Raw genomic sequence first — 57671 nt, forward strand, 5'->3', positions numbered from 1 at the left:
AATATAAAAATAATTTATAATCCTACAGGTATTAAATGTATAAAAATATATATTTTTTATTCTTAAATATACCAATTATAATAATTATGTTTTTAATTAAGTATATTTTAATGGATGAAACTTTATATGAATATATAAAAATTCATACTAATACTTAAAATGCAAAATAAAAATGTGCTTAATAGTTATTAATACAAATTAAATAAACCTTATTATAAAAAACTTTCATACTGTTCTAATATAAAATTTATGTTTTCTTCTCTATTATCTCCATCCACCTGTATTAATATATAAAGATTAGTTAATATTGTGTATGTTATCTTTTCTATGATTTTACTATATTTATTTATAAGATCCTTATTTATAATATTTTTAATTATATTTTGTAGATTCTCTACTATATAATTTTCCATTTTCATAAAATCAACATCATTATTATCTACTTCTTTCTTTAAATTTATACCTATTCCTTTTCTTTTTTTTATATCATCATAAAGAATAGATATTATTTTTTTAAAAATAACCTCTTTGTTAGAATCTTCTATTGAATTTAAATCTCTAAAAGTATAATTCCAGCTTTCCTCAAGAATCTTTAAAAATATTGACTTTTTATTAGGGTAGTAATTATATAATGTTCCTACTGCTATACCAGATTTTTTAGCTATAATTTTCATATCTACATTTCTATAGCCTTCATTATAAAAAAGTTCTTTTGCCTCTTTATAAATTTTCACATCTATATTTTGAAGTATTTTAGGCAATTAATCATCTCCTTAATTTGAATTTATCGGAATTATAATTCACTATATATGTTTTGTCAATTACATTTGTAATCCTTTTTATTTTCTTAATAGTCCTTAATAATTCCTTAAGATTGGCTTTTCACCGTTGTCACAAACTATTTCCATCAATATACTATAATTATAGAAAGGAGATTTTTATATGGGAAAAACCGAATATCTTAACATACTTTATAATGGACTAAGTGATTTTCCTAATGATGAAAGAGAAGAAATTCTTTACAAATACAAAGAGTTTTTTGAAATTAATCTTTCTCAAGGGAAAACTGAAGACGAAATAATCTCTGAGTTAGGAGATCCTTATAAAATAATAAAAGATTATAAATTACAAAGACAAAGTGAAATCAATAATTATGAATCTCAAAAAAAGAAAACTGGTTGTTTTTCTAAATTTATAATTTTAATTATAGTTTTATTTACTCTTATGCTTTTAGCACCTATATCTTTTGGACTTATTATAATAGTGCCTTTTGTTATTATAATATCTTTATTTTGTTTTTCATTAGCTTTAGGGATTTCTGGTATAGCATTGGCATTAAATCTATCTATACCTCATTTGTCAATACCTCCATCAATGATGTCCTTGCCATCTTCATCTATAATCTTATTTAGTATTGGAACTTTAGCATTAGCCCTACTAGTATGTGTTGCTTTGTTCTATCTAATTAAAGTTATTATAATTGGCATAAAAAAGACAATTAACTGGATAAGAAATATATAATAAGGTAGGTGAGACATTTGAAAAAAAAATCTTTCGGCAAAAAATTTACTATAATTCTTTTAATAATTATTATAGTATCCTATGGGAGTGCTTTTATAATTATAAAAAACTCTAATTTTTCTTTGCAAAATTTTATAAATGATTGTTTGTACAATCCTAATATCCATTTTGGATTTAACTCTTATAATAATTATAATAACTCTTATGATTTAAATTTAAATAAAACTCATAATTTAAATGATATTAATACAATTTCCTGTGACTTTCCTCTAGGAAACATATCAGTTATTCCTTGGGATGGAAGTGAAGTTAAAGTTACTTTTGATGGACATATTAGATCTAATGAAAATTTAGAAAATATAGATATAAGTTTTTCTAAGGAAGATTCAACATTAAACATATATTTATTAAAAAACAATAGTAATTTATGGACTCCTGATACCTTGAAAATTTATATTCCTAAAAATTATAACTCTAACTTACAGCTTTCTTCATCTACAGGTATTATTAATGTATGTGATTTAAATTATTCCGATTTAAAATTAGATACAATATCTGGGGTTATTAACCTTAAAAATATTACTTGCAATAACTTTTCATCTAATAGTGTATCGGGGAATATGCATTATGAAAATTTAACTGTAAAAAATTCAAATATAAATTCTACATCAGGAGATATTTACATTGATAATTTTAGTGGAGAATTAAATTCATCAACTGTATCTGGAGCTCTTAATTTAACCTTATCTTCTGTTAAAAATAACATTAAGTTTAATAGCACTTCAGGAAATGTATTTATTTATTTTCCTAGTAATTCTTCTATAAAATTTAAATGTTCTACTGTATCAGGTAATATAAGTTATCATTCTCCTACAAAAGATGAAAACTTACACAATAAGAGACAATTTAACTATATATTAAATAATGGAGATAATTCCATTGATATATCTACAATGTCTGGTAAAGTAGAATTTAATACAACTAATTAACATTTTAATTTATAACCTTTTAACGTATTATAAGAAGATTTTTATTACAAAGTTCTTCTTATGATATACAAAAGCATTAATAAATCTAATATCTTATGTAATTATATAAAGTAATTTAATTATGATTATTAATAAATCTAAATAAAAAGTATCCACTAGTAATATATTACTAGTGGATACTTTTTATTTCCGTATAGATTTTTAAATATCCATATACTTTTAAGCTACTATTAAATCTTCATCATCATTGTCATCATTTGAATAATATACATTAGTATCTAAATCATCTTCTGATTTTGCAATTATAGCTGTACAAATTGCATCTCCTGTTATATTAGTTGTAGTTCTAAACATATCTACTATTCTATCTACACTTAAAACTAAAGCAACACCTTCCATTGGTAAACCAACTTGTTGTAATACCATAGTAAGCATTACTACCCCTGCACTAGGAACCCCTGCTGTACCTATAGATGCTAGTGTAGCAGTTAATATAACCATAAGTTGTTGATGAAATGTTAAATCAATGCCAAAAACTTGTGCAATAAACATAACAGCAACTCCTTGCATTATAGCAGTACCATCCATATTAATAGTTGCCCCTAATGGTATTGTAAAGGATGAAATTTTTTCAGATACACCTAATTTTTGATTACAAGTTTCTATATTTACAGGTATTGTAGCATTACTACTTGATGTAGAGAAAGCTAATAACATAACACTCCAAAATTTCTTAAAGAATACTATTGGACTTAATCTTGTGAATGTTTTTAAAGCTCCACCATAAATAACAAATGTGTGTATAAATAGTCCAACTACAACTACTGCAACATATTTAAATAATGATAAAAGTATTGAAGTTCCTTGAGAAATTATAACCTGTGATATTAGCGCAAATACTCCTATTGGAGCCGCCTTCATTATTAAATCAATTATTTTTAATAAAACTGAGTTTACATTATCAAAAAATTCTACAACTGGTTTAGCCTTTTCGCCAACTAAAGTTGCTGCTACTCCAAATAATATAGCAAAGAATATTATTTGAAGCATATCTCCCTTTACCAAAGCTTCTATAGGATTTGTAGGTATTATATTTGTGAATATATCCATTATAAATGGTGCTTTTGCCGCTTCTACTGTAGATGCTCCATTTATGATAGCTTGTCCTTCAAATCCTGCACCAGGTTTTAAAATATTTCCTAAAAATAATGCTACTGTTACAGCAAATGCTGTTGTTGTCATATAAAATAAAATAGTTTTTCCACCTATTCTACCTAATTTTTTTATATCTCCTATACTAGCAGTTCCTACTATTAATGAACAAAGAACTAAAGGTATAACTACCATTTTTATTGCCCTTAAGAACATATTTCCTAAAGGAGCTAATCCCCATTTTATCAATTCATTATTTACATTAGTTGGAACTAACTTATTTAAAATTAATCCAAAGATTATTCCAAGTATTAATGCAACTAGAATCTTTAATGTTCCATTTATCTTTTTCATTACTCCACCTCTTTCGTGCAAGTTTTTCTATATTTATAATTCATGTAAAAATTATTATCTTATTTACATTCTTTATTTTAAGTGATTTTAAATAGTTTTTCAATAGCTTTTATAAAAAAATGCAAGTTTTTTATTAAAAAACTTGCATTTATCACTTATTTGCCTTATTCTTCTAAACTTTTATTCATAATTTTCCTATTAAATAATTAAAAATATATAAATATGTTATTAACTTAATTTAAAGATAAATTATTGTTGTATAATTAAGATAATATAGTTATTTAAGGAGGCTTAAAAATGGATAATGAATGTTGCATATTAATTTCTTTAGATGCTGTAGGAAAAAAAGACTATAACTGCATAAAAGATCTCCCTAACTTTAAATTTTTAATGGAAAATGGGTCTTATTCTTTTGATGTTAAAAGTATATATCCTACACTTACTTATCCTGCTCATGCCACTATAGTTACAGGAAAATATCCTAAAAATCATGGTATTATAAATAACTTTTTAACAGAACCAGAAAAAGAAAAAGCTGATTGGTATTGGTTTAGAAATTATATAAAAGGTGATACTATTTATGATTTGGTAAAACAATCTGGAAGAATTACCGCATCTATTTTATGGCCTGTTACTGCTAAAGCTAATATTGATTATAATATGCCTGAAATTCTTCCTCATAAAAAATGGCAAAATCAAATAATTGTATCTCTTTTAAATGGTAGTAAATATTTTCAATTTGATATGAATAGAAGATATGGTTATATGAGAGAGGGCATAAAGCAACCTAATTTAGATAATTTTTCTATGGCTTGCACTTTAGATGTAATAAAAAGATATAAACCAGATTTAGTTATGGTTCATTTAACAGATGTGGATTCATTTGCTCATAAATATGGTAGAGATTCTTCTGAAATCAATAAAGCTCTTTCAAGGCACGATGAAAGATTAGGTGTCCTATTAAGACTCTTAAAGGAAAAAGAAATGATGAAGAAAACAAATATTATAGTTTTAGGAGATCATAGCTTTAAAGATGTAAATAAAGTTGTAAAGCTTAATAAGCTTTTTTTAAAAAATAACCTTTTAGAAGTCAATGAAAAAAATTTAATCACTAATTGGAAAGTATATATGAATACTTGTGATGGTTCTTGTTATATATATCTTAATAAAGAAGAAAAAAATAATAGTACCCTAAAAAACAAAGTAAAAAATTTAATTTTGGATTATTCTAAGAAAAATAACAATTTTATAGAAAGATTATTAACTAGTGAAGAAGCTGCTTCTTTTGGAGCAGATCCAAATTGTACTTTTATGCTAGAAGCTAACGAAGGTTATTATTTTTTAACTGATTTAGACGGAGATATAATTCAAGATGTAGGAAGCACTTATGATAAAGGTACTCACGGATACTGTCCCAATAAAAAGGATTATGAAACTTTCTTTATGGCAGTAGGACCATCTATTAAGAAAAACTTTAGTATCGGCACCATGAATTTAGTAGATATAGCACCAACTTTAAGTAAAATATTAAATATCCATCTTAAAGATACAGATGGAAAAGCTATTAATATATTTAAATAATAAAGGATTCCGATAGGAATCCTTTATTATTTAAATATAAGTTTTAACTTTTTTCTATAGATTTAATAAAATAATAATATTTTAAAATTTATAAATTTTATTATTAGTCTTTACAGGCTATTCTCTTTAAAATTTTATACAAAAAGTGTATTATTCACAGTTAACAATATATTAACAAATAATTATTATTTTTTAATATAATCTAAGCTTTACTTAATCTTTGGATATAATATAAAGCTATTTTAATATATCTATTATATTTGCCTATTTTTTAACTTAGAGTTTTATTTTGTATTGCCCTATAATTTACTTAACAAGATAAATATAGTAAATATTTATTTATAGAGGAGTGATTGTTATGAAATCTTTAATAGGTACTGAAACAGCCAAAAATCTTTTAAAATCTTTTGCAGGTGAAAGCCAAGCTAGAATGAGATATACATATTTTGCAAGCACAGCTAAAAAAGAAGGATATGTACAAATATCAGAGATATTTACTGAAACAGCTAATAACGAAAAAGAACATGCTAAATTATTTTATAAATATTTAAGCTTAGATTTTGATGATAAAGGTATAGAAATATGTGCTTCTTATCCTGTATCCTTGCATGATAGCACAGCTAAAAATTTAAAAGCTGCTGCTGAAGGAGAGCATGAGGAATTTAGTGTTTTATATCCTACTTTCGCTAAAGTTGCTAGAGAGGAAGGATTCCCTGAAATAGCTCATACTTTTGAAGAAGTTGCTAAAGTTGAAAATAGACATGAAATTAGATATAGAAAACTTTTAGCTAATATAGAAAATAACAAAGTCTTTAAAAAAGAGGAAAACACTCTTTGGAAATGCTTGAATTGTGGATATATATATGAAGGAACAGAAGCTCCTGAATTCTGTCCTTGTTGCCATCATCCACAAGGATATTTCGAAGTATTTTGTGAGAATTATTAATAAATAAAAAATCAGTTAGGAATTTTCCTAACTGATTTTTTATTTAATGATGTTAATCTATAAAATTATTTAATCATATAATAGTTTATTATATATAATATCCATATATGTACTGGGTAAAATACATAAAATATATATCTATAATCCTTACCCTTTTTATCATTATAAAGATAAATGAATACTAAAGCAAATATCATCATCCACTGAGGACGTTCAATTAATTGAGCATTAGTTAAGCCAAGCATAAAGCTTGCTGAAAGACCTGCATAAGCAAGATATTGCATACGCTTTCTATCTCTAAACAAATAAAAAATAATTGTCATAAGTGGAGCTATAGCCATTCCTTCTGTTCTATATGATAACATTAAAGCTAAAATAAAAAACCATAATCCCTTAACAGGTTTTCCCTCTTTATATTGTTCATATCCCTTTATCATTATTAAAGATAGTGCCATAGATAAGAATATATTATTGTATAAAAAGAATTTTCCCGGAAACATTTTTTGTATGTATACATCTGCTAATATTATTAGAATAGCTCCTGTAACCGCTACCCCACTACTTAAATTTTTAATTTTATAAGTTATTATTGTATATATTGCAATTCCAATAATTATGGCTAAAGTTATCCAATAGTAATTAGTATTTTGTATATTTATTTGTCCTACTCCTAATACTTTACCTTCATTAACTATTTTAGGGAAAACAAAAGCTAATATAGTATTTCCTATAAACATTATCTCTGCTGCAATTAACATTCTCTTTATGTAATTTTCCTTACTTCTAGTATGTAAAAATCCATCTACTAGTAAATAGAAAAATACTGGAGCAACAACTCTACCTATCCAATGAAACCAAATAGGAGCTCCTGGTATAAAAGAGGATATGTGATCTAAAAGCATAAAAATTAACATCAATATCTTTAGTTGAAATCTGTTTATCATAATGCACCTCAATATTATTTTATTCTCATATTATATCATAGGATTTAAAAGCTTTACACCTTGATTTTTCTTTTAAAGATATATTAGAAGAGTTTATTAAAAATTTAATAAACTCTTCTAATATAAAATAAAAAATTACTCCCAAGTTTTCCAAACATCCGGTTCATATCCTATAGTAGCATTTTTTCCATTACGAACTATAGGGGTTTTACTTAATAATGGATTATTTAGTAATATTTCTTCTCTCATCTGATTGCTTCTTATATGCTCTATATTTAATTTTTTATATTCTTTAGATTTATCATCTATAATGTTATTGATATTTCCTACTGATAATCTTATAGATTCTAATTCTCTTTTACTAATGCCTTTAACAGTTAAATCTATAAACTGATATTTTATTTTTCTTTCCTTAAAATATCTTTCAGCTTTTTTAGTATCAAAACATTTTTTAATTCCAAATATCTGTATATTCATAATTGTTATTCTCCTTCTTCACAAATGCTTCTATTACCTTCATCATTATTATATAATTCTTCTTTCTTATTATCTAATTTTATTATTTTTCTTTCCCATTTTCCTCTTCTATATATTATAAATCCATAAATACAAATAATAAGGTTACTAAAACTCATAGAAAACCATATTCCAGAGGAGCCAATATCAGTAAAATACTTAAATAATAAAATCATAGGAAGTCTTACAAACCACAATCTTCCTATCTCCATATACATAGAATATTTTGTGTGTCCAGATCCTTGAAATACTCCTTGAAGCACACTAAATATTCCCATAAGAGGCATAGAAGCTAATATATATTTTAAATATACTATACCTTGGTTTATAACTTCCATATCATCTTTCGATTGCATAAAGAAATTAATTATAGCTCTATCCTTCCATAATATCAAAAATACTCCTACTATTGATATTAAAACTACAAATTTAATTGATTTTATAAAAGCTTCTTTTGCTCTATTCATTTTATTAGATCCTAAATTTTGTCCAACAATTGCTGTTAATGCTGCTCCTATTCCCATAGCTGGTTGCATTACTAAAGATGTTATCCTATTAACCATAGCAAAAGCTGCTATAGTAGATGTGCCATAAAAGGCTATAAAACTATTCAATACCATAAATCCTAAGGCTGAACCTGATTGCCCTAAAGATGAAGGAACTGCCACATTCATTATTTCCTTTAATATATTCTTATCAATTTTAAAGTTTTTAAAATCTAGTTTTATTGACCTATTTCCTCTAAACAATATAAATAATCCTACAAGTGCTAATAATATTTTTGATATTATAGTTGCAATAGCAGCTCCTGCTATACCCATATTAAAATTAAATATTAAAATAGGATCTAAAATTACATTTATAATAGCACTTATACCACTTAATATTGTAGGTAATAAAGTATTACCTTCTGCATTTAAAACAGAATTAAAGTTAAAAAATAAAAAAAGAAATGGTATTTCTAAAAAGGTTATCTTTAAATATATATTACTATAATAAGCTAGTTCTCCTGTAGCTCCCATAATATCTATTATAAACGGACTTATAATAAATCCTATTATGGAAAAAGTTACAGAGCATAAAAGAGATATAACCACTAATTGGCTAACATACTTATTAGCTTTTTTTTCTTCTCCAGCTCCTATTAATTGAGCTAATATAGATGTTCCTGCTATAGAAAGCCCTATTCCTATAGAAATAAACAAAAAGTTTACAGGCCACACAAAAGATGTAGCAGCAAACTGGACTGATCCTAATTTACTAACCCATATTCCATCTGCTACATTATAAAGAGTTTGAATTAAATTATTAATGATAATAGGAAAAGATAATACTATTATGACTCTATACAAATCCCCATTAAGTATAAAGTCTTTTCTAACCTTATTATTCATTAAATAGCCCCCTTTAATATTATTTTTTATGATATTTAAATTTTATCATTATACTTTTTTATATTTAAACTTTATTTTGTATAATACTTATTATTTTATAAATTTAGAATTAATAATATGACTTACTTCTAAAAACTTATAGTATTAAAAATAATAGCAGCTTAGTTTCTACGGATTATAAAAACTAAGCTGCTATATAAAAGTAAAATTATTAAATATGTAAAATTTTCGCTTCAACTCCATCTAAAACATTTAACTCATTAAGAAGTTTTTCTATTTCATCTTTTTTATCATGTAGTAAATTTAATAAGATTAATCCTGATTGTGAACAACTATCCTTTGAAGCTTCATGAAGGCCAAGTCTAGTTTGAATTATACATCCATAGCTAGTAAGTATCTCTTGAACCCTTGGTGCTAAAGAATTTCTTGGACTAATTTTAATTGCCATAATAGTAAACATATATTTTTCCTCCTTTAAATATATTCTTCTTATATAAAATCACTAAAATAATTTTTAATTAATAAATTACTTTATATAAGTAAATATATCTTTATTATATATATTTATACTAATTTTTATAATTTATAAATTATATATATCAATAAAAGCTTATTATAAAATAAAACCTATAATATATTAAAAACTTTAAATATATGTTCTTATAATTAAAAATCTAATGGATAAATAACTTTAATATAATTACCATCCCTGCTGAGATCAATGCTGTAATTGGTATTGTAAGAACCCAAGCCCAAACAATACTTTTTGCAACTCCCCATTTTACTGATTTTAAATTTTTTGATGCTCCAACTCCAAGTATTGTAGTTGAAATTATATGGGTTGTACTAACTGGAGCATGAAAAAAGCTAGCTAAGCAAATTACTCCAGCAGCTCCTGTTTGAGCTGCAAATCCATTTACTGGTGTTAGCTTAGCTATTCCACTTCCCATAGTTCTTATTATCTTTTTACCACCTATAGATGTTCCAATTGCCATAGCAGTAGCACAGCAAAATATAACCCATATAGGAACATGGAATTCTGTTATAAATCCTCCACTTAAAAGAGTCATAACTATTATACCCATTGATTTTTGTGCATCATTTCCCCCATGATTAAAAGCCATAAAAGCTGCTGAAAATATCTGAAGCTTTAAAAATGCTTTATTTACATTAGATGGTCTAAAAGGACGTAGTATCCAGTTTAATATTACCATAAAGATATAACCTACAATAAATCCTATAAGAGGTGATAAAAATAACCATAATATAACTTCATTAAATAGATTATTCCAATTAACTACGTGTACGCTCCAATTATATGCAATTCCTCCTCCTACTAAAGCTCCTATTAAAGCATGTGAAGAACTACTAGGAATTGCAAAATACCAAGTAATTAAATTCCATATTATAGATGCAACTAAAACTGTTGCAATAACCCATTGTGGTATTAATGTATGTGAAACTATGTTATCTCCAACAGTTTTAGCAACTGCTGTACCAGAAAAAGCTCCTAAAAAATTAAATACAGCACAAATAATTATTGCCATTTTAGGCGTTAGAGCCCTAGTTGAAATAGATGTTGCTACTGCAGTTGCTGTGTCATGAAATCCATTTATAAAATCAAATAGTATAACTAAGAGTATTATACCTATTGTTATTGATAATGCATTATACATGCTTCATAACAACTCCTTCAATAATATTAGCAACACCTTCGCAGCTATCTATTGTATTTTCTAAGAATTGATATATTTCTCTCCATTTTATTATTGTTAAAACATCATTATCACTTTTAAATAAGTCAGTAATAGTTTGTCTAAAATATGTATCTCCATCATTTTCTATCTTATTTATTTTAATAACTTTTTCTAATATAATCTTACTTTTCCCCATGTTTTTAAGATCATTTATCATATATAAATTTTCTTCCGTAGCCTCTACTATCATATCACACAATCTCTTAGCTTCTTTAGTAACTTCATTTATATCGAACATTACAAATCTATGCATAGCCGCCTCTATATGGTCAACTATATCATCCATCATTTTTATTATGTCATATATGTCTTCTCTATCAATTGGCGTTATAAAGGCTTTATTAAGTTCCTCTATGGTATCATGAACTATCTGATCTCCTCTATGCTCTAATTCCTCTACATTTTTTACTTTCATTTGTTTATCTTGAAGATTGTCCATTGTTTCTCTTAATGTGGCAGCGGCTTCGCAAACATTTTTTGCAGATAAAGAAAAAAGCTTATAAAATTTATCTTCTTTAGGATTTAAATTAAACAAAATATTCATCTCCCTATAAGTACTAAATGTCTATATTTTATTTACTAAATATATAATTTGTTCCAATAAATTCAGTATATCATAGGGATTTTTTATTTTAAATAAACATTACTATGATTAACCTAAAATTAACATTGAATGAAAAAATTAATATTATATATAATATTTCCGTGATGATAAAATAAATTGTTTATATTTTTATAGAAATCTGAATTTTATTTATCCTTTTTGAAAGTTATTATATCAACGTTATCTACTATTACAATTTTTCCACTTTCAATCATAGGTGATAAAATTTCAATAGCATCATTAACTCTACTTTCTAAGGCTGCTACTTCTATAAGTATAGGTAATTTTCTTGATAAAACTTCTAAAAAATCTGAATGAATTTTTCTTTCCTGCCCAAATCCTTCAATTCCTCTAATTATAGTTGCTCCAGATATTCCTTTTTCCTTTAACCTATCAATTATTACAGTATAAAGAGGCTCCCCTTTATATTTATCATTTTCTTCAATGAATATTTTTATTAATTTACCCTTATTTATCTCTTTCATAAAATATTTTTTAGTAAGAGAAAGTGCTTTAGTAATCTCTTACTAATTCCTCCTTTCTTATATATATCTATATCATAGTACAAAATACTTTATTTATATATTTCTAAACTAAGATTTTTGCAATAGCCATTCCTAGAACTACTCCAATAAAACTTAAAATAACATTTAAACCTAAGTTAGCAATTCCTATAATATATTCTCCTGAATTTAACATACTAACTGTTTCATAAGAAAAAGTTGAAAATGTTGTGAGACCTCCCATCATACCTGTTGTTAAAAATAACTTTTTATTAGGAGATATGATAGTTGTATATAAACTTAACCTCATTACAAAACCTATGATAATAGCTCCTATTATATTTGCTATTAAAGTTCCATAAGGAAAATTAGCTCCAAAAACTTTTGCTGCATTTATTGAAATTAAATATCTAAGAGCAGCTCCTATAAACCCACCACATCCAACTATAAAGATTAACTGTAATTTTTGCATTTTTTCACCTCATATCTAAAAAATAAAAAACTCCTACATAAAATAAATATTTTATGTAGGAGTCATCAGCTTTTTTCGCGGTTTACGGTTAACTCCATAACCTATTAAAATGTAATTTATAATACATTTTTATAATAACTCATATATATAATAAATTCAATATTTTATTATAAGAACTACTATTTATAATAAAAGCTCCAAAAATACATATGGATTTTAAATCAAACTTTCCCTAAAAATAATTTCTCCATTTATTATTTTACTTTTACTTTTAGGTAAATGATTTTTATAAAGATATTCAAACATAATTTTTCCTGCTAAGTAACCCTCTTCTCTCCATCGTTCAACTACAGTAGCTATTATTTTTTTATCTAATATTAATTTTTCCATAGTTTTTCCCATACCATTGCCTACTACTTTTAATTGTGATTTTGAATACCTATTAGCTTTTATAACTACATCTGATAAAAATCTACTGCTATAAATTCCTGTAATATTTTTATCTAAGTATTTATTTAATAATTTATCTATGTTTTTAGATAAATTACTATCATAGACTGGTCCAACTATATAATCATTTTCTTCCTCTTTCATTCTATCTAAAAAACCATCTATATAAAGCTTAGATGATATTCTATCATCTGATGTATCTAATACTAAAATTTTAGATTTTCTATCTATTATATTTATAAAAATATCAGCAACTATTCTTCCTGATTTATAATAATCTACTCCTACATGAAATATACTATCATCTATTGATGAATCCAATGTAAGAAAAAAGATATTAGGATTTTTATTTCTAATTTCTTTAATCTCACTTTTTAGTAATGGAGTTATTATTATTCCGCTAGGCTCTTCTTCTCTTATAATTTTCTCTAATTGCTCTAATTGTTTTAATGAATCTTCTATATCCGTTTCTACTATATTTATCTTATATCCATAAAACTTAAATTCTTTTTCTGCTACTCTTAGTCCCTTTATTAATTCTTCTGTATAATACTTATTTTTAGATTTTATTATAAAAGCATATATTTTTTTTGGTTTTTTAGTAGCTAAAGAGCTGCTTATTGGATTTTTAACATAACCTAGTTCTTTACATAATTTAAGAATCTTTTTCTTGGTTTCAGGTTTAATATTGGAGCTACCATTTAAAGCTCTAGCTACAGTTGTTCTAGATATATTAAGTCTTTTTGCTATATCTTCTTGTTTAACCATTTCTACCTCCTAAAGTTTATATAATACAAGCTTTCATATGTTAATTATTATAATAAAAAGATTAGAATAAATTAATAAATAGAATTCTATAATAAATAGTTTCGCTATAGTAAAATAAACCATCTTTCTAATTATTATTTTAAACATAAAATAATATGTAATCTATATTTAATTAATAAAATTTAATAACTTTAATAATATAATAAACTTCTTGTATCTAAACATATATTTTAATTTTAATAATGAAAAAAACCTTATCTTTCAGTAATTTAATTAACTAAAAGATAAGGTTTTTTTATAATCCTATATTAATTATTAATGACACTTATGATCTCCATGGTGATGGTGGTGGTGATGTTCTCCATGATGGTGACTACACATAACTTCTTTATCTTCAAGTTTACTACTTAAATATGACTCTAAAGCTTCATCAATAGTCATATTAGCACCTCTTATAACCTCTAAATTATTTGCTCTTAAAGCATCATAAGCACCTTTTCCAATACCACCTGTAATAACTACTGAGGCTCCTTCTTTTATAAGTAAATCTGAAAGTCCTCCATGATTATGTTGTAAATCATTTACTGATACTTCCTTCTTATCAACTACTTTTCCATCTTCAACAGTTACTATAATAAAACTTTCACTTTTTCCAAAATGTTGATTTATCATTTCTCCATTTTTAGGCATTGCTATTTTCATTTAAAACACTCCTTTATATAATCAAATATTTATAATATTAATTTATATTAATATCTATTTTTTATTGCACCACTTTTTACAGAAATCAGCTTTTTTGCTACAAATAATATTCTTAGAACCACAGGAAGGACATTTGTGTTTATCATCTTCATGTTTTATTTCATAAACACTTTCACAATCTAAACACTTAAACCTACATAAATTCGTAGTATAGTTACCACCACTTATTCTTATTGCATTTCCTTGTGTTAAAGCTAGAGCAATTTTTTTTCTAGCACTATCTATTATATTTTGAAAAGTTTGCCTAGAAACCTCCATACTTTTTGCACATTGTTCTTGATTTAAATTTTCTATATCTTTAAGTCTCATAGCTTCTAGCTCTTCAACCTTTAAAATCATTTCTTCAATTTTACACTTTGGTTTTCCAAGAGGCACAAAATAATTATCATTTGGGAAAAATTTAACTCTTCTAAACTTAGTAGGTCTTACCATTATATCCTCCTTATTTACTTACTTTATTTAGTTTATTTTTAATATTTATCATATCATTTTAACTTATATAATAAAAATAAGCTAACAAGAATAGTAATTGGCATTTGCTAATTACTATTGTAATCTTATTTATAGTTATTGTCAAATGCCAATAAATATTATAAGCTTTTATTTATATAATAGCTTTATATATTTATCTTAAAATATATAAAAGATTTGCTAAAAAATATTATTAAAAATAATTTTGTAGCAAATCTTTATAATCTAACTTTGTGTAAATTTATATAAATTAATAAAATGTTTTATTAAATCCTTAATAAGTAAAACAGATTCTAAACTATCCTGAGCACTTACCATCATAAATATTTCAGGAACTTTTTCTTCATTATCATCCATATAAAAAATTTTCTCTTTTATTTTTTGTGCAACCTCAACACAATCATTACCTTCCCCTATTAAAATCTCTGCTTTATCAAAATCCCCTTTTTCACATTTATCTAAAGCCTCTATGTATTTTTTTCTAGCATTAGTTGTAAAATAAAGCATTTCCTTTGAATTAAACTTAATATCAGCTCTATCCATCTCAATACCCTCCTTTTAAATTATTTCTTAGTTAATCATAAAAAATACCTACCCTTTATTTAATTATAAATCTTGTTTTTTTCATTTGTAGATTTTATAAAAATTTTAAAATTACTTTTACAATTAAATTAAATTTTTAATATTTGCTGTAAACAATAAATATTGAAAGTTTAATTATTACTTAGCCTATATTTTTTAGTTTAAATTTATATATACAAGAAATATTAGAGGCTATAAAAATATCATAATTATAAGGTATAACTGAAAATACTTTTTACTAAGTACAAAGAAATTATAAATATCAGTTAGTATTATTTTATCATTATACCTACATATATCTGATATATTTTTATTTATACTTAATAAAGAATATATAAACAAAAGCATGATTTTTAAAGTAATATCTTAAAAATCATGCTTTGTAATAAAAAATATGTATTTATTTCAAATTATATATATAAAATTACTCTGCAACTACACTTTCTATTAATTCTGATGTACATTTTGGACATCTAACAGCTTCTATTGGAATTTCACTACAACAATATGGACATTTCTTAGAAGTTGGAGTTTTCTCCTCCTTCTTCACTGCCATATCTTTTATCTTATTAAACTGTCTTACAACTATAAATATAGAAAAAGATATGATTAAAAAATTAATGATATTATTTAAAAACACACCATAATTTATAGTAGCTACTCCTGCTGTCTTTGCTTCTTGAAGAGAATTGAAATGCTGCCCACTTAAATTTATGTAAAGATTAGAAAAATCAACCTTTCCAACTAAACTTCCTACTAATGGCATTATAATATCTTCAACTAAGGAAGAAACTATCTTTCCAAAAGCAGCACCGATTACAACTCCTATAGCTAAATCTAGAACATTTCCTTTCATTGCAAATTTTTTAAATTCTTTAAGCATTTTTTAAAATTCCTTTCTTTTAATACCTGATATTTATTATTAAATGGTATTCTAATTATATTTTATATTATAAAAATAAAAATTTCCTTATAAAAATTAAATTTTTAAAGGTTATAAAGTCAATTTTTATCATTAAATAATTATTCCCTTACAACCTCTAAAAAAACTAAAAATTTCATCTTAAATATCTATTACATAAGTTTGATTTTAATCTAAATCATCGAAATCAAAGGCAGCAGCTTTCGTATAGTTTGTAACCTTTGCCTCAAAAAAGTCTGTCTTAGTATTATTAAGCTTAGAAAAACTATCTATCCACTCCATTGGATGGCTTGTAATCTCTTTATAAAGTGGCTCTATACCTATTGCATTAAGTCTTAAATTAGAAATGTATTTTATATATTTTTCTATTAAATCATTATTAAGACCTAGTATTTCATTATTTGTTACATATTGTCCCCACTCAATTTCATGTTCTACTCCAGTTCTCATCATTTCTCTAAACTCTATAATAAGTTTATCAGTAAAAATTTCTGGATTTTCCTTTTTAAGCTCTTTAATTATATTTTGAAATAAAACTAAATGAGTTACTTCATCCCTATTTATATATTTAAAAATAGTACTTGTAGCTGTCATTTTTCCTTGTCTTGCTAATGTATAGAAAAAGCTAAAACCAGAATAAAAATATATACCTTCTAATATATAATTAGCCATAATAACTCTTAAAAAATTTTTAAGAGTAGCCTCATCATTAAACTCTTGATATATTCCTGCAATAAATTTATTCCTTTTTAAAAGATTCTCATCTTCCCTCCATTGATCATATATTTTATCTCTAGTTATTGGATTTGTAACAGTATCTAAAATATATGAATAACTTTGAGCATGAATTTCTTCTTGAAAAGTTTGGATGTTCAAAAGTGATGATACTTCCGAAGCTGTAATATATCTTGATAAATTAGGTAAATTTTCACTTTGTATTGAATCAAGAAAATTTAAAAAAGAAATTATCTTATCAAAGGCATTTCTTTCTCCATCAGTTAAATAAGGAAATTGCTTTATATCTTCATTTAAGGATATTTCTTCTGGTATCCAAAAGTTATTTAACATAGTTCTATATAATTCTCTGGCCCAATCATATTTAATTCTATTCCACTCTCTTAAATTTGTAGTATTACCATTTATTATTGATTCAGTTCCTCTATTACCATTTTCATTAAATATCATCTTCTTTAACATATAGTTTACATCTCCTTTAACTTGAACAGCTTGTACACTCATCCATTTCTATTGATTTATTTCTTATATAGTATATAGTCTTAACTCCTTGCTTAAAGGCTTCTACATACATATTTAATATATCCCTTGCCTTTACTTCTGGAGTAATATATAAATTAAAAGCTTGAGATTGATCTATATGTCTCTGCCTTGCAGCACAAGCTTTAATAGACCATTGTTGATCTATAGTATGAGCTTCTTTATAGTACCAGAAATTCTCTTGATTTAGATTTGGAGCTGTTTTAGGTGTAAAGCTTCCTTTTTTCTCCTCTATAAAGAACTTTTTAAATACTGGATCTATTCCTGCTGTAGTATTTGCAATATTAGAAGTACTACCTGTAGGTGCTATGGCCATTATATATCCATTTCTCATACCATATTTTTTAATATCTTCTTTTAACTTTTGCCACCTTTCAGAATTATAACCTCTTCTTTCAAAATATTTTCCTGTATGCCACTCTGAGCCTTCAAAAGCAGGATAAGATCCCTTTTCTTTAGAAATTTCCATTGATGCCTTAATTGATTCATAAGCTATTTCTTCAAATAATTTATCTGCCTCTTTTATATGCTCATCACTTTCCCATCTTATTTTGTTATTTACAAGATAATAATGATATCCACTAGTTCCAAGGCCTATTGCTCTATACTTATTGCTAGTTATTTTAGATTCCATTACAGGAAATTTATTAAGAGATATAACATTATCTAACATTCTTATTTGAAGAGGTATTATATCTTTTAAATCCCCTTTATTGACCTTACCTAAATTTATTGAATTAAGGTTACAGGTTACCATATCACCTGATTTAACCCTTTCTACAACTTCATCAAACCCATTATCATTATTTACTTCTTCTTTTATTAATTCACTTTCACTCATATTTTGAGCTATTTCATGACATAAATTAGAAGCATAAATCATTCCCTTATGCTTATTAGGATTAGCTCTATTTACAGTATCTCTAAAGAAAATAAATGGAGTTCCTGTTTCTACAGCACTTTTCATTATTTTTTTCATTATATCAAGAGCTAATACAGATTCTCTAGGAATTAAGCTATTAGCCTCACATTCTAAATATCTTTTAGTAAATTCCTTATTATCTTCATCATCAAAATAATCCTCTAAATTATATCCCATTACTTTATTTATCATATAAGGATCGAATAATGACCAACTTTCTCTTTTTTCAAGTCTTTCCATAAATATATCTGGAATACTTACAGATGTAAAAATATCATGGGCTTTTCTTCTATCATCACCATTATTAGTTTTAAGGTCTAAAAAATCATATATATCCTTATGCCATATATCTAAAGTTATAGCTGCTCCACCTTTACGTTTTCCAAGTTGATCAACAGCTATAGCAGTATCATTATAAAGTTTTATCCAAGGAACAACTCCACCAGAAGCGTTTTTATTTCCTCTTATTTCACTATTTAAAGCTCTTACCTTACCCATATATATACCAAGGGCTCCTCCATGTTTAGAAACCTTTGAAAATTTTTGATTAACATCATAAATAGACCAAAGATTATCTCCAACGGAAGATATAAAACAACTACTTAATTGATAAAAAGCTGTCCCTGCATTTCCTAATGTAGGTGTTGCAACAGTAACCTTAAGTTCACTAATAATATCATAAAATTTCTTTGCGTAATAAACTTTCTTTTCACCTTCCGGTATAGCTAAATGCATTGCTATAACCATGAATCTTTCTTGAGGCAATTCTAATATTTCACCATTAAATCCCTTTATTAAATATCTATCATTTAATAATTTTATCCCTTCATAATTAAAAAGTTCATCTCTTTTAGGATCTATATATTTTCCCAGTTCTCTTATTTCTTCATCTGAATAATTTTCAGTTAAATACTTTCCATAAAGATTTTTATTAACTAACATATTTACAAGAGTGTAAAAATCACCATATCCAAAATTATTATAATTTCTATTTATCTTAGCTTCCTTATATAAATCAAATGCAAGTAATCTAGCTGCAACATATTGCCAATTAGGATTAGCTTCTTTAGAACTATTTCCATATTCATCATTCTTTGTTTGAACAACCTTTTCTATAGCTGTTTGAATAAGTATTTTTTGAATTTCCTTTGTACTCATTCCATCCCTAAATTGAATTCTAGAATCTACTTCTAACTCTAATGGATCACAGCCTTCTATACCCTCACAAGCAAGACTAACCATCTTTTTAGTTTTATTTACTTGTAACCTTTCATAATTTCCATTTCTTTTCTTTATTTTAATATCCATTTCTTAATCCTTACCTTCTCTTATATTTTAAATCATTAAATAATTCTTATTAACAAACAAATATTTTTCATTGATTATTATAAAAGCAAACCTATAACTTTTCAACTTTCAAAACTATAGGTTAATCAAAAAAACAATATATATTGTGTTGTTTCCTATTTCTTTCACTATATATTGTACATATATGATATTACTACAATAATAGCTATAAATTCCTATTCATCATTAAATCAAAACTATGTAAAAATATCTAAATACAAAAAATATTACTAAAAAAATTCAGTAATATTAAAATAATATTGATTATATAAAATTATCTTATACTTTAAATTATAAGTATAAATTTTTAGTGTTATTTATATTGACCATATTTAAATTTATTTAATTAATCTATTATATGTACCTTGCCAATTCCAAAGTTCCTATATGCATTTGGTTCTGTAAATTGAATTTTATAAATTCCTGGATTTACAAATGTGTATTTAATAGCTAGCTTAGACCACTCCGGATTAATTTCACTTAAATCGGAATCTATTAGCTCTTCACTTCTTCCATTACTTTTATATATCTGTAGCTTTAATCTATTTATATTAAATTTTTTTAGGATTCTTTAATTCAATAGTAATAGTTACCTGCTTTAAAACTATCTCCTTTATTTATTGGTAATAATTGCGAATCTACTTTTTCACAAAACACAACAGAATTAACCCCGCCTTTCCAAATCACCATTATTCTAAATAGACATATGACTGCTATAATAATTGCTATAATAGGTTTAATCCATTTACTTATAAGTGTTTTATCTGTTTTATTAATTAAAAAATATTCAAAATTAAAAACTCTTTTATCAAATAAATCTTCATTTAAATTAATCAAACTATACCCACAATATACACAGAATTTACTGTTATCACTGTTATTCTCTCTACAATTAGGACATATCATAACTAATTCTCTCCTTATATTAGCTTCATTAATATATTCTATAAATTGTTATTAAAATTTTTAATGGCTCTTCTAATTTGTTATCATAATTAAAACTTTTAAATAATTATAGTAAAATTTAAAGCTATCCCCTCTTTTTCCTTAAAATATATTTAATTCTCATTCTTATCTACAATTTAGATAAAAACTACTTAATTTTAAATTTAAAAAAATAAGCTAAGTTTAAAACTTAGCTTTACAATTTAATTTTTCATATGTAGATTTACACCAATATTAAATTCTTATATCAATGAATTGTCAACAAACTTTCCTATTACCTCTACAGTTGGCTGTACATTAACAAAAGCCTTAGGATCTATATCTAATATATTTTTCTTTATAAAAAGTAATTCATGCTTAGAAATAACTGTAACTACAGAGCTTAATTTTTCATTTTTATATGCACCAAAAAAATCATGACCTACAGTAACTCCACGCATATTATTTTCAAGAAGATTTTGTACTACTTCTTTTTCCTTTGTTGTAAAAATTGTAACTGTTAACTTATATTGTTGCACATAGAATATGTCTATAATTTTAGTCATAGTATATATAGCAACTAAGCTGTAAAGAGCTTTTTCCCACCCATACATAATGCCTGCAATTGAAACTATAATACCATTAAGTATCATACCTAATTGACCTACCGACTTACCAGTTAGTTTTTGTACAACTAGAACTATAATGTCTGTTCCACCTGTTGAAAAGCCAGCTCTAAAGCAGAACCCAACACCAGCACCTGTTAATACTCCACCAAATATAGCAGCTAATAATTGATTATTAGTTATAGTTGCAACAGGAATTATTTTAATAAAGAATGATGAAAGAACAACAGCAATTAAAGTATACACTGTAAACTTTTTACCAAGCTTACACCAAGATATGTATATAAGTGGTAAGTTAACTAATAGCACCCACATTGAAATACTTATGTTAATATGTAATAAATCAGTTCCAAGAGATGATAATAATTGAGCAAGACCTGTAACTCCTCCTGAATATATATTAGCAGGAGTTAAAAAGCAATTAATACCAACACCAGCTAAAAAACCATAAAATAATGTGGCTATCAATCTATTTATCAACTTAAAATTCATTAAAACACCTCCCTAATATTTAGCTTTAAATCTCTCATAATATTATAATAAATCCTAAAATATAAACTGTTATCCTTTCTATATCTACTTTAACATTATTTAAAACTTCTTCCAATATTATACGACATAATAAAATAAAATTTTATACTATAATATTTTATATTATTAGTTTTTATTTTTATTATAAATATAATTATATTTATAATTAATTTACAGTATTTAATACATTCATAATTTTTTATATTTTAATACCACTTAATTTTATCTTATTTAAAATATTCTCTCTTATACTTACTTTATATATAGTTTAATAATATTATTATTGCACTAAAATTTAAGTTTAAAATAACTTATAACTTTAAATAAACAAAAATCATAAACATAAAAACAACTTAATTTCTTTATAAAAGGTAAATGTAATTATTTACTTAAAAAAAGGCATCTTAAAATAATTATAAAAGTCATTTTAAGACACCTACTTTAAATTTATTGTATATCTGACAATATATTGTTATTTTATTTAAAATGGACTTATCATTGCTTTTATGTGGTTATATTAGTGGTATTTAAATTGTTTTATTATAAATAATTTAATATGCTATGGTCTAAGACCTGAACCACCTTGCACTGATATAGTTTCTCCTGTAATATAATTTGAATCATCACTTGCTAAAAATACACATACTCTACCTATATCCTCTTTAACATCTCCAAACCTTCCTAAGGGGATACTTTTAACATTTTGAGCATACATTTCTGGATATTCTTTTTTCCATTTCTCTAACCCTGGAGTCATTGCTAATGGACATACTACATTTACATTTATTCCATACTCGCCCCATTCAGTTGCAGCAACTCTAGATAAACCTCTAATTCCTTCCTTTGCCGCTGCATAGGATGCTTGTCCGGGTCTTCCTGATATTCCAGCTCCTGATGCAAAATTTATTACCTTTCCCTTTGTCTCTTTTAAATATGGAAAAGCATACTTCATATAATTAAATGTAGCATATAAACCTGAATTAATAGCTAAATCAAAATCTTCTTTACTATGATCTACTAATAATACTCCTGATTTTGAAACTTGAGCATTATTGACTAAAATGTCTAGTTTTCCAAAGGTCTTTACTGTCTCCTTTATAACATTTTTTACAGCCTCTTCATCGGCTCCATCTGCAACTATAGGTAAAACCTTTATATTATATTCCTTTTCTAATTTTTCTTTTGAATCTTCTAAAGTAGATAGAGTTCTACCAGTTATAACTAGATTTGCCCCCTCACTTGCAAAGGCAGAAGCTACTCCATATCCTATTCCTTTTCCTCCACCGGTTATAATTGCCACTTTATTATTTAATTTACTCATTTCCAGTCCCTCCTAATATTAGATTTATTCTCACATAGAAAAATGTACATATAGCTAATACACCCTATTTACTACATTTATAATTCATATGTTACTGGATAATAAGTTATGTTTATTAGAACTTTAACCATATTAATAAAGCATTTTATAAAATCTATATTATTATAAATATTACCATTATTTTCATAATTTGTGTATATATTTATAAGTATATTATCTTAATAATTTATATATTTGCTTATAATTAATAAGTATCATTTTACTAATGTTTGTTAATTAAATTTCTCATAATATAAATTTAATTCTAGTATTTATGTAAACCATATTATATTAAATAAAATAATCTATACTATACTTTATTTTTATTTAATCTCAAGGATATAATTTTTAATATTTATAAATTAGAATATGTATCTTAATTTTATTATGTATTTTTATTTATAGATTTTCTAATAAACTTTCAACTTCTATTTCTCTTAATAGTCTATACTCACCTTTTTCTAAGGATTCATCTAAATTTAGTTTTCCAATAGAAGTTCTTTTTAAATATACTACATGACAACCTACTGACTTTAACATACGCTTTACTTGGTGCTTGCAGCCTTCTGATATAGTAAGGTATCCAGAAACTACTGGTTGATCATGATAATTTATAATTGTATGAATCTCATCTTTTAAATCTTTATACAGACCATATTTTTCTACTTTTATTTTTGCAGGTTCTGTTAACATAGTACCTTTTTTAATATAAACTCCCTCTTCTAAAATTTTCATATCTTCTTCACTTAATTCTCCTAAAGCCCAAAAGAAATAAGTCTTTTCAACATGCTTTGTAGGATGCATTAATTTATGTTCAAATTCACCATCATTAGTAAATAATAATAATCCTTCCGTATCCTTGTCTAATCTTCCAACATGAAATAATCCATCTATATCAATATCATTTAAAAAATCAAATACAGTTTTGTGAATCATATCTTTCTTTGCAGTAATATATCCACCAGGTTTATTAAACATATAATATACCTTATCAGTATAAGCAACTACTTCATCAAGATATTGAATAACGTCTAGCTTTTCATTAATTTCTAAAGACGGTATTAAAACTACTTTTCCATCAACCTTAACTTTTCCTTCTTTTATGTAATTTCTAACTTCTTTTCTTTTACCTACAGATGATTGTGCTAAAAATTTATCTAATCTCATGTATATTTAAGTATTTCTCCTTTGTTTATTTTTACTTAATTAAGAATTAAAAATATGCTGTTTTTTCACTTCACATATCTTAAAATTATATAAAAAGAAAAGCTCATGAAAAATACAGCAATATTTTATCTTATATTAAATTATTTTTTATCATTTTTATTTTCTTATTACCATTTTAAAATGTTTTAATTATACTTAATGACTTTTAAACATATTAAGTATAGATAGTATAATGTTAGGATTTTTTATTGTCAATATTTTTAAAATACTAATGAAAGTATCTATCACCAATTATTATAAAGCCTCCTTTATATTTTCCTTGATGATATTAAATATTTTATTTTTATACATAAATCAAATTCCTCTGTGCAATAAAACTCATTAAAATACTTACTTAGTGAAAATTTTTCTTTATGTTTATTCATATATTGAACTTTACAGTTACTTAAGAATATTAAATTATATCCTTTAAATACTTAAGTATATATAAAGCACCTTCATATTATTTTTATACATCAATATATAATAGATGTTTTCAGAATAATTAAAAGAGACTAAGCTTACGGATAACTATTTCCAAAACTTAGTCTATTACTTCTCTATGTTTTCAAAAAAATAAATCTACTAAAACATTTCTTAGTAAAATTAATTAAATTATATCAAAATATCTCAATACATATTTAATTACTTCCACTTTTTAAGTTTAGGTTAATTTCTTAGCAAATTTTATCAACAGAAATTTGATTTTTTTATTAACTTAGCTACATTCTCAACATGTGCCGTCTCCGGAAACATATCCACAGGCTGTACTTCTATTGTTTTATATCCTAACTTATCTAAGATAGCTAAGTCTCTTGCTAAGGTACTTGGATCGCAAGATACATATACTATTCTCTTTGGATTTATTGAAGCTATTGCTTCTAATAGCTTTATATCACATCCCTTTCTTGGAGGATCTACAACCACTACATCTCCTTTTATTCCTTTAGAGATTAGGTCTGGTATTACAACTTCTGATTCCCCTACAAAGAATTCTGCATTGTCTATATTATTAGCTTTAGCATTCTCTTTTGCATTTTCTATAGCTTGTGGTACTATTTCTACCCCATATACTTTCTTCGCTTTTTTAGAAAGGAATAATGTTATTGTGCCTGTTCCACAGTATGCATCAAACACCACTTCTTCTCCACTAAGCTTTGCAAAATCTAATGCTTTAGAATATAAAACTTCTGTTTGAATAGGATTTACTTGGAAAAATGATAAAGGTGATATATTAAATTTAAATTCTCCTATATAATCACTTATTGTATCTTCTCCCCAAAGGGTTATTGATTCTTTTCCTAAAATAACATTAGTTTTTTCACTATTTATGTTTTGAATTATACTCTTTATTCCTTTTATGTTTTCTTTAATAGTTTCTACAAAATCTTCTTTATAAGGAAGTTCTTTTCCGTTAGTTACTAAAACCACCATCACTTCTTCAGTTTTGTAACCTCTTCTTACCATTATATGTCTTAATATGCCGCTTTCATCATACTTTCCTTCTACATTATAAGGTTTAATATTATGCTTTAATATCCATTGTCTTGTAAGATATACAACCTTATCTGCAACTTCATCTTGTATATAACAGGTTTCCATATCTATTATGTCATGACTTCTTGGTGCAAAAAATCCTATATGTAGTTCTCCATTCACTATTCCTATTGGAAGCTGAACTTTATTTCTGTATCTATATGGATTTTCCATTCCTATAGTAGGCTTAACTAAATCAGAATTTAACTTTCCTATTTTTTCTATGCAATCCTTAACTCTATCTCTTTTAAAGTCTAGTTGAGCTTTATAGCTCATATGCTGCAGTTTACAACCTCCACACTTTTTATATATTTTACAAGCAGGTTCTCTTCTTTCTTCTGAAGGTTCTAATATTTCTATGATTTTTCCGTATCCATAGCTTTTTTTCACCTTTATAATCTTTACTTTTATCTTTTCTCCTTTTAAAGCTCCATCAATAAATATTGGGAAGTTATTGTCTAACTTTGCTACACCTTCCCCTTCATATCCTTCACTTAATATATCAACTATAATCTCTTGATTCTTTTCAATCACTATAATCACCCTTATATCGAATTTACTTATAAACCATTTAATCTTAAACTTTTAATGGCTTTACGCTGTATAAATTTTCTCTTAATATTAGATAAAAGTCAATATTATTATAAATAGTAAAAAACTAATCTTATAAAGTATTATAGTTTTTCTATATCTACTTATAAGATTAGCTTAAAAATTTTTTTAAATTTTCCTTAATATAAATCTAAATTAAATTATTTAGCTATAAAAGTTTCACATTTAGTTCCATACTCTGATTCTGCATTATTCCCTCTAATATGAACATTAGATGCATTACAGATTTTATCTTTATTAAACATACAATTTATGGCTTCACAACCTATTTTAGGGCTCATTTTTATGTCATTACTTGAAAATGCCTGAACTAATTCACCTAAGTAATTAGTATTTGTAACACTTTCTAATGCATTTTTAAAATTTCTTTCTCCAAAGGTATTACATTGAGTTCCTTTTGTTGAATGAGCATTTTCACCACCAATTTGAATGGCTCCTGCTGTACAAAGTCCACCTATGTTATTAACGCAATTTTCAGCACTACAACTTAACTTTGCCATATTACCACTCCTTTATTATTTTAGCTTTGTAATTAGTATTATCTTTAAATAATCTTTTATTCTAAAATAAAAAAAGCACCTATTAATAGGTGCTAGTGATAGAATCAGTTGCCATTATATTCCTATCATTATTCTTGATCAAAATTTGACGTGGTATACATTATTATATCTAAAATTTATATATATTTTTGTGAACTTTTTGTTAACTTTATTTAAACAAATCAGTTTTTTCTTTTAATTCTTCTAATCCTTCTTTATTATTTCTATTCATAGTATTAAGTTCATTAACTTTATTGTAAATATCTGATAAGTTTTCAACAGAATCAGTAGTTTGAGCACTAATATTATTTGATAAGTCAGCAATAGAATTCATTGTTTCAGTTACTTCATTCATGCTATTTAATATATTAGAAGTTAAATAATCAAATTCTTTAATAGTATATTTTATTGATTCTGTCTCTTCTTTATAATCTTTGCTTATATCTATCATATTTTTATAGTCTTTTATAACAGTCTCTTCCATAGTTTCAATTAATTCTTTGGCACATAGATTTAGTTTTCCTACACCTTCTATAACCGTAGAAACCATATTCTTTATAGTAGTTACAGATTCTGATGATCTTTCTGAAAGCATTCTTATCTCCTCTGCAACAACACTAAATCCTTTTCCATGCTCTCCAGCTCTAGCTGCTTCTATAGATGCATTTAAAGCCAAAAGATTTGTATTATTTGCTATATCTAAAATTGTATTAGCAATAATATTTATTTCCTTTACCTTTTCAGCTTCTTCTATAGCTCTATTTAATGCTATTTTATTTTTAGTATATTTATCTGATATATAATTTCCTGCTTTAATAGTACTTTCTGTAGTTTCATTTGCCTTTAAGGAAATCTCTTCTATAGACTTTAATCCTTTGTCCACCTTTTCCTTAGCACCTTCTATATCTTCTTTTACTAATGCAGTACTAGCATTAATTTCTTCAAAGGATGCTGTATTCTGTTCCATTAAAGAATTCATCTCTTCAAAATTTTCCATTAATATATTTATTTTTTCTACTATATTTTCTAAAAACAAAAGACTTTCATTACTGTTTTCTATATTTAAATCGCATTTTTCCTTAACAGAATCTATTATTTCCTTAACTCTATTAGAAGCTTCATTTAAGCTATTTATTGTATCTCCTATTTCATCTTTTCTTTTAGTTATGATTTTATTAGATAAATCATAATTACTTAATCTTTTAGAATATTTTTTTATGTCGTTTATAGGTTTAACAATAGTTTTTGCAACAAATAAAGTTATTATTATAGATAATATGATTGCTATTATTGTAATTATAATTAATTCATTTTTTATTTGATATGCTCCTGATAATGCAACTCTTTCGTTATATTGAGCCACTATAACCCAATCTGCATTCTTTGTTTTTGTATAACATATATATTCCTTATTATCTTTATCTTTATATTCTTCCACTCCACTTTCACTATCTAACATTTTTTTATAAATTGATATTAGTTTCTTTTCATAAACATTTTTTCCATCTTCATTAAAAAAGTTAGTTCTATTTTTCACAATATTTTCATCTTTATCTGATATTGCATATCCTAACTTATCAAAGGCATATAGACTTATAGAATCCCTTAAATTAGAGCTTTGTATTATATTATTTATGTTATTTATACTAATATTAGATACTAGAACACTGTTAACGGTTCCATTTTCTTTAATTGGAACTGCTACAGAAAATACCAATTCTCCTCTTGTTGTATTCAATACTATATTAGATGCTTGTGGTATTCCTTGAAAAGCTTTTTCTAAATAACCTATATTATTTTTTTGATCTTTCTTTTCTATTTGGTATGTACTTCCTCCTTGAAAATGTATAAGCCAGTTTTTATCAATTATTAATAAGTCCTTGAAATCTGTATTTTTATTTTCCTCTGTTAATTTATCTAATAGCTCATCTATAGATAAATTTTGATTTTCATACTCGCTAACCATAAAATTTTGCAAACTTATGTATTGATTTAATCTTGCATCTACAATTCTTGCAGTTTGTGATGTAATATCTTCTATGGATTTTACTGTAGTATTTTTCAATGTCCTTTTTGATGTTTGATATGCCACTAATACCATAGACACAGTAATTAAAATTACTAATGATATTACTTTAACCATAATACTTGTAGATAACTTTTTGTTGAACTTACTCATGTTCTCACCTCTACATTTTAAATTTTATATTATTTATATTCGTTATTAAAAGCTAAATATTTACAAAATAAAAAAATAAGTGGCTTAAGCCACTTATTTTAAATGTTAAAATATTTCCTAAAAAATATTATTTAACTGTGCTTACTTTTAATAAGTTAGTTGTTCCAACTTCTGCAACTGGTACTCCTGCAGCTATAACTACAGTGTCTCCTGCTTTAACTAAGTTGTTAGCTTTAGCTATTTCAACTGATTTTTCCATCATTTCATCAGTACTGTTCATTTTCTCAGCAACTATTGGTAATACACCCCATGATAAAGCTAATTTCTTAGCAACTTTTTCATCTGGAGTTATAGCAACTATTGGTGCATCTGGTCTGCATTGTGATATTCTTCTAGCAGTAGCTCCACTTTGAGTTGATGAGATTATTGCAGTAGCTTTTAATTCATTTGCAGCATTGCAAGCAGCTCTGCTTATAACACCTTCTACAGCTGGTATATGGTTTTTAGCATTTGATACTGAAACTTCGTAAGTTAATTGCTTTTCAGTTTCTCTAGCTATTCTGTCCATTGTTTGAACAGCTTCTACTGGCCAGCTTCCATTAGCACTTTCACCACTTAACATTATTGCATCAGTACCATCTAGTATAGCGTTAGCTACGTCTGAAACTTCTGCTCTTGTTGGTCTTGGGTTTCTTATCATTGAGTCTAACATTTGAGTAGCAGTTATAACTGGCTTACCTATAGCATTACATTTTTCTATTATCATTTTTTGTACAGCTGGAACTTGCTCTATTGGAATTTCAACACCAAGGTCTCCTCTAGCAACCATTATTCCGTCTGAAGCCTCGATTATTGAATCTATGTTATCAACACCTTCTTGATTCTCTATTTTTGAGAATATTTGAATGTGTTCTCCACCATTTTCAACTAATACTTTTCTTATAGCTTTAACGTCTTCTGCTTTTCTTATGAATGAAGCAGCAACTAAGTTAACTCCGATTTCGCAACCGAACTTAAGGTCAGCCATATCTTTTTCAGTCATTGCTGGTAATTTTATTGAAACTCCAGGAACGTTAACTCCTTTGTGAGTTCCTACTAATCCAGTGTTTTTAACTACACAGTGAACTTTGTTTCCTTCGATTGATTCAACTTCTAATCCAACTAATCCATCATCTATAAGGATTATGTTTCCTGGCTTAACATCATTTGCTAGTCCATCATAAGTTACTGAACACTTAGTAGTATCTCCTATAACTTCTTCTTTACAGTAAACAGTGAATTTATCTCCTGCAGTTAATTCAACTTTGCTTGGTTCGAATTTACCAGTTCTTATTTCTGGTCCTTTTGTATCTAACATAACAGCTATTTCTTTGTTATATTTCTTAGCTAATTCTTTAACTAATCTAATTCTTCCGCCATGCTCTTCGTGGTCACCATGTGAAAAGTTATGTCTTGAAGCGTTAAGACCTGCTTCTATAATTTTTGATAAAATTTCTGGCTTTTCACTTGCTGGGCCTATTGTACATACCATCTTAGTTCTTCTCATTGAATAACACTCCTTCTGTTGTTTAATTAAAACCAAAATACATTTATTTATATTATCATGATAAAATCACGACATTAACACTATTAATATATTACTATTTTGTTTATTTTAAAATTTTAAGTAATATAAAGTCACTGTATTAATATGATAGGATTGTTGCTACATCATATAAATCTTTATCAAATTTTCTCTCTACTGCTAAAGCTTCATCTATATCCATATCAATTATTTTATTATCTTTTATTCCTACAACTCTGCAAGTTTTTCCTTCCATAAGAAGTTCAACTGCTCTTGCTCCTAATCTTGAAGCTAATACAGCATCTGAAACTGTTGGGCTTCCTCCTCTTTGGATATGTCCAAGAATTGTAGCTCTTGCATCTAATCCAGTTACATCTTCAACGTATTTTGCTAATTCTTCAGCTCCACCTACGCCTTCTGCTAATACAACTAAATTATGTTGTTTTCCTTTGCTCTTTCCTTCTAAAATTGTTTTACAAAGTTCATCTTTATCAAAGCCAACTTCTGGTACTATTATAGCTTCTGCTCCACCAGCTAAGCCAGAGTAAAGAGCTATATCTCCACAGTTTCTTCCCATTACTTCTATTATTGAAACTCTATCGTGTGAAGTTGATGTATCTCTTAACTTATGGATTGCATCCATAACAGTATTTATTGCTGTGTCAAATCCTATTGTAAAATCTGTGTAAGCCAAATCGTTGTCTATTGTTCCTGGAAGACCTATTGTTTTAACACCAAGTTTTGATAATAACTTAGCTCCTGTAAAAGATCCATCTCCTCCAATAACTACTAATGCATCTATATCTTTTTCTTTTAAAATATTTGCTGCATGTTTTCTTACTTCTTCATTTTTAAATTCTGGACATCTAGCAGTTCTTAATACAGTACCACCTCTTTGAATTATGTCTGAAACACTTTTTCTGTCCATTTTAAATATTTCACTATTTAATAATCCCTTGTATCCTTGCTCTATTCCATAAACTTCTAATCCATGATATAAAGCCATTCTTACTACTGCTCTAACAGCAGCATTCATTCCTGGTGCATCTCCACCACTTGTTAATATAGCTATTTTATTCATAAAAAATTCCTCCTTCACACCACCGGGACATAGCTAGTCCCATATATGCTAAATATTACCCACATTAACTAAACTAATTTAAATTTTACATAATAGATTAATTTTTTTCAACTTTTTAATGACATATTTTTTATTTAAGTTACTATATTTTTTTACAACACACACAATTTTACTTAATGTTACATAGCTTTTCAACAATTTCTAAAAATTAAATATAATATTCTTATATTTTTGCAGTAATATTATATGCTATAACTCAACATTTATGTAGTGTAAGCTTAAAATTTAATGAATTTAAGTGCTATAGTTATTTATCCGTTGTTTTTTTACATTTTATCTTATATTATTCCACATATTACGAATTCTATTCAATAAATTATAGTTTTTATACTAATTGTTAATCTATTTATTATATTTTTGTAAAATTTAATAATAAATCTTATTATTATTGTTTATCATAATGCTTTTATATCATTTTAAAACTATCAATCTATTTATAATACCATATATTAAAACTATTTTTTAGAATTTTATTTTATTTTTTTATTATTATTAAATATTTTTTATAATTTATAATTTCTTAAACATTTAAAAAGACAATCCTTAAAGATTATTATAGTCTTTACTGGACTGTCCTTTTATATATAAATAATTAATTTTCATTTAACTATTTGTATAATCTAAAACTTTAATATTTTCATCTCCTAATTTTTCCCTTAGAAATGAGATTACATCTGTTTCTAAGTTCACCCACATATCTTTATTAGCTCTAAATTGCTTTCTTTCCTTTTCTGCATAGATATATATTGGTGTATCACCTTTATAATTAGATAATAAAATCTTTAATGGCTTTACTACTTCTTTAGCTTTATTTAGATCTTTTACTCTAATATATACTTTAGAGGAATTTATTTTCTCTAATGGCTGGATATCTTCACATAATATTTTAGGCATTTCATCTTCTCTAATACTTACTCTTCCTCTTATAGCTACAAGCTCATCTTCTAAAACTAAAGAGTTAACTTTTTCTAAAACCTTAGGAAATACAATAACTTCAATTGACCCAGAAAGATCTTCTAATTTTACAAAAGCCATTATAGTATTATTTCTTGTAACCTTCCTATTAACTTCTGTAAGAATACCACCAATAACTACTCTTTCGCCATCACTTACATTATTTATAGCATTCATCATTAGGTTAACTTCACCTTCATCATTATGATTATCCTCTAAACTTTGATTGTGTGAACTTAATATTTTTTCTACTTCAATAGTAGTCTGGTACTTTAAGCTATCTTTATATTCATCTAATGGATGACCACTTAAATAAAGTCCTGTCATTTCTTTTTCCATTGCTAAAATAAGTTTTTTATCAAATTCTTTGATGTTAGGATATTGTATCTCTGGCATCAGCTCTTCTTTATCTTCTCCGCCAAATAAGCTTATTTGTCCTTCTATATTTCTTTTTCTTTGGCTTGCAACTCCATCTAAAAGTTTTTCATAAACTGCTAGAAGCTGAGATCTATGTACTTTAAAGTCATCAAAGGCACCTGCTTTTATTAAACTTTCCACAGCTCTTTTATTTATTGTTGATAAATCCATCTTATTACAAAAATCCATTAAAGATTTAAATTTACCTTTACTGTCTCTTGATTTCACTAGATTTTCAACTACATTTATTCCAACATTTTTTATTGCTGCAAGGCCAAAAATTATAGTATCTCCCTTTACAGTGAACTTAGAATAACTCTCGTTTATGTCTGGTGGTAAAACCTTTATACCTAATTTTTCTGCAAAATTAATATAAAAGGCTACTTTTTCATTTATTCCCATTATGCTATTAAGCATGGCTGCTATATATTCCACTGGATAATATTTCATTAAGTAACCTGTTTGAAATCCTATTACTGCATATGCAGCAGCATGACTTTTATTAAATGCATAGGAAGCAAAGTCCATCATGGAATCAAATATTTTATTTCCAGCTTGCTCTGATATACCCTTTCTTACACAACCTGGAACTTGAACTTCTCCATCATTATCTACTATCCCATAAATAAAATTTTTACGTTCTTCTTCCATAACTTTATGCTTTTTCTTAGACATTGCTCTTCTAACTAAATCACTTCTACCTAAAGAATATCCACCTAAATCTCTAACAATCTGCATAACCTGTTCTTGATACACCATAACTCCATAGGTAACATTTAAAATAGGTTCTAGCTCCGGTGTTAGATATTCTATCTTGTCTGGATTTTTTTTATTTTCTATATATCTTGGTATTTCTGCCATTGGACCTGGTCTATATAATGAAATTCCAGCTATTATATCTTCAAGAGAATCTGGCTTTAACTCTTTCATAAATGAAGTCATCCCAGCTGATTCTAATTGGAATACTCCTACTGTATTTCCTTCTCCAATCATATTGTAAACTTCTTTATCATCAAAATCTATTTTATCTAAGTCTATATCTATTCCTCTGTTTTCTTTTATCATCTTTACTGCATCATTCATAACAGTTAAAGTTCTAAGACCTAAAAAGTCCATTTTTAAAAGTCCAAGTTCCTCTAAGGTTACCATATCAAATTGAGTTACTATATTTTCTTCATTTTTTTGAAGAGGAACATATTCTACCAATGGCTTAGAAGCTATAACTACACCAGCTGCATGGGTAGATGAGTGCCTTGGTAATCCTTCTAAATTTTTACTAATATCTATAAGAGCTTTTACTCTTTCCTCTGTTTCATATGCAGTTTTAAGCTCCGGATTAATATCTAACGCCTTTTCTATTGTTATTCCAAGCATTGTAGGTATCATCTTTGCTATTCTATCTACTTCTGCATATGGATAGTTCATAGCTCTTCCTACATCTCTTATACAAGCTCTAGCAGCCATTGTTCCAAAGGTTATTATTTGAGATACATTATCCACTCCATATTTTTCTACAACATAATCTATAACCTCAGGTCTTCTTTCATAGCAAAAATCTGAGTCTATATCTGGCATACTAACCCTTTCAGGATTTAAAAAACGTTCAAAAAGTAGATTATATTTTATTGAATCTATCTTTGTTATACCTAATGTATATGCAACTACAGATCCTGCTCCAGAGCCTCTTCCTGGACCAGTAGGAATTCCATTATCCCTTGCATACTTTATAAAATCCCAAACTATTAAAAAATAATCTACATATCCCATTTGATTTATTACTGATAATTCATAATTTAATCTATCTGAATAAATTTTAGCCTCTTCATTATTATTGCTAAACTTTAATAAACTTTCTAAATCAAAAGGCTTATCTCTAAAATCTTTAAAAACTTCATATCTTTCTATTAAACCTTTAAAACAAGTTTCCCTTAAATATTCAAAAGGATCTGTTCCTTCTGGAAGAGGAAATTTAGGAAGTTTAGATTTATGAAATTCATAATCAAAATTACATTCTTCTGCAATTTTAACTGTATTTTCTAAAGCCTCTGGCGCATAAGAAAACATTTCCCACATTTCTTCTGGAGATTTTAAATAAAACTGATCTGATGGATATCTCATTCTATTTTCTTCATCAACAGTTTTTCCTGTTTGAATACATAGAAGAATATCATGTGCTTCTGAGTCTTCTTGTTTTATATAATGGACATCATTAGTAGCTACTAATGGTATGTTTAATTCCTTAGACATCTTAAGAATCTCATCATTTACAGTTCTTTGTTTATCTAATCCATGATACTGAAGCTCTAAATAAAATCCATCTTTAAATATTTTTTTATAAAATAAAGCAACTTCTTTGGCTTTATTAATTTTTCCATCTAAAATATTTGATTGAACTTCCCCACCAAGACAAGCACTTAAGGCTATTAACCCCTCACTATGAGCTTTTAAATAATCATGATCTACTCTAGGTTTGTAATAAAAACCTTCAATAGACGCTTTAGAAACTATCTTCATTAAGTTTTTATATCCAACTTCATTTTTCACTAATAAAACTAAATGGTGAGTGTCATTTTCTCTATCATTATTTTTTATATGCATAGATTTTGAAGCAACATAAACCTCACATCCTAATATAGGTTTTATTCCTACCTCTTTTGCAGCTTTATAAAAATCAACACATCCATACATAACACCATGATCTGTAATAGCAACACTATCCATTCCTAGTTCTTTAGCTCTCTTAACAACTTTTTTTATTTTTCCTGAACCATCTAAGAGGCTATACCCAGTATGTAAATGTAGATGTACAAATTTTTTATCTTCCAATAAATCACTTCCTTTCATCTAACGTAATGAATTGATTTATAAGGTTTTATATTTTTATTAATTTATTATACCCTTTTATAAAAGTCAAGTATAGTTCCATATAAATTCAAATTACATATGTATAATAATGTTTTATATAATATTTATTTTTCCACAGTAAACTATATGTTTATATTGTAGGCTGTGGAAATCTTATTATTTTCACACTTATCTGTGGATATTATATTTTCCTATATCATTTTAGATTTATAGAACCTTAAATTTTAATTTTAAAAATTTTTCTTTTTATATAAAAAGAGCTCCTTAAAGCAGCTCTTTTAAAAAAGTAATAGTGTTTATTCATTTATTTATAGAAAATAATCTACAGTTTTAGAACATTCAAGCATTGGTTTAAGATTTTTCAAAACGTTATTTACATGAAAATCCGAAACTGTATAGGTTTCGTAATCTTCCCTTGAAATAAATCTAGTAACTAATGCAATGTCAAAACTTCTCTCTGTTTTTAAAACATCTATTCCAACTTCTAACCCTTTAAGTTCTGGAATTTTTCCTTCCATACTTTTTAAAATATCTTCGGCTTTATTTAAGTTGTCTTTTGTTGGGTTAGATAATTTAAAAAATACTATGTGTGTAAACATATAATCACCTCTAATTAAAGTTATAAAACTTTTATCATATATTAAATTTAAATAAAAAATATAATATAACCTATATTTAAATATACCGTAAAAAATATATCTTCATTTAAAATTTACATAAACTTATATTACTTTTAATTAAAGCTTTATAAGGCATCTCCACCTCTTAATTCTTCTGCAATTTTTTCTATCTTTCTAAGCCTATGATTTACACCTGATTTTCCTACTGGCGGATCTAATAATTCACCTAATTCCTTTAGAGATTCATCTGGATATTCTAATCTAAGCTCTGCTATTTCCCTTAAATTTTTAGGTAATCTTCCAAGTCCTATTTCTTTTTGGATTAATTTTATGCTCTCAACTTGCCTTACTGCTGCATTTACAGTCTTACTTAAATTAGCAGTTTCACAATTTACTAGCCTATTTACATTATTTCTCATTTCTTTCATTATTCTTATATTCTCAAGTTCTAACAATGATGAATGAGCTCCTATTATATTTAGAAGATCTACTATTTGCTCCCCTTCTTTTATATAAACTATATAACTACTTTTTCTTTGTATAACTTTAGAATTTAAATCAAATCTATTTATAAGTCTACTTAAATCTTCTGCATATTCCAAACTATGAGTTACAAACTCTAGATGATATGTTTTTTCTGGATTAGAAATACTTCCGCCACCTATAAAAGCTCCTCTTATATACGCTCTTGCATTTTCATCTTTAGAAACCAGCTCTTGATCTATTCCATAATCTAAAGACATTATTCCATCTGTCTCTTTTAGTATCCCAGTTTCTCTTAAAAGTTCTTTAGCGCCCATTTCTTCCGTTATAAGAACCATATATATATTATTCTTTTTTAAAGAATTACTCCTTTTTACCATAAGCCTAGAGTGAATGTTAAAATGTTCTTTAAGTAAGGTAAACATTAGTCTAGCAGATGCTGGATTTTCAGTAGTTATTTTGAAACTTATTTGTCTTCCACTAAAAGCAAGAGTTCCACTAACCTTCATTATAGCAGATATTTCCGCTAAAGCTTCTTCTTTTGAGAGATTTACATATCTACAGATTTCTCCTTTAACCTTTGATGAAAATGACATATTTGCTCCTTCCAAATTTATAATTTTTTATTTAAATTTTTTCTTTCACTTTCTTTACTTTTAACTCTTTGTGATAAGTACATATATTCTAATATCTTCTTTCTATCATAAAGAAGTTTCTTTTCCATTATTGTTTCGATTAAGACTTCTGCCAAATGATCTGAATCGTGTCTTATTAAATCTTTTTTTATCTTAACCAAATTAGCCTTAACAATATCTAAACCTAACTTTTTAAGTTTTGCATCATCTAATTCAACTAAATTAGAATCTTCATCTAGATATTTTTCTTTTAAATGATCTGGAATAGGATCTACATTGGCTACAACGCAGTCTACTGTATCCTTACCACAATATTTATTTATAATATTAACATGATCAGAAACCTTAAAATTATCTGTTTCTCCTGGTTGAGTCATTATATTTGATATATATATTTTAAGAGCATTACTCTTTCTAACAGAAATCGCAATATCTTTTACTAAAAGATTAGGAATAATTGACGTATATAAACTTCCTGGTCCTAAAACTATAGCATCTGCTTCTTTAATTGCAGTTAAAGCATCCTTTAAAGGTTTTGCATTTTCTGGCACTATTTTAAGATTTTTTATCTTACTTTTTTGTTTATATGCTTCATTGGGTATATTTGATTCGCCCTCTATTATATTGCCATTTTCAAGCTCTGCTTTTAAAGTCATGTCATCTAAAGTTACTGGTAAAACTTTACCTGTAACAGCTAATACAGAACTCATTTTTTGAACAGCATCCTCAAAGTTATCAGATATTCCATCCATAGCTGCTAAAAATAAATTTCCAAAGCTTTGATTTTTAAGTCTTCCGTCCTTAAATCTATATTGTAATAGCTCTTCCATAAGAGGTTCTGTATCTGCTAAAGCTAATATACAGTTTCTTATATCTCCTGGCGGCAAAATTCCAAGATCTTCTCTTAAGTCTCCAGAACCGCCACCATCATCTGCCACTGTAACTATAGCTGTAATATTTGATGTATAGTACTTTAACCCTCTAAGCATAGTAGAAAGTCCTGTACCTCCCCCTATTACAACTATTTTAGGCCCCTTTACTAAAAGTCTCTTTTCATAAATAAGATTCTCTATTTTCTCGTTATTTAAAGATACCTTTATATATCCTTTATTGATTAAAGCTATAATTGATTTCATTCCTTCTGTTACTGATACATATAAAACTAAAATCCCAGTTACATTCAAAAAAATATAAAATACTTTATACGCTAAATCATAAACTCTATGCATTACCAGTTCTGTAAATCCAAAAGCAATTAAAAGTATTCCAAAAATGGAAAACAATATCCACCTCTTTACCTTTATGCCAGGTTTTAACCAATCTATTAGCTTCATAGCTTTCTTGCTCCTCTATTTACGTCCTCTACTATATCCCTATGATCAACATTTATTGAATAATTATTTTCTTTTAATTTTTTATATACAGCCTCTGCAATAGCTACGGAGCGATGTCTTCCTCCTGTACAGCCTATTGATATTATAAGCTGTCTCTTACCTTCCTTTACATAATTTGGAATTAAAAACTTTAACATTTCATCTAATCTTTTTAAAAAGCCCTTAGTTTCTTCATGTTTTAAAACATAATCACTTACAGGCTTATCTAACCCTGAAAAAGGTTTTAAATCTGGAATATAGAAAGGATTTGGTAAAAATCTTACATCAAAAACCAAATCTGAATCTGTTGGTATTCCATACTTAAAGCCAAAAGAAAGAACTGTTATTTTTAGTTGTTTTTCTACTGGCGCTCCAGTTCCATAAAGCATATTTATTTTTTCTCTTAAGTCTCTAATTGAATACTTTGAAGTGTCAATTAAATTATCTGCTCTATCTTTTAATTCTCTTAATTTTTTTCTTTCATCTATTATTCCATTTATTACCCTTCCCTCTGGTGATAAAGGATGACTTCTTCTACTCTCTTTAAATCTTTTTACAAGCACTTCATCTGATGCTTCTAAAAATAAAATTTCATATTGGAAATCATTTTCTTTTAGATATAATAAACTTTCGAATAAATCATCAAAAAATACTCCACCTCTAATATCTATAACTAAAGCTACTTTATCTATTTTTCCATTACTTTGAATACAGGCTTCTGCAAACTTTGGTATTAATTTTGGAGGTAAGTTATCTATACAAAAAAATCCTAAATCTTCTAGGCTTCGTGTTGCTTCTGTTTTACCTGCTCCTGATAAACCTGTTACTATTACAAATCTCATATTCTTCCTCCTTTAACAAAATAAAAATATACCTTTTAATAAATTATAACATAGAATTAATTATTTAATGATAAGTAAATTAAGGTTTTTTACTATAAAATAGCCTAAAAATTAGGCTGTATCAAATCCCTTGATACAGCCTAATTAATATTCAATTAAATTAATAAATAGACATTAATTTAATCATAAATTTTACTTTTTATCTTCCCCAAGTATTCTAACCTCCGGAGTAAGCTCTACATCAAATTTTTCTTTAACAGTTTTTTGAATGTGAGCGATTAAATTTAATATATCTTCTGCAGTAGCTCTATTTTTGTTTATTACAAACCCTGAATGCTTTTCAGAAACCGCGGCACCACCTAAAGTAAATCCTTTAAGACCAGCATCCTGAATAAGCTTTCCTGCAAAATGTCCTGGTGGTCTTTTAAATGTGCTACCTGCTGATGGATACTCTAAAGGTTGTTTTTCTTCTCTTTTCTTTGTAAGCTCTTCTATTCTATCTTTTATTTGATTATAGTCACCCTTTTGCAGTGAAAAAGTGGCACTTAGTACTATAAATCCTTTTTCCATTATAGCACTAGTTCTGTATCCTAAATTTAGTTCTTGTTTTTCTAAAGTTATTATTTCTTGTTTATCATTTATAACTTCAACACTTTCTACTATATAGGATATTTCTCCATCATAAGCTCCAGCATTCATAAATACTGCTCCACCTACACTACCAGGTATACCACAAGCAAATTCAAAACCTTTAAGGGAATACTCTAAAGCAGTTTTGGATACATCTGCTAGAAGAGCTCCACAATCTGCTGTTATGCTTTCACCATCTACAGTAATATCTTTTATATTACTGATTTTTATAACTACACCTCTAATACCTCCATCTTTTACTAAAAGATTAGAGCCATTACCGATTATTATATATGGTATATTATTCTCCTTACAAAGTTTTATAGTTTCTACTACTTGAACCTTTTTTCTAGGTGTTAATAATATATCTGCTGGACCTCCTACTTTAAAATATATATGTTCATTCATAGGAGAATTTAGTTCTATATCTTTTTCATCATAAATCTTATATAATAATTTGCTAAACTCAATATAGTGGTTCATGCTTTAAACTCCTCAAAATTATTAGTTAACTGTAACATAATATAGTATAAATTAATTATTGACTACTTATCAAGGTTTAAGTCAATAAGTTTAAAAATTTAATCAAACTTTCTATATTTACTTAGAAGAAAAATAGTTTCTTATACTTTCTGCTGCTTTTTTATCAATACTAGGAGTTTCTATTAATTCTTCAAAAGAAGCTTTTTTTATATTTTGTATACTTCCAAACTTCAAAAGAAGATTTCTTCTTCTTTTTTCTCCTATATGGGGTATATCCTCTAAAACAGAATGTAATGTTCTCTTATCTCTTAAGGCTCTATGATATGTTATTGCAAATCTATGAACTTCATCTTGAATTCTAGTAATCATATGCATCAGATTAGAGTTTCTTTTTATAAAAATTTCTTCTCCATCATAAATCAGTCCCCTAGTTTGGTGTTTATCATCTTTTACCATCCCACACACTGGAATATCTATATTGAGCTCCTTAAGTACTTCTAAAGCTACATTTACTTGACCCTTTCCTCCATCCATCATAATTAAATCTGGAAAAATAGAAAACTTTCCTTTAGAGAAATCTAAATTTCTTTCTTGTATAGATCTAATTTCTTCTAAACCATGAGAAAATCTTCTATTTAGAATTTCCCTCATACTATCATAATCATTTGGACCATCAACAGTTTTTATTCTAAATCTTCTATAATCAGAATTCTTAGGTTTACCATTTTCAAAAACTATCATAGTTCCTACAGAATCTACACCTTGAATATTAGATATATCATAAGCTTCTATTCTTTGAGGTAATTGGTCTAAAGATAATAATCCTGCTAATTCATTTAACGATACTCTATTTATCTCTTTTTCTTCTAGTATTTTATCTTTAAATTTTTCTAGTGTTATTTTTCCATTATTCTTTACCATATCTAATAAATCTTTTTTATCGCCCTTTTTAGGGGTTTTTATCCAAACCTTTGACCCTCTTTTAGCTGTTAAAAACTCTTCTAAAAGGTCTTTATCAGCGATTTCCGGAACATATATACTTTTAGGTATTTTGGCTGTACCTCCATAAAAAGATGTTACAAACTCAGCTAATATTTCAGAATCCTTATCATTAGCTTTATTTTCAAAAACAAAGTGTTCTCTTCCTGTTATCTTTCCATCTCTCATAAAAAAGATTTGTACACAAGTATCTTTTTCATCATTAAATAAATTTATAAAATCCTCATCTCCCTCTTTAATTATGAACATTTTTTGTTTTTCACTAATAGATTCAATAGACATCATTCTATCTCTATATTTAGCAGCTTTTTCAAACTCTAAATTTTCTGATGCCTCTTCCATATTAACTTTTAATTCTCTAACAAGATTTGTATCTTTTCCACTTAATATATTTATAACCTCATCAATCATCTCTTTATATTCTTCTTTAGATATATATCCATTACACGGGGCCTTACACTTTTTTATATGATAATTTAGGCAGGGACGTGTTTTTTCCCCACCTTCAATTATATTCCTTTTGCAAGTTCTTAAAGGAAATATTTTTTTTAATAATTCTATAGTTTCATAAACAGCTCCATAATTAGTATATGGGCCAAAATATTTATTGCCATCCTTTGCAAAATTCCTAGTTACAAAAACTCTTGGAAAATCTTCATTTGTAGTTATTTTAATAAAAGGATAAAATTTATCGTCCTTTAATGCAATATTATACTTAGGACTATATTTTTTTATTAAATTACATTCTAATATTAAAGCTTCCATTTCTGTATCTGTAACTATATATTCAAATTCAGCTATATGTTGTACCATAGTTCTTACTTTTTCCGAGTGATTTTTAGAATTTTGAAAGTATTGTCTTACTCTATTTTTTAATATTTTAGCTTTTCCTACATATATAACTTCACCTAAAGAGTTTTTCATTATATAAACTCCTGGTTTATTAGGTAATATTTTTAGTTGATGTTCAAAATCAAAAATAATATCCCCTCCTATTTACCTAGGGCTGCTCTCATCACTCTTCCTGCTAGTTGCGCTGCAATACCACCGCCAGCTCCTCCATTTTCAACTATAACTGCTACTGCTACCTTAGGATTATTAGCTGGAGCAAATCCTATAAACCATGAATGTGGCGTAGCATCTGTTCCATTTGCAAGTTTATAATCTGCTGTTCCTGTTTTTCCTGCTGCATCCAATCCGCCAAAAGCTCTATTCCATGATGAATCTCTTGGTACTCTTTCTGCAACCAAATACCTCATATAATCTTTAATAATGTTGGCATTGTCTTTAGAAATAACAGTCTTCACTGATTTTGGTGATATTTTTCTTACTAACTCACCATCTTTATTTACTACTTCATTTACAAGTCTAGGTTCCATCATAACTCCATCATTGGCTATAGTACTTGCAACTAAAGCCATTTCCATAGGAGTAGCTAATATACTACTTTGTCCTATACCTGATTGAGCAATATTTCCTTTTTCATAACTTTTTAAAGTTGGAAATTTACTTGTATCTAATACTGTACCGTCAGATGGTACATTTTGATTGAATCCAAACTTTTCTGCTGTTGCTTTTAATTTATCATTACCTAATTCTAATGCTAATGTACCAAAAACTACATTACTTGATACTGCTAAAGCTTGTTTTAAACTTAAATTTCCATATGCATTTCCATCTAAGTTTTTAAGTGAATCCTTTGAATTAAATTGTATTTTTCCATTATCCTCAAAGGTTCTTGATGTAACACCAGGTAAATTTTCTAAAGCAGATGCTAAAGTTACAACCTTAAAAGTAGATCCTGGTGGATACATTCCTGAAACAGCCCTATTTATTAATGGATTATCTTTTAACTTACCTGAATTAGCTTGGTTCATAACATTCTCTAAATCATTTGGGTTAAAAGATGGCTTTGATACACTTGCTAATATTTCTCCAGTTTTAGGATCTAACGCTACAATAGAGCCTTTATTATTTCCTAAAGCTTCATAAGCCACTTTTTGAAGGTTTGTATCTAAGGTCGTAATTAATCCGTTACCTACTTTTTCTTCCTTCTCATCTCTATTTCTAAAGGCATCTTTTATATTTAATGATTTTAGAAAGCTCTTTAATGTAACACTATTATATTTTCTAAGTTCACTATCATATTGATTTTCAAGACCAGTTAATCCATACCTTGGATCAACATATCCTAAAACATGGGCATATAAATCTCCATACACATATTGTCTTTTTTGCGTTAAAACATCTTTTCTTTGGCTCGTTGTTAAAGGATTTTTATTTCTATCATAAATAGTTCCTCTAAGAACCTTATTTCTTTCTGCCCATAATCTTTTATTTTGAGGTTTATCAGCTATCTCTGGAGCTTTAAAAACCTGAAAATAAGCAATATAGGAAATAAGTCCAACTATCAAGAATAAATATACAACTAATACCTTTTTTATGCTACCTGATAAATCTTTCATTTTAACCCTCCTCAGATATCTTTTGGAGTATACCTAATGCAAAAAACATTGTAAGCATAGATGTTCCTCCATAGCTTACTAAAGGAAGTGCTATACCTGTTAAAGGAATAACTGCAAAAATTCCACCTATGATTACTAAAACCTGCATAGCTATCATTGCACTAAATCCTACTGCATTTAACTGAGAAAATTTACTGCTAGTATTTAAAGCTGCTCTCATTCCTCTATAAAATAATAAAAAATATACTAACATAACACCAATACCAAAAACAAGTCCTAATTCTTCACATATAGCTGCAAATATAAAGTCATTGTAATTAAATGGTATAAATCCTGGATAACCTTGCCCTAATCCTGATCCTAAAATACCACCAGATGACATGGCATAAAGTCCTTGAACTATTTGATAACTTTCATTATTTGCATATTTCCAAACATCTTTCCATATTAAAACTCTCTTTCTAACATGGGAAAATAGATTATAACTAAAAAACGCTCCAACTACAAATAATCCTAAACATGTTATAACATACTTCATTTTAGATGTTGCTATATATAACATTGTTACTGAAATTCCAAAAAATATAAGTGCTGAACCTAAATCTCTTTGTAAAACCATACATCCTAAAGCACCCATAACCACTAAAGCTGGTTCTAATAATTGTTTAAAGTCCTCTTTTAGATTTTTTTTATCTTCATAATTAGCTAAAGCTGATGCTAAATATAAAACCAAGAATATTTTTCCTATTTCTGAGGGTTGAAAACTAAATCCACCTATAACAACCCAGTTTTTAGAACCATTCCTTGCTTGCCCTATTAGCAATGCCATAGGCATAAAAATAGCTATAGCTGTTAGATATAAATATTTATATTTAGCAAAGCTTCTTAGATTTGGTAATAAAACAACTATTAACACATAACAAGTCATACCTGCTACAAACCAAATAAGTTGCTTTATTGCTAGTTTAGAATCTAATCTATATATTACTGCTAAACCTATAACTGCCAATACACTTGCAAAAACCAATAAAAATTTATCCCCATCTGGGAAAAACTTTCTAACTATAAAGTGTGCTAAAGCTATAATAACTATTGATATTGTACCCATTAACAATGCTGTTTTATCTACAGGATTTTTTAATAAAGCAAGATTAATAAAAAGACCTGCACATAATAGATATGTCATAAGTAGCAATCTTCTCTCATATTTTAGTGAGCTCATTATTTCCACCTCATTAATCTATAACTTTTAATATGGTACTACCTAATCTTATTTCATCATTTACTTTTAACTTAACCTTACCTTTTACTTGATTGTTATTAAGAAAAGTTCCATTAGTACTATTAAGATCCTCTAAATAAAATTCATCATTCTTAACATAAACTTTTGCATGAGATCCAGATACAAACTTATCTTGTATAACTATAGAGTTCTCTTCTCTTCTTCCTATAGTTATAGTTTCTCTTACAGGTATCACCGATCCACTTTTTAAATTTTGGCTTTCTCCAGCACTAATTACTTCTAAGCCATGTACCTTTCTATTTTTAACAACTTTTTTCTTCTTTCCACCTTTAACATCTTTATACATTATCCTTAGTGCATAATAAATTATGGCATAAAGTATAATTGCAAAAAATATTGTAAATATTCCACTCATTAATTTTGTAAAATTCATATCTTCACCTCAATAATAGCAATGTATTTATCAATTCTGCATATTCGTTCATAATAATTATACAACAAAATTTTGGTCAATATATAACAACATTGTAAATATGGTAACATAATTCCTCGTAAAAATTAATATCTATAAACATATTTTATTTTATACTAAAATATTTATTTTAATATAACTAAACCACAAAAATTATTTATTTTTAATACTATTTCACATATTATTTTTTATTTATATTATGTAAAAGTAAAGGATAGACCTAAAGCCTATCCTTAATTATTAAGCTAAAATTAATTTATATCCAAATATTTACCTAAGTATTTTCCAGTATAAGATTCTTTAGCCTTGCATATACTCTCTGGCGTCCCCGAAGTTACAATATTTCCACCTTTATCTCCACCTTCTGGCCCTAAATCTATTATATAATCTGCACATTTTATCATATCTAAATTATGTTCTATTACAACTACTGTATTTCCTGCATCTACTAATCTTTGTAATATATCAATAAGCCTCTTTATATCATCTATATGAAGTCCCGTAGTAGGTTCATCTAATATATATAGTGTTTTACCTGTACTTCTTTTTGAAAGTTCATAGGCTAATTTTATTCTTTGTGCCTCCCCTCCAGAAAGCTGAGTTGATGGTTGACCTAATCTTATATAACCAAGGCCTACATCATAAAGAGTTTGAATTTTATTTTTAATTCTAGGTATATTTTCGAAGAATTCTAAAGCTTCCTCTACTGTCATATTTAATATATCATCTATATTTTTCCCTTTGTATTTGACTTCTAAGGTTTCTCTATTATATCTTTTTCCTTTACATACCTCACAAGGTACATAAACATCAGAAAGGAACTGCATCTCTATTCTTATAATTCCATCACCAGAACAGGCTTCACATCTTCCACCCTTCACATTAAAACTAAATCTTCCTGGTTTATATCCTCTCATCTTAGCCTCTGGTGTAGTTGAGAAAAGTTCTCTAATTATATCAAAAACGCCTGTATAAGTTGCTGGATTTGATCTTGGAGTTCTACCTATTGGGCTTTGATCTATATCTATTATCTTATCTATATTTTCATATCCAAGTATTTCTTTGTGTTGACCTGGAATTTGCTTTCCTTTATTTATTAATTTATTAAGCCCTTTATATAATACTTCATTTATTAAGGTACTCTTTCCAGATCCTGATACTCCAGTTACAATATTTAAAACACCTAAAGGTATCTTAACATTAACATTCTTAAGGTTATTTTCTTTTGCTCCTTTTATAGTTATAAAATTACCATTGCCTCTTCTTCTTTCTTTTGGTAAATCTATCTTTTTCTCACCAGTTAGATATTGACCTGTTATTGAATTTTTATTTTTCTTTATATCTTCTAAGGTTCCAAAGGCAACTATTTCTCCACCTCTTTCACCTGCTCCAGGTCCTATATCTACTATATAATCCGCTGCCATCATTGTATCTTCGTCATGCTCTACTACAATTAATGTATTTCCAACATCTCTTAAATGTTTTAAGGTACTTATTAGTCTATCATTATCCCTTTGATGAAGCCCTATGCTTGGTTCATCTAATATATATAAAACTCCCATAAGTTGAGATCCTATTTGAGTTGCTAATCTTATTCTTTGAGCTTCTCCACCAGATAATGTACCTGCATTTCTTGCTAAATCTAAATAATCTAACCCTACATTTTTTAAGAACTTTAATCTACTAGAGATTTCTTTTATTATTTGAGCACTTATTATTTTATTTTTTTCTGAAAGATTTAAATTATCTATATAACCAATCTCATCATTAATAGATAACTTAGTAAATTGATAGATATTTTTGTCCCCAACAGTTACTGCTAAGGCTTCTGGTTTTAGTCTTGCCCCTTTACATTTAGGACAATAATTATCACTCATATATTGTTCTATCTCACCTTTTATATAATCTGAATTAGTTTCTTTATATCTTCTTTTTAATCCGTTTATTTCACCTTCAAAAGCATGGTAGTATGTACCTGGCACTCCATCTTTGGTATAAAATACTTCTAACTTTTCTCCTTTAGTTCCATATAAAAGTATATCAATAATACCTTTAGGTAAATCCTTTATAGGTGTGTTTAAATCAAAGTTATATCTTTTACTTAATGCTTGAAGAACACAATAAGTCCAAGAATCATCCTTTAGCCTTCCTTCTCCCCAAGAAGATATAGCCCCTTCCATTATGCTTAAACTTTTATTTGGAATTATTAAATCCTCATCTATCTCAAGCAAAGTTCCTAATCCATCGCATTTATCACATTTTCCAAAAGGAGAATTAAAAGAAAATAATCTAGGTGCTAATTCATCTATGCTTATTCCACAATCAGCGCAAGCATAATTTTCCGAATAAAGAACATCTTCTCCTCCAACTATATTTATTATTACAAGTCCCTCTGCCAATTTTAAGGCTGTTTCTATAGAATCAGTAAGTCTACTTTCTATTCCTTCTTTTACTAATAATCTATCTACTACCGCTTCTATATTATGCTTAATGTTTTTTTCTAATTTTATATCTTCCTCAGTAAGTTCATACATTTCATTATCTATTCTTGCTCTAACAAAACCATTTTTCTTTATATTTTCTAGTACCTTCTCATGAGTTCCCTTTCGTCCTCTAATTATAGGTGCTAAAACCTGTATTTTACTTCTTTCCGGAAGCTCCATAACTTTATCTACTATTTGATCAACAGATTGTTGAGTTATCTCTTTTCCACACTTTGGACAATGAGGTACTCCTACCCTAGCATATAAAAGTCTAAGATAATCATATATTTCTGTTACAGTTCCTACTGTAGACCTTGGATTTTTACTAGTTGTTTTTTGATCTATAGATATAGCTGGTGATAATCCTTCTATATATTCTACATCTGGCTTATCCATTTGACCTAGAAATTGTCTTGCGTAAGCAGATAAAGATTCTACATATCTTCTTTGCCCCTCTGCATAAAGAGTATCAAAGGCTAATGATGATTTTCCGGAGCCTGATAATCCTGTAAACACTATTAATTTATCTCTAGGTATTTCTAAATCAACATTTTTTAGATTATGCACTTTTGCTCCTTTTATTATTATCTTATCTCTCATAATTACCTCTCCTGCTCTATAAGTGAATTAATACCTAAATAAATATAAACTTATCTCATTAACTAAATTTATATTTGGTTATAGTATATTATTTTCCCTTTTCCACTTATATTATTTACTGAACATTTGTTCGATACTATAATTTTAATATTCTATATAATCTAAGTCAATGTCAAAAAACTTAATTTTTTATCTTTTCTTTTAAACTTTTTATTAAATCCCTAAGTTCTGCCGCTCTTTCAAATTGAAGATTTTTTGCTGCAATCTTCATTTCTTCTTCATACTTTAATATTTGACTTTCTATACTTACTCCTTTTTGCTCTTGAATATCAAAATTATTAACCTCTTTGTCCTCAGTACTTTTTGTAGCCTCTATTATATCTCTTATTTCTTTAGTTATTGTTTTTGGTATTATTCCATGTTTCTTATTATATTCTTCTTGAATTTTTCTTCTTCTCTCTGTTTCATTTATGGCTTTGTTCATAGAATTAGTTATTCTGTCTGCATACATTATAACTTTACTTTCTGAGTTTCTAGCAGCTCTTCCTATAGTTTGTATTAATGATGTTTCTGAACGTAAGAATCCTTCTTTATCTGCATCTAAAATAGCAACTAATGCAACCTCTGGTATATCTAATCCCTCTCTTAAAAGATTTATTCCAACTAACACATCATCTTCTCCTAATCTTAAAGATTTTATTATTTTCATTCTTTCAATAGTCTTTATATCTGAATGCATATATGTTGCTTTTATTCCTAAATCCTTTAAATATTTAGTTAAATCTTCTGCCATTCTTTTAGTTAAAGTTGTTACTAATACTCTAAAACCTTTCTCTATAGTTTCTTTTATCTCCCCATATAAATCATCTATTTGCCCATCAACAGGTTTTATAATCACTTTAGGATCTACTAGTCCTGTAGGTCTAATTATTTGCTCTGCTACATTAGATGAATGCTCTAATTCATAAAGAGATGGAGTAGCTGATACAAATACTATTTGATTTATTTTATTCTCAAACTCATTAAACTTTAGAGGTCTATTATCATATGCACTTGGTAATCTAAAGCCATAATCTACTAATGTATTTTTTCTAGACCTATCTCCTCCATACATAGCCTTTACTTGTGGTAATGTAACATGGCTCTCATCTATAAACATTAAATAATCATCTGGAAAATAATCTAATAATGTTTTAGGCGGAGTACCAGCCTCTCTGCCATCTAAAATTCTAGAATAATTTTCTATTCCAGTACAATATCCCATCTCTCTTATCATCTCAATGTCAAAATTAGTTCTTTGCTTTAATCTTTGAGCCTCTAAAAGCTTATCTTCTGCTGTAAGTTCTTTTAATCTATACTCTAATTCCTCTTCTATTATCTTTATAGCCCTTTCTAATTTATCAGAGGAAGTTGCAAAGTGAGATGCAGGGAATACCATTACGTGATTTCTTTCTGATAAAATTTTCCCAGTTAACACATCAAATTCTCTTATTCTATCTATTTCATCTCCAAAAAACTCTACTCTTATTCCTTTATTAGAAGCAGATGCAGGTATTATATCTAAAGAATCTCCTCTAACTCTAAAGGTTCCTCTTGCAAAATCTATATCATTTCTTTCATACTGTATTTCTATAAGCTTTTTTATTATCTCATCTCTATCCCTTTCCATTCCTTGTCTTAATGATAAAGTCAATTTTTTATATTCTTCTGGATTACCTAATCCATATATACAAGAAACAGAGGCTACTATAATTACATCTCTTCTTTCAAGTAAAGCCGATGTAGCTGAGTGACGTAATTTATCTATCTCATCATTTATAGATGCATCCTTTTCAATATAAGTATCTGTTTGAGGAACATATGCCTCTGGTTGATAATAATCATAATAAGAAACAAAATATTCTACTATGTTATTAGGAAAAAACTCTTTAAACTCTGCACAAAGCTGAGCTGCCAATGTTTTATTATGAGCTAAAATTAAAGTAGGCTTTTGTACTCTTTCAATTATATTTGCCATAGTAAATGTTTTTCCTGATCCTGTAACTCCTAATAAAGTTTGACCTCTATACCCTTCTTTAATACCATTTACTATACTTTCAATCGCTTGTGGTTGATCTCCTGTAGGTTTGAATTTAGATACTATTTCAAAATTAGCCATATAACTCACTCCTTTATTATTTCATTCTATCCTTTTAAAATATTTTAAGTCAATTATTATATAAAGAAAAAGCCCTACACATAATTTTATAAAATTAGTGTAGGGCTTTTTTATTTTAATATACCCTTTATTTACGATCTTTATTTTTAAGTTTATTTAATATTTCATTAAATTTCTTACTATCAAATTCTACTACATCTTGTTTTCTTATAAGCCTTGGAACTAAAACCATTCCTACTCTTTTCTTTTCATCTGGCGAACAGATTATATCCTCTATCTTTCCATTAGTCTTCTTTATTTTAAATAGTATATTTTTATAACCTTCTCTTATTGTATTGTAAACTTCTAATTCATTTTTTACACTTTCATTATTTACTTGTAGTATCTTATCTCCACTTTTTATTCCTAATTTTTTTGCTGGTGAATTAGGCGCTACTTCTAAAACTACTATTCCTTCGTTATCACTAACATATACTGGTGTACCTTTTTCTTCTAACTTTCTTTGAATTTTTAACATAAATTCATGAGCTAATGGTACAAATATTACTACTACAAGTTGAAATACCACACCGAACTTTGCAATTAATGCTACCAATGAAATAACAACTCCAAAAATACTAATTGCTATTCCTGATGATATTTTTTTCATTGATTTTGTTTTTGTAAAACTTACAGAATTAAATCCTATTATTCCATAGAAAGGCACTAAAACTAAAGCACCTACTTTAAGTAGCTCCTTTAAAGAATACTTATTAAAAAGTATTGGCCACCATGAAGGAATAGAACTAATAGAAGTCTTAGCTTCCGCTGAACTTAACATTACAAAAATCGCTATAGGCACAGCCCAATATCTCTTATAAGCAAATCCACCTAATATATTATCATCTTTATTGGTAAATACCGGTACTGTTCCTTTATCTCCATCTATCATTACCAGTAGTCCTTCAACTATATGAAGTACTCCCACAAAAATAAATAGAGACATTATATTTACATTAATAGGTGACTTCATACCAGTATTATCATTAATTATTGAAAAAACTATACTTATTAAACCTAATGCCGCTCCTGAATAAGCAAAACATACAAATCTAGGTTTTAATAACATAAATATTATTGATATTATAAATAATATCTCTATTGGAGTACTTTCATCAAAGGTTACTCCTAAATATGTAAGTAAAAGTGTGCCTAATATACCACCTAACATACCCATTACAATTTGTGAAATTGTAAGTTCTAGGAGAGAGTGTAAACTCTCCCCTATTATCATCTTTTGCATAACTGATATTTTTCTATTTTGCATGTAAAACATTATTGCTAGCATAACAAGTATTGCTGCTAGTATAGGATCTACAATGGCATATGCTAGGGATCTCAGTGTATATACTGCAAAATCCATAAAAAGATCCTCCTATTTTAATTTTTCATTGATTACCTCCAAAGCTTTTTCAAACTGTGGATCTGTATTTCTATCATAAGGCTTAGATTTTAATTCTTCTGGATAAGATATCTCAATATCTGGTTTAATTCCTATTTTATTTATGTTTTCTCCATTAGGAGTATAATACTTAGAAATTGTAACCTTTAGTGCTGAACCTGATTCCTTATTAGGAAGAAGAACCTGAACTACTCCTTTTCCATAAGTAGTTTCTCCAACTAAAGTTCCTACTTTATAATCTCTTATAGCTCCTGAAACTATCTCAGAAGCACTAGCACTTCTATTATTTGTAAGAACTACTAAAGGCATTCCTATAGCTATACCACCTTTTGATTCATTTTTAGTCTCATTTTTATATTTATCAATAGTAGATACTATAGTTTTATCTTTAGGAATAAAGTTAGAAACCACATCAACACTTTCTGTTAAATATCCACCTGGATTATCTCTCAAATCTAAAATTAAACCTTTTGCTCCCTTATCTTTAAGTTGCTGAAGCTGGTTTTTGAAGTCTTTTCCTGTTTCTTGTTCAAATCCAATTATTTGTATATAACCTATGTTATTATTAATCAATTCAGATTTTACAGATTCAGTTTTTATTACCTCTCGCTTAAGCATTACATCAAAATTTCCCTTATCTTCTCTATTTAGAGTTAATTTTATATCAGCCTGTTCTTTTCCCTTCATCATAGAAATTGCTTTTTCTAAATCATTAGCTCCAACTGAAGTATCATTAACTTTTAAAATAATATCTCCTTTTTTAATTCCTGCTTTTTCTGCAGGAGAATTTTTTAAAGGAGAAACTATTATTATTTTGTCATCTTTTACTCCTAATTGAATACCTAATCCATTATAACTACCTTCACTTTTTTCTTTAAAATTTTCATACTCATCTGGATTCATATATACAGTATAAGGATCTTTTAATGATTCCGTCATACCTTTTATAGCCCCTTCCACAAGAGCATTTTCATTTATTTCTCCATCGTAGTATTTATAAAGTATATCTCTTATAGTAAATAATTCTTTAAACTTTGAAATATCTTTAACTCCAGATAAGGATTTAGCAATTTCTTTATCATTTAAAGCAGGAGAATACTTTGAAAAAGCAAATTTACTCCCAAAATAAAATGATCCAAAGGCTGTTACAAAAAATAATAAAACTATACTTAATGTAATTATAATTTTCTTATTGAAATTCTTGGCACTACCCTCTTTCTGTTCCATACCCATTTATAAATCACCCTTTCAGCTAACCGATAAAACTCTAATATTTATATTCTTATCTATATAAAATATTATATTCTTTAAAACTGAAATTAATTATACAGTTAAGAATTTTCTTAGAGCTATTATACTACCAAAAATACCTATTACAGCACCTGAAAGGATAAATTGCCATAATACTGTTGAAAATACATACATTGGGCTTATTAACTGTACTGTAAATAAATTAGCTGTAAGCCATCCATAAACACCTTTATAAGCGAAGTATAATAGTACATCAGCAAATATTGCTCCAACTATACCGATTGTTATACCTTCTATTACAAAAGGCCATCTTATAAACCAATCTGTAGCTCCAACAAATTTCATTATTCCAACTTCTCTTCTTCTTGAATAAACTGTTAATTTTATTGTGTTTATTATTAAGAATAATGATACTCCTATTAAAACTATAAATAAAACTAAACCTATCCATCTTATTGCCTTAGCAAAAGATGAAATTGTACTAATAAGTTCTTGGTCATTAGCTACATCTTCTACCCCAGTTAACTTTTTAGCTTCTTCTGAAACTTTTTTTGCTATATCAGGATTTTCTAATTTAACTACAAATGAATTTGGAAGAGGATTTTTATCTTTACCATATCCTTCAAGAATACTTTCATATCCATTTAATTGTTTCTTAAAGTTATCCATTGCCTGTTCTTTAGATTCATAATTAACGTCCTTAACTCCATCCATTTCTCTAAGCTTAACTTCAAGTTGTCTTTGATCCATTACACTAATATCATCTTTTAGAAATACTTTTATTTCTACCTTAGACTCTACATCACTAACACTTCTATTAACATTCATACCAGTTAATAAAAATACTCCAAATACAAATAGAGTGGCTAAAACAGTAGCCATAGAAGCTAAACTTATAGTCTTATTTCTCTTTAAGCTTTTAAATGCGTCTGATATAAAATAACTAAATGTACTAAACTTCATATTCGTATCTACCTCTCTTTTCGTCTCTTACTATAACTCCTCTTTCAATAGCAATAACTCTTTTTTTCATAGTATCTACTATTTCTTTAGCATGAGTAGCCATTAAAACTGTAGTTCCCGCTCTATTAATATCATCTATTAATGACATTATTTCTTTAGCAGTTTCAGGATCTAGGTTTCCAGTAGGTTCGTCTGCTATAAGAACTGTTGGGTTATTAACTAAAGCTCTAGCAATAGAAACCCTTTGTTGCTCTCCTCCTGACAACTCATTAGGAAACATTTTATATTTGTTTGATAAACCAACTAATGATAACACCATAGGAACTCTCCTTCTTATTTCCTTCGGTGATGCACCTACAACTCTCATTGCAAAAGCAACATTTTCATAAACATTAAGAGTTGGAATAAGTCTAAAATCTTGGAATATCATACCAATTCTTCTTCTATAATAAGGTACTTGTCTTCTTTTAATTGTAGACAAATCTACTCCATTCATCAATATTTTACCGCTAGTTGGATCAATTTCTTTTAATAACATCTTTATAAAGGTTGATTTTCCAGCTCCTGAAGGTCCAACTAAAAACACAAACTCTCCAGTTTCTATAGCTGCATCTATATTACTTAGAGCTTTTACATTGTTGTTATAAATCTTACTTACATTTTTGAATTCTATCATATTTTAACAACTCCTTAGATTGTAATTTTCAAAAGTAACTATTTTTTCTTACAATAACACAAATTAATTATAACATACTCGTACTTTATGTAGAATTTTATTTTATTAATTATTTATTAATAAAAAAATAAGGAATATTGCCTATTTTACTAGGTTATTCCTCATATTCTAAAAAATATTAGCTAATTTAAAATCTTACTTTACTTAATAACTCCTTATATTTATTTATAGCAAAATAGCCTAACTTTTTTTAATATATAAAGTATACGTGTACATAAATATTTATTTTCCTATATTTTATATATTATTTTAACTTATGTCTACAATTTGTTACATATTTTAAATATTTATCTTTCCAAATCCCTCTCCTAATACTTCATGTACTTCATTAACAGTTATAAAAGCATTAGGATCATTTTCTTTTATATAATCTCTTAACTTAATAAATTCCGCTCTTTGTAAGACTGTGTATAAAACTACTATTTGTTTTTTGCTATAAACACCTTGCCCATTTAAAAATGTACATCCTCTACTTAAATCATTTATTATGTAGTTACTTATTTTATCATTTTCATTGCTTATTATCATAATTTCTTTACAAGTATTTAAACCTTCTATAAATCTATCTATAGCAAAACCATTTATAATGACGCATAAAAGAGCATAAAATGCTTTATTTATTCCAAAGGTTAATGCACCTAATAAAGTAACTATAAAATCAACAGATAGTAAACACTTGCCTATATCAACATGAAAATACTTATTTAATATCTTAGCTATTATATCAGTTCCACCAGTAGACGCATTTACATTGAAAATTAAAGCCATACCTATAGCAGTTATAATTGTTCCAAATATAGATGCAATAATAAGATCAGTTGTTATAGCTTCTGGTTTTAAAAATCTTTCTATAAACCACATAACACCACTTAATCCAAAAGAAGCATATATAGTTTTAGCTCCAAAGTTCCCTCCAATAAATATAAAGGCTACTATAAATAAAATTAAATTCATTATAAGAACTAACGTACCATTAGTTACTGATGGAATATAGTGATTAATAACTATCGCTAAACCTGTAACACCACCAGCAGCCAAATTATTCGGTGCAAAAAAATATTCTATTGCTATGGCAACTAAAATAATCCCTAAAGTTATAAAAATATAA

47 protein-coding genes and 1 riboswitch (1 of these 48 running past the window's edge) are annotated in these 57671 nt (G+C 27.0%); of the genes, 4 read left to right on the plus strand and 43 right to left on the minus strand.

From position 1 onward, the window contains the following. Positions 1-212 precede the first annotated feature (212 nt). Positions 213-761 carry a TetR/AcrR family transcriptional regulator gene (locus BUA70_RS05685; RefSeq protein WP_072894594.1) on the minus strand — a complete coding sequence of 183 codons (549 nt, stop codon included), beginning with the start codon at positions 759-761 and terminating at the stop codon, positions 213-215. A 181-nt stretch (positions 762-942) separates the two neighbouring features. On the opposite strand from BUA70_RS05685, the gene BUA70_RS05690 reads away from it, so the two are divergent. Both BUA70_RS05690 and BUA70_RS05695 read left to right on the plus strand, forming a co-directional pair. Beyond that, entirely contained in the window at positions 943-1521 is a 579-nt protein-coding gene (locus BUA70_RS05690; protein WP_072894598.1) for a DUF1700 domain-containing protein, read from the plus strand. A 17-nt stretch (positions 1522-1538) separates the two neighbouring features. After that, positions 1539-2510 carry a DUF4097 family beta strand repeat-containing protein gene (locus BUA70_RS05695; protein WP_072894601.1) on the plus strand — a complete coding sequence of 324 codons (972 nt, stop codon included), beginning with the start codon at positions 1539-1541 and terminating at the stop codon, positions 2508-2510. Positions 2511-2729: 219 nt separating this feature from the next. On the opposite strand, the gene BUA70_RS05700 is transcribed toward BUA70_RS05695, so the two are convergent. Continuing rightward, positions 2730-4016, minus strand: a complete 1287-nt coding sequence (locus BUA70_RS05700; protein ID WP_072894604.1) for a dicarboxylate/amino acid:cation symporter — start codon at positions 4014-4016, stop codon at positions 2730-2732. 297 nt (positions 4017-4313) lie between these two features. Here BUA70_RS05700 and BUA70_RS05705 point away from each other — a divergent pair, with 297 nt between their 5' ends. Further along, positions 4314-5597: an alkaline phosphatase family protein gene (locus BUA70_RS05705; RefSeq protein ID WP_072894608.1), complete on the plus strand. Its 1284-nt coding sequence runs from the start codon at positions 4314-4316 to the stop codon at positions 5595-5597. A 358-nt stretch (positions 5598-5955) separates the two neighbouring features. Beyond that, positions 5956-6543: a rubrerythrin gene (gene rbr / locus BUA70_RS05710; RefSeq protein WP_072894613.1), complete on the plus strand. Its 588-nt coding sequence runs from the start codon at positions 5956-5958 to the stop codon at positions 6541-6543. A 65-nt stretch (positions 6544-6608) separates the two neighbouring features. On the opposite strand, the gene BUA70_RS05715 is transcribed toward rbr, so the two are convergent. From BUA70_RS05715 to BUA70_RS05915, 41 genes are all read right to left on the minus strand, one after another. After that, a complete protein-coding gene (locus BUA70_RS05715) occupies positions 6609-7487 on the minus strand; it encodes a TraX family protein (RefSeq protein ID WP_072894616.1) in 879 nt (292 codons plus the stop codon). Between the two features lie 135 nt (positions 7488-7622). Then, complete coding sequence (locus tag BUA70_RS05720; RefSeq protein WP_072894619.1) at positions 7623-7964, minus strand: arsenate reductase family protein; 342 nt, start codon at positions 7962-7964, stop codon at positions 7623-7625. Between the two features lie 5 nt (positions 7965-7969). Next, positions 7970-9397, minus strand: a complete 1428-nt coding sequence (locus BUA70_RS05725) for an MATE family efflux transporter (RefSeq protein ID WP_072894622.1) — start codon at positions 9395-9397, stop codon at positions 7970-7972. Between the two features lie 211 nt (positions 9398-9608). After that, complete coding sequence (locus BUA70_RS05730) at positions 9609-9857, minus strand: CPF_0552 family protein (RefSeq protein WP_072894625.1); 249 nt, start codon at positions 9855-9857, stop codon at positions 9609-9611. A 214-nt stretch (positions 9858-10071) separates the two neighbouring features. Further along, positions 10072-11073: an inorganic phosphate transporter gene (locus BUA70_RS05735; RefSeq protein ID WP_072894631.1), complete on the minus strand. Its 1002-nt coding sequence runs from the start codon at positions 11071-11073 to the stop codon at positions 10072-10074. After that, complete coding sequence (locus BUA70_RS05740) at positions 11066-11689, minus strand: DUF47 domain-containing protein (protein WP_072894634.1); 624 nt, start codon at positions 11687-11689, stop codon at positions 11066-11068. Before BUA70_RS05740 ends, BUA70_RS05735 begins: the two co-directional genes overlap by 8 nt. 215 nt (positions 11690-11904) lie before the next feature. Next, on the minus strand, positions 11905-12243 hold the full coding sequence (locus BUA70_RS05745; protein WP_072894638.1) for a DUF190 domain-containing protein: 339 nt from the start codon (positions 12241-12243) through the stop codon (positions 11905-11907). Positions 12244-12346: 103 nt separating this feature from the next. Next, the gene (crcB, locus tag BUA70_RS05750) at positions 12347-12733 is read right to left on the minus strand and encodes a fluoride efflux transporter CrcB (RefSeq protein WP_072894644.1); all 387 of its coding nucleotides are present in this window, start codon (positions 12731-12733) and stop codon (positions 12347-12349) included. Between the two features lie 49 nt (positions 12734-12782). After that, a riboswitch (Fluoride riboswitch) is annotated at positions 12783-12844 on the minus strand. A gap of 105 nt (positions 12845-12949) precedes the next feature. Next, on the minus strand, positions 12950-13951 hold the full coding sequence (locus BUA70_RS05755; RefSeq protein ID WP_072894648.1) for a substrate-binding domain-containing protein: 1002 nt from the start codon (positions 13949-13951) through the stop codon (positions 12950-12952). A 315-nt stretch (positions 13952-14266) separates the two neighbouring features. After that, complete coding sequence (locus BUA70_RS05760) at positions 14267-14653, minus strand: NifB/NifX family molybdenum-iron cluster-binding protein (RefSeq protein ID WP_072894652.1); 387 nt, start codon at positions 14651-14653, stop codon at positions 14267-14269. 54 nt (positions 14654-14707) lie between these two features. After that, entirely contained in the window at positions 14708-15145 is a 438-nt protein-coding gene (locus BUA70_RS05765; RefSeq protein WP_072894654.1) for a DUF134 domain-containing protein, read from the minus strand. Positions 15146-15409: 264 nt separating this feature from the next. Then, positions 15410-15727, minus strand: a complete 318-nt coding sequence (locus BUA70_RS05770; RefSeq protein WP_072894657.1) for a PTS lactose/cellobiose transporter subunit IIA — start codon at positions 15725-15727, stop codon at positions 15410-15412. A 463-nt stretch (positions 15728-16190) separates the two neighbouring features. After that, positions 16191-16649, minus strand: coding sequence for a large conductance mechanosensitive channel protein MscL (gene mscL / locus BUA70_RS05775; RefSeq protein WP_072894660.1), 459 nt, complete (start codon positions 16647-16649; stop codon positions 16191-16193). A 207-nt stretch (positions 16650-16856) separates the two neighbouring features. Next, a complete protein-coding gene (locus BUA70_RS05780; protein ID WP_072894663.1) occupies positions 16857-17885 on the minus strand; it encodes a ribonucleotide-diphosphate reductase subunit beta in 1029 nt (342 codons plus the stop codon). A gap of 16 nt (positions 17886-17901) precedes the next feature. Then, positions 17902-20193 (minus strand): ribonucleoside-diphosphate reductase subunit alpha, encoded by a 2292-nt coding sequence (locus tag BUA70_RS05785; RefSeq protein ID WP_072894666.1) that lies wholly within the window; start codon positions 20191-20193, stop codon positions 17902-17904. 615 nt (positions 20194-20808) lie between these two features. Further along, entirely contained in the window at positions 20809-21138 is a 330-nt protein-coding gene (locus BUA70_RS05790; RefSeq protein ID WP_072894669.1) for a zinc-ribbon domain-containing protein, read from the minus strand. Between the two features lie 281 nt (positions 21139-21419). After that, positions 21420-22274, minus strand: coding sequence for a YitT family protein (locus BUA70_RS05795; protein WP_072894672.1), 855 nt, complete (start codon positions 22272-22274; stop codon positions 21420-21422). A 598-nt stretch (positions 22275-22872) separates the two neighbouring features. Next, on the minus strand, positions 22873-23634 hold the full coding sequence (locus BUA70_RS05800) for an SDR family NAD(P)-dependent oxidoreductase (RefSeq protein WP_072894675.1): 762 nt from the start codon (positions 23632-23634) through the stop codon (positions 22873-22875). A gap of 438 nt (positions 23635-24072) precedes the next feature. Beyond that, on the minus strand, positions 24073-24840 hold the full coding sequence (locus BUA70_RS05805; protein WP_072894678.1) for a pseudouridine synthase: 768 nt from the start codon (positions 24838-24840) through the stop codon (positions 24073-24075). Positions 24841-25569: 729 nt separating this feature from the next. After that, positions 25570-26949, minus strand: coding sequence for a 23S rRNA (uracil(1939)-C(5))-methyltransferase RlmD (gene rlmD / locus BUA70_RS05810; protein ID WP_072894681.1), 1380 nt, complete (start codon positions 26947-26949; stop codon positions 25570-25572). A gap of 218 nt (positions 26950-27167) precedes the next feature. Continuing rightward, positions 27168-27527, minus strand: a complete 360-nt coding sequence (locus BUA70_RS05815) for a DUF1540 domain-containing protein (protein WP_072894684.1) — start codon at positions 27525-27527, stop codon at positions 27168-27170. 208 nt (positions 27528-27735) lie between these two features. Beyond that, complete coding sequence (locus BUA70_RS05820; RefSeq protein WP_072894688.1) at positions 27736-29745, minus strand: methyl-accepting chemotaxis protein; 2010 nt, start codon at positions 29743-29745, stop codon at positions 27736-27738. Positions 29746-29872: 127 nt separating this feature from the next. Beyond that, the gene (pyk, locus tag BUA70_RS05825) at positions 29873-31291 is read right to left on the minus strand and encodes a pyruvate kinase (protein WP_072894691.1); all 1419 of its coding nucleotides are present in this window, start codon (positions 31289-31291) and stop codon (positions 29873-29875) included. A 139-nt stretch (positions 31292-31430) separates the two neighbouring features. Beyond that, the gene (gene pfkA, locus BUA70_RS05830) at positions 31431-32390 is read right to left on the minus strand and encodes a 6-phosphofructokinase (protein ID WP_072894693.1); all 960 of its coding nucleotides are present in this window, start codon (positions 32388-32390) and stop codon (positions 31431-31433) included. 663 nt (positions 32391-33053) lie between these two features. Beyond that, positions 33054-36647, minus strand: a complete 3594-nt coding sequence (locus BUA70_RS05835) for a DNA polymerase III subunit alpha (protein WP_172607500.1) — start codon at positions 36645-36647, stop codon at positions 33054-33056. A gap of 347 nt (positions 36648-36994) precedes the next feature. After that, positions 36995-37285 (minus strand): Dabb family protein, encoded by a 291-nt coding sequence (locus BUA70_RS05840; protein ID WP_072894699.1) that lies wholly within the window; start codon positions 37283-37285, stop codon positions 36995-36997. Positions 37286-37431: 146 nt separating this feature from the next. Next, the gene (gene whiA / locus BUA70_RS05845; RefSeq protein WP_072894702.1) at positions 37432-38385 is read right to left on the minus strand and encodes a DNA-binding protein WhiA; all 954 of its coding nucleotides are present in this window, start codon (positions 38383-38385) and stop codon (positions 37432-37434) included. 17 nt (positions 38386-38402) lie between these two features. Next, positions 38403-39758 (minus strand): gluconeogenesis factor YvcK family protein, encoded by a 1356-nt coding sequence (locus BUA70_RS05850; protein WP_072894706.1) that lies wholly within the window; start codon positions 39756-39758, stop codon positions 38403-38405. Then, positions 39755-40639 carry an RNase adapter RapZ gene (rapZ, locus tag BUA70_RS05855; RefSeq protein WP_072894709.1) on the minus strand — a complete coding sequence of 295 codons (885 nt, stop codon included), beginning with the start codon at positions 40637-40639 and terminating at the stop codon, positions 39755-39757. Before rapZ ends, BUA70_RS05850 begins: the two co-directional genes overlap by 4 nt. A gap of 192 nt (positions 40640-40831) precedes the next feature. Then, entirely contained in the window at positions 40832-41752 is a 921-nt protein-coding gene (gene murB / locus BUA70_RS05860) for a UDP-N-acetylmuramate dehydrogenase (RefSeq protein WP_072894712.1), read from the minus strand. A gap of 117 nt (positions 41753-41869) precedes the next feature. Beyond that, positions 41870-43732: an excinuclease ABC subunit UvrC gene (gene uvrC, locus BUA70_RS05865; RefSeq protein WP_072894715.1), complete on the minus strand. Its 1863-nt coding sequence runs from the start codon at positions 43730-43732 to the stop codon at positions 41870-41872. Positions 43733-43743: 11 nt separating this feature from the next. Continuing rightward, on the minus strand, positions 43744-45216 hold the full coding sequence (locus tag BUA70_RS05870; protein WP_072894718.1) for a peptidoglycan D,D-transpeptidase FtsI family protein: 1473 nt from the start codon (positions 45214-45216) through the stop codon (positions 43744-43746). A gap of 1 nt (position 45217) precedes the next feature. Next, the gene (locus tag BUA70_RS05875; protein WP_072894721.1) at positions 45218-46438 is read right to left on the minus strand and encodes an FtsW/RodA/SpoVE family cell cycle protein; all 1221 of its coding nucleotides are present in this window, start codon (positions 46436-46438) and stop codon (positions 45218-45220) included. Between the two features lie 13 nt (positions 46439-46451). Further along, positions 46452-46892 (minus strand): FHA domain-containing protein, encoded by a 441-nt coding sequence (locus BUA70_RS05880; RefSeq protein WP_072894724.1) that lies wholly within the window; start codon positions 46890-46892, stop codon positions 46452-46454. Between the two features lie 290 nt (positions 46893-47182). Next, positions 47183-50014 carry an excinuclease ABC subunit UvrA gene (gene uvrA, locus BUA70_RS05885; RefSeq protein WP_072894727.1) on the minus strand — a complete coding sequence of 944 codons (2832 nt, stop codon included), beginning with the start codon at positions 50012-50014 and terminating at the stop codon, positions 47183-47185. Positions 50015-50195: 181 nt separating this feature from the next. Next, the gene (gene uvrB / locus BUA70_RS05890) at positions 50196-52172 is read right to left on the minus strand and encodes an excinuclease ABC subunit UvrB (RefSeq protein WP_072894730.1); all 1977 of its coding nucleotides are present in this window, start codon (positions 52170-52172) and stop codon (positions 50196-50198) included. Between the two features lie 127 nt (positions 52173-52299). Beyond that, the gene (locus BUA70_RS05895; RefSeq protein WP_072894733.1) at positions 52300-53574 is read right to left on the minus strand and encodes a PDZ domain-containing protein; all 1275 of its coding nucleotides are present in this window, start codon (positions 53572-53574) and stop codon (positions 52300-52302) included. A gap of 12 nt (positions 53575-53586) precedes the next feature. Next, a complete protein-coding gene (locus BUA70_RS05900; protein ID WP_072894884.1) occupies positions 53587-54840 on the minus strand; it encodes a S41 family peptidase in 1254 nt (417 codons plus the stop codon). Positions 54841-54936: 96 nt separating this feature from the next. Then, the gene (gene ftsX, locus BUA70_RS05905) at positions 54937-55827 is read right to left on the minus strand and encodes a permease-like cell division protein FtsX (RefSeq protein WP_072894736.1); all 891 of its coding nucleotides are present in this window, start codon (positions 55825-55827) and stop codon (positions 54937-54939) included. Then, positions 55817-56503 (minus strand): cell division ATP-binding protein FtsE, encoded by a 687-nt coding sequence (gene ftsE / locus BUA70_RS05910; protein WP_072894739.1) that lies wholly within the window; start codon positions 56501-56503, stop codon positions 55817-55819. Before ftsE ends, ftsX begins: the two co-directional genes overlap by 11 nt. A gap of 339 nt (positions 56504-56842) precedes the next feature. Next, positions 56843-57671, minus strand: partial view of a YitT family protein gene (locus tag BUA70_RS05915; protein ID WP_072894742.1) — the 3' portion only. The gene runs 23 nt beyond the window's last position; only the last 829 of its 852 coding nucleotides appear in the window; its start codon lies off the right edge, out of view; its stop codon occupies positions 56843-56845.

The organism is Clostridium fallax (assembly GCF_900129365.1).
In the GTDB taxonomy this organism is placed as follows: Bacteria; Bacillota; Clostridia; order Clostridiales; family Clostridiaceae; genus Clostridium_AH; species Clostridium_AH fallax.

What these genes read in the sequence shown, in the direction of transcription:
- BUA70_RS05690 (WP_072894598.1), top strand. Translation starts at nt 943, where the DNA reads ATGGGAAAAACCGAATATCTTAACATACTTTATAATGGACTAAGTGAT.
- BUA70_RS05700 (WP_072894604.1), bottom strand. Translation starts at nt 4,016, where the DNA reads ATGAAAAAGATAAATGGAACATTAAAGATTCTAGTTGCATTAATACTT.
- BUA70_RS05705 (WP_072894608.1), top strand. Translation starts at nt 4,314, where the DNA reads ATGGATAATGAATGTTGCATATTAATTTCTTTAGATGCTGTAGGAAAA.
- rbr (WP_072894613.1), top strand. Translation starts at nt 5,956, where the DNA reads ATGAAATCTTTAATAGGTACTGAAACAGCCAAAAATCTTTTAAAATCT.
- BUA70_RS05715 (WP_072894616.1), bottom strand. Translation starts at nt 7,487, where the DNA reads ATGATAAACAGATTTCAACTAAAGATATTGATGTTAATTTTTATGCTT.
- BUA70_RS05720 (WP_072894619.1), bottom strand. Translation starts at nt 7,964, where the DNA reads ATGAATATACAGATATTTGGAATTAAAAAATGTTTTGATACTAAAAAA.
- BUA70_RS05725 (WP_072894622.1), bottom strand. Translation starts at nt 9,397, where the DNA reads ATGAATAATAAGGTTAGAAAAGACTTTATACTTAATGGGGATTTGTAT.
- BUA70_RS05730 (WP_072894625.1), bottom strand. Translation starts at nt 9,857, where the DNA reads ATGTTTACTATTATGGCAATTAAAATTAGTCCAAGAAATTCTTTAGCA.
- BUA70_RS05735 (WP_072894631.1), bottom strand. Translation starts at nt 11,073, where the DNA reads ATGTATAATGCATTATCAATAACAATAGGTATAATACTCTTAGTTATA.
- BUA70_RS05745 (WP_072894638.1), bottom strand. Translation starts at nt 12,243, where the DNA reads ATGAAAGAGATAAATAAGGGTAAATTAATAAAAATATTCATTGAAGAA.
- crcB (WP_072894644.1), bottom strand. Translation starts at nt 12,733, where the DNA reads ATGCAAAAATTACAGTTAATCTTTATAGTTGGATGTGGTGGGTTTATA.
- BUA70_RS05755 (WP_072894648.1), bottom strand. Translation starts at nt 13,951, where the DNA reads ATGGTTAAACAAGAAGATATAGCAAAAAGACTTAATATATCTAGAACA.
- BUA70_RS05760 (WP_072894652.1), bottom strand. Translation starts at nt 14,653, where the DNA reads ATGAAAATAGCAATGCCTAAAAATGGAGAAATGATAAATCAACATTTT.
- BUA70_RS05765 (WP_072894654.1), bottom strand. Translation starts at nt 15,145, where the DNA reads ATGGTAAGACCTACTAAGTTTAGAAGAGTTAAATTTTTCCCAAATGAT.
- BUA70_RS05770 (WP_072894657.1), bottom strand. Translation starts at nt 15,727, where the DNA reads ATGGATAGAGCTGATATTAAGTTTAATTCAAAGGAAATGCTTTATTTT.
- mscL (WP_072894660.1), bottom strand. Translation starts at nt 16,649, where the DNA reads ATGCTTAAAGAATTTAAAAAATTTGCAATGAAAGGAAATGTTCTAGAT.
- BUA70_RS05780 (WP_072894663.1), bottom strand. Translation starts at nt 17,885, where the DNA reads ATGTTAAAGAAGATGATATTTAATGAAAATGGTAATAGAGGAACTGAA.
- BUA70_RS05785 (WP_072894666.1), bottom strand. Translation starts at nt 20,193, where the DNA reads ATGGATATTAAAATAAAGAAAAGAAATGGAAATTATGAAAGGTTACAA.
- BUA70_RS05790 (WP_072894669.1), bottom strand. Translation starts at nt 21,138, where the DNA reads ATGATATGTCCTAATTGTAGAGAGAATAACAGTGATAACAGTAAATTC.
- BUA70_RS05795 (WP_072894672.1), bottom strand. Translation starts at nt 22,274, where the DNA reads ATGAATTTTAAGTTGATAAATAGATTGATAGCCACATTATTTTATGGT.
- BUA70_RS05800 (WP_072894675.1), bottom strand. Translation starts at nt 23,634, where the DNA reads ATGAGTAAATTAAATAATAAAGTGGCAATTATAACCGGTGGAGGAAAA.
- BUA70_RS05805 (WP_072894678.1), bottom strand. Translation starts at nt 24,840, where the DNA reads ATGAGATTAGATAAATTTTTAGCACAATCATCTGTAGGTAAAAGAAAA.
- BUA70_RS05815 (WP_072894684.1), bottom strand. Translation starts at nt 27,527, where the DNA reads ATGGCAAAGTTAAGTTGTAGTGCTGAAAATTGCGTTAATAACATAGGT.
- BUA70_RS05820 (WP_072894688.1), bottom strand. Translation starts at nt 29,745, where the DNA reads ATGAGTAAGTTCAACAAAAAGTTATCTACAAGTATTATGGTTAAAGTA.
- pyk (WP_072894691.1), bottom strand. Translation starts at nt 31,291, where the DNA reads ATGAGAAGAACTAAGATGGTATGTACAATAGGCCCAGCAAGTGAAAAG.
- pfkA (WP_072894693.1), bottom strand. Translation starts at nt 32,390, where the DNA reads ATGAATAAAATAGCTATATTAACAAGTGGTGGAGATGCACCAGGAATG.
- BUA70_RS05840 (WP_072894699.1), bottom strand. Translation starts at nt 37,285, where the DNA reads ATGTTTACACACATAGTATTTTTTAAATTATCTAACCCAACAAAAGAC.
- whiA (WP_072894702.1), bottom strand. Translation starts at nt 38,385, where the DNA reads ATGTCATTTTCATCAAAGGTTAAAGGAGAAATCTGTAGATATGTAAAT.
- BUA70_RS05850 (WP_072894706.1), bottom strand. Translation starts at nt 39,758, where the DNA reads ATGAAGCTAATAGATTGGTTAAAACCTGGCATAAAGGTAAAGAGGTGG.
- rapZ (WP_072894709.1), bottom strand. Translation starts at nt 40,639, where the DNA reads ATGAGATTTGTAATAGTAACAGGTTTATCAGGAGCAGGTAAAACAGAA.
- murB (WP_072894712.1), bottom strand. Translation starts at nt 41,752, where the DNA reads ATGAACCACTATATTGAGTTTAGCAAATTATTATATAAGATTTATGAT.
- BUA70_RS05870 (WP_072894718.1), bottom strand. Translation starts at nt 45,216, where the DNA reads ATGAAAGATTTATCAGGTAGCATAAAAAAGGTATTAGTTGTATATTTA.
- BUA70_RS05875 (WP_072894721.1), bottom strand. Translation starts at nt 46,438, where the DNA reads ATGAGCTCACTAAAATATGAGAGAAGATTGCTACTTATGACATATCTA.
- BUA70_RS05880 (WP_072894724.1), bottom strand. Translation starts at nt 46,892, where the DNA reads ATGAATTTTACAAAATTAATGAGTGGAATATTTACAATATTTTTTGCA.
- uvrA (WP_072894727.1), bottom strand. Translation starts at nt 50,014, where the DNA reads ATGAGAGATAAGATAATAATAAAAGGAGCAAAAGTGCATAATCTAAAA.
- uvrB (WP_072894730.1), bottom strand. Translation starts at nt 52,172, where the DNA reads ATGGCTAATTTTGAAATAGTATCTAAATTCAAACCTACAGGAGATCAA.
- BUA70_RS05895 (WP_072894733.1), bottom strand. Translation starts at nt 53,574, where the DNA reads ATGGATTTTGCAGTATATACACTGAGATCCCTAGCATATGCCATTGTA.
- BUA70_RS05900 (WP_072894884.1), bottom strand. Translation starts at nt 54,840, where the DNA reads ATGGAACAGAAAGAGGGTAGTGCCAAGAATTTCAATAAGAAAATTATA.
- ftsX (WP_072894736.1), bottom strand. Translation starts at nt 55,827, where the DNA reads ATGAAGTTTAGTACATTTAGTTATTTTATATCAGACGCATTTAAAAGC.
- ftsE (WP_072894739.1), bottom strand. Translation starts at nt 56,503, where the DNA reads ATGATAGAATTCAAAAATGTAAGTAAGATTTATAACAACAATGTAAAA.